Origin of the sequence: Geobacillus sp. FJAT-46040 (assembly GCF_002335725.1) — a bacterium.
In the GTDB taxonomy this organism is placed as follows: Bacteria; Bacillota; Bacilli; order Bacillales; family Anoxybacillaceae; genus Geobacillus; species Geobacillus thermoleovorans.
Window position 1 is genome coordinate 106,470 of sequence record NZ_NISS01000001.1, and the last position, 43,929, is coordinate 150,398.

Annotated in this window: 32 protein-coding genes, 15 tRNA genes, 2 rRNA genes and 3 pseudogenes; 44 read left to right on the forward strand and 8 right to left on the reverse strand. The window is 46.8% G+C overall.

Annotated elements, in window-relative coordinates; translation table 11 throughout:
* The 10 genes from CD000_RS00610 to CD000_RS00655 form a co-directional block, all read left to right on the forward strand.
* Window positions 1-654 (forward strand): IS4 family transposase (locus CD000_RS00610; RefSeq protein WP_143425269.1); only part of this gene is annotated, 654 nt, incomplete at its 5' end.
* 78 nt (window positions 655-732) lie between these two features.
* Window positions 733-2,031, forward strand: coding sequence for a cell wall-binding repeat-containing protein (locus CD000_RS00615; protein ID WP_369806590.1), 1,299 nt, complete (start codon window positions 733-735; stop codon window positions 2,029-2,031).
* A gap of 377 nt (window positions 2,032-2,408) precedes the next feature.
* Entirely contained in the window at window positions 2,409-2,687 is a 279-nt protein-coding gene (locus tag CD000_RS00620; protein WP_096224656.1) for a hypothetical protein, read from the forward strand.
* A gap of 204 nt (window positions 2,688-2,891) precedes the next feature.
* Window positions 2,892-4,289, forward strand: coding sequence for a sensor histidine kinase (locus tag CD000_RS00625; protein ID WP_096224657.1), 1,398 nt, complete (start codon window positions 2,892-2,894; stop codon window positions 4,287-4,289).
* Window positions 4,267-4,938, forward strand: coding sequence for a response regulator transcription factor (locus tag CD000_RS00630; RefSeq protein WP_096224658.1), 672 nt, complete (start codon window positions 4,267-4,269; stop codon window positions 4,936-4,938). Before CD000_RS00625 ends, CD000_RS00630 begins: the two co-directional genes overlap by 23 nt.
* Window positions 4,939-4,949: 11 nt before the next feature.
* Window positions 4,950-5,504, forward strand: a complete 555-nt coding sequence (locus CD000_RS00635; RefSeq protein WP_047817977.1) for a TVP38/TMEM64 family protein — start codon at window positions 4,950-4,952, stop codon at window positions 5,502-5,504.
* Window positions 5,505-5,595: 91 nt separating this feature from the next.
* Window positions 5,596-6,576: a F510_1955 family glycosylhydrolase gene (locus CD000_RS00640; protein ID WP_096224659.1), complete on the forward strand. Its 981-nt coding sequence runs from the start codon at window positions 5,596-5,598 to the stop codon at window positions 6,574-6,576.
* A 111-nt stretch (window positions 6,577-6,687) separates the two neighbouring features.
* Window positions 6,688-7,416 carry an urease accessory protein UreH domain-containing protein gene (locus CD000_RS00645; RefSeq protein WP_096224660.1) on the forward strand — a complete coding sequence of 243 codons (729 nt, stop codon included), beginning with the start codon at window positions 6,688-6,690 and terminating at the stop codon, window positions 7,414-7,416.
* 24 nt (window positions 7,417-7,440) lie between these two features.
* Window positions 7,441-7,641: an SHOCT domain-containing protein gene (locus tag CD000_RS00650; RefSeq protein WP_096224661.1), complete on the forward strand. Its 201-nt coding sequence runs from the start codon at window positions 7,441-7,443 to the stop codon at window positions 7,639-7,641.
* Window positions 7,642-7,814: 173 nt separating this feature from the next.
* Entirely contained in the window at window positions 7,815-9,053 is a 1,239-nt protein-coding gene (locus CD000_RS00655) for a redoxin domain-containing protein (RefSeq protein WP_369806539.1), read from the forward strand.
* Between the two features lie 78 nt (window positions 9,054-9,131).
* Here CD000_RS00655 and CD000_RS00660 read toward each other — a convergent pair whose 3' ends face one another.
* Window positions 9,132-9,839 carry a cytochrome c biogenesis protein CcdA gene (locus CD000_RS00660; RefSeq protein ID WP_096224662.1) on the reverse strand — a complete coding sequence of 236 codons (708 nt, stop codon included), beginning with the start codon at window positions 9,837-9,839 and terminating at the stop codon, window positions 9,132-9,134.
* Between the two features lie 187 nt (window positions 9,840-10,026).
* On the opposite strand from CD000_RS00660, the gene CD000_RS00665 reads away from it, so the two are divergent.
* From CD000_RS00665 to CD000_RS00685, 5 genes and pseudogenes are all read left to right on the forward strand, one after another.
* The gene (locus CD000_RS00665; protein WP_096224663.1) at window positions 10,027-10,338 is read left to right on the forward strand and encodes a metal-sensing transcriptional repressor; all 312 of its coding nucleotides are present in this window, start codon (window positions 10,027-10,029) and stop codon (window positions 10,336-10,338) included.
* Between the two features lie 17 nt (window positions 10,339-10,355).
* Entirely contained in the window at window positions 10,356-12,752 is a 2,397-nt protein-coding gene (locus tag CD000_RS00670; protein WP_096224664.1) for a heavy metal translocating P-type ATPase, read from the forward strand.
* Window positions 12,753-12,773: 21 nt separating this feature from the next.
* Entirely contained in the window at window positions 12,774-12,977 is a 204-nt protein-coding gene (copZ, locus tag CD000_RS00675) for a copper chaperone CopZ (protein WP_015863916.1), read from the forward strand.
* Window positions 12,978-13,395: 418 nt separating this feature from the next.
* A pseudogene (locus CD000_RS18960) lies at window positions 13,396-13,696 on the forward strand (group II intron maturase-specific domain-containing protein); the annotation flags it as partial.
* Window positions 13,697-13,837: 141 nt separating this feature from the next.
* On the forward strand, window positions 13,838-14,260 hold the full coding sequence (locus tag CD000_RS00685; protein WP_096224665.1) for a hypothetical protein: 423 nt from the start codon (window positions 13,838-13,840) through the stop codon (window positions 14,258-14,260).
* 267 nt (window positions 14,261-14,527) lie between these two features.
* Here the strand turns inward: CD000_RS00685 and CD000_RS00690 are convergent, their stop codons facing one another.
* Together CD000_RS00690 and CD000_RS00695 are read right to left on the reverse strand one after the other, a co-directional pair.
* Entirely contained in the window at window positions 14,528-14,875 is a 348-nt protein-coding gene (locus tag CD000_RS00690; RefSeq protein ID WP_077428960.1) for a four-helix bundle copper-binding protein, read from the reverse strand.
* Between the two features lie 148 nt (window positions 14,876-15,023).
* Window positions 15,024-16,598, reverse strand: a complete 1,575-nt coding sequence (locus CD000_RS00695) for a multicopper oxidase family protein (RefSeq protein ID WP_096224666.1) — start codon at window positions 16,596-16,598, stop codon at window positions 15,024-15,026.
* 320 nt (window positions 16,599-16,918) lie between these two features.
* Between CD000_RS00695 and CD000_RS00700 the strand changes: the two genes are divergently transcribed.
* Together CD000_RS00700 and CD000_RS00705 are read left to right on the forward strand one after the other, a co-directional pair.
* Window positions 16,919-18,577: an IS1634 family transposase gene (locus tag CD000_RS00700; RefSeq protein WP_096224667.1), complete on the forward strand. Its 1,659-nt coding sequence runs from the start codon at window positions 16,919-16,921 to the stop codon at window positions 18,575-18,577.
* A gap of 215 nt (window positions 18,578-18,792) precedes the next feature.
* The gene (locus CD000_RS00705; RefSeq protein WP_143425215.1) at window positions 18,793-19,311 is read left to right on the forward strand and encodes a hypothetical protein; all 519 of its coding nucleotides are present in this window, start codon (window positions 18,793-18,795) and stop codon (window positions 19,309-19,311) included.
* On the opposite strand, the gene CD000_RS00710 is transcribed toward CD000_RS00705, so the two are convergent.
* A complete protein-coding gene (locus tag CD000_RS00710) occupies window positions 19,262-19,939 on the reverse strand; it encodes an MgtC/SapB family protein (RefSeq protein ID WP_096224669.1) in 678 nt (225 codons plus the stop codon). The genes CD000_RS00705 and CD000_RS00710 overlap by 50 nt on opposite strands.
* Before the next feature lie 126 nt (window positions 19,940-20,065).
* On the opposite strand from CD000_RS00710, the gene CD000_RS00715 reads away from it, so the two are divergent.
* Entirely contained in the window at window positions 20,066-20,974 is a 909-nt protein-coding gene (locus tag CD000_RS00715; protein ID WP_096224670.1) for a DMT family transporter, read from the forward strand.
* On the opposite strand, the gene CD000_RS00720 is transcribed toward CD000_RS00715, so the two are convergent.
* The gene (locus tag CD000_RS00720) at window positions 20,945-21,763 is read right to left on the reverse strand and encodes a protein-glutamine gamma-glutamyltransferase (protein ID WP_011232385.1); all 819 of its coding nucleotides are present in this window, start codon (window positions 21,761-21,763) and stop codon (window positions 20,945-20,947) included. The two genes, CD000_RS00715 and CD000_RS00720, sit on opposite strands and share 30 nt — an antisense overlap.
* A 741-nt stretch (window positions 21,764-22,504) precedes the next feature.
* Here CD000_RS00720 and CD000_RS00730 point away from each other — a divergent pair.
* The 22 genes from CD000_RS00730 to CD000_RS00850 all read left to right on the forward strand — a co-directional run bounded on the left by CD000_RS00730 (window position 22,505) and on the right by CD000_RS00850 (window position 36,648).
* Window positions 22,505-24,063 (forward strand): 16S ribosomal RNA (locus CD000_RS00730).
* Window positions 24,064-24,404: 341 nt separating this feature from the next.
* Window positions 24,405-27,334: ribosomal RNA gene (locus CD000_RS00735) — 23S ribosomal RNA — on the forward strand.
* The 16S and 23S rRNA genes sit together here with 15 tRNA genes alongside, the layout of an rRNA operon.
* Window positions 27,335-27,823: 489 nt before the next feature.
* A tRNA-Asn gene (locus CD000_RS00745) sits at window positions 27,824-27,898 on the forward strand.
* A gap of 4 nt (window positions 27,899-27,902) precedes the next feature.
* Window positions 27,903-27,993, forward strand: a tRNA-Ser gene (locus CD000_RS00750).
* 14 nt (window positions 27,994-28,007) lie between these two features.
* A tRNA-Glu gene (locus CD000_RS00755) sits at window positions 28,008-28,079 on the forward strand.
* A 9-nt stretch (window positions 28,080-28,088) separates the two neighbouring features.
* A tRNA-Val gene (locus CD000_RS00760) sits at window positions 28,089-28,164 on the forward strand.
* A 146-nt stretch (window positions 28,165-28,310) separates the two neighbouring features.
* A tRNA-Met gene (locus tag CD000_RS00765) sits at window positions 28,311-28,387 on the forward strand.
* A gap of 5 nt (window positions 28,388-28,392) precedes the next feature.
* Window positions 28,393-28,468 (forward strand) — tRNA-Asp (locus CD000_RS00770).
* Between the two features lie 172 nt (window positions 28,469-28,640).
* A tRNA-Phe gene (locus CD000_RS00775) sits at window positions 28,641-28,716 on the forward strand.
* A gap of 170 nt (window positions 28,717-28,886) precedes the next feature.
* A tRNA-Thr gene (locus CD000_RS00780) sits at window positions 28,887-28,962 on the forward strand.
* A 6-nt stretch (window positions 28,963-28,968) separates the two neighbouring features.
* A tRNA-Tyr gene (locus CD000_RS00785) sits at window positions 28,969-29,053 on the forward strand.
* Window positions 29,054-29,062: 9 nt separating this feature from the next.
* Window positions 29,063-29,136: transfer RNA gene (locus tag CD000_RS00790), tRNA-Trp, on the forward strand.
* A gap of 17 nt (window positions 29,137-29,153) precedes the next feature.
* A tRNA-His gene (locus tag CD000_RS00795) sits at window positions 29,154-29,226 on the forward strand.
* A gap of 15 nt (window positions 29,227-29,241) precedes the next feature.
* A tRNA-Gln gene (locus tag CD000_RS00800) sits at window positions 29,242-29,316 on the forward strand.
* A gap of 5 nt (window positions 29,317-29,321) precedes the next feature.
* Window positions 29,322-29,393, forward strand: a tRNA-Gly gene (locus CD000_RS00805).
* Window positions 29,394-29,402: 9 nt separating this feature from the next.
* Window positions 29,403-29,476 (forward strand) — tRNA-Cys (locus CD000_RS00810).
* 62 nt (window positions 29,477-29,538) lie between these two features.
* Window positions 29,539-29,623, forward strand: a tRNA-Leu gene (locus CD000_RS00815).
* Between the two features lie 497 nt (window positions 29,624-30,120).
* Window positions 30,121-31,488, forward strand: a complete 1,368-nt coding sequence (locus CD000_RS00825) for an ISLre2-like element ISGsp3 family transposase (RefSeq protein ID WP_096224671.1) — start codon at window positions 30,121-30,123, stop codon at window positions 31,486-31,488.
* A gap of 274 nt (window positions 31,489-31,762) precedes the next feature.
* A complete protein-coding gene (locus CD000_RS00830) occupies window positions 31,763-32,818 on the forward strand; it encodes an ABC transporter ATP-binding protein (RefSeq protein ID WP_096224672.1) in 1,056 nt (351 codons plus the stop codon).
* 137 nt (window positions 32,819-32,955) lie between these two features.
* The gene (locus CD000_RS00835) at window positions 32,956-34,029 is read left to right on the forward strand and encodes an extracellular solute-binding protein (RefSeq protein WP_096224673.1); all 1,074 of its coding nucleotides are present in this window, start codon (window positions 32,956-32,958) and stop codon (window positions 34,027-34,029) included.
* A 25-nt stretch (window positions 34,030-34,054) separates the two neighbouring features.
* The gene (locus CD000_RS00840; protein ID WP_369806540.1) at window positions 34,055-35,731 is read left to right on the forward strand and encodes an ABC transporter permease; all 1,677 of its coding nucleotides are present in this window, start codon (window positions 34,055-34,057) and stop codon (window positions 35,729-35,731) included.
* Window positions 35,732-36,237: 506 nt separating this feature from the next.
* A complete protein-coding gene (locus tag CD000_RS00850; protein WP_233130378.1) occupies window positions 36,238-36,648 on the forward strand; it encodes a YobA family protein in 411 nt (136 codons plus the stop codon).
* Between the two features lie 306 nt (window positions 36,649-36,954).
* Here CD000_RS00850 and CD000_RS00860 read toward each other — a convergent pair whose 3' ends face one another.
* Complete coding sequence (locus tag CD000_RS00860; RefSeq protein ID WP_096224675.1) at window positions 36,955-37,569, reverse strand: hypothetical protein; 615 nt, start codon at window positions 37,567-37,569, stop codon at window positions 36,955-36,957.
* Window positions 37,570-38,440: 871 nt separating this feature from the next.
* On the opposite strand from CD000_RS00860, the gene CD000_RS00865 reads away from it, so the two are divergent.
* The 4 genes and pseudogenes from CD000_RS00865 to CD000_RS00880 all read left to right on the forward strand — a co-directional run bounded on the left by CD000_RS00865 (window position 38,441) and on the right by CD000_RS00880 (window position 41,742).
* A complete protein-coding gene (locus CD000_RS00865; RefSeq protein ID WP_014195917.1) occupies window positions 38,441-39,193 on the forward strand; it encodes an alpha/beta hydrolase in 753 nt (250 codons plus the stop codon).
* Window positions 39,194-39,332: 139 nt separating this feature from the next.
* A pseudogene (locus CD000_RS00870) lies at window positions 39,333-39,530 on the forward strand (IS110 family transposase); the annotation flags it as partial.
* A gap of 210 nt (window positions 39,531-39,740) precedes the next feature.
* Window positions 39,741-40,793, forward strand: a pseudogene (locus CD000_RS00875) (IS110 family RNA-guided transposase); the annotation flags it as partial.
* A gap of 394 nt (window positions 40,794-41,187) precedes the next feature.
* The gene (locus tag CD000_RS00880) at window positions 41,188-41,742 is read left to right on the forward strand and encodes a GNAT family N-acetyltransferase (protein ID WP_096224676.1); all 555 of its coding nucleotides are present in this window, start codon (window positions 41,188-41,190) and stop codon (window positions 41,740-41,742) included.
* Between the two features lie 495 nt (window positions 41,743-42,237).
* Here the strand turns inward: CD000_RS00880 and CD000_RS00890 are convergent, their stop codons facing one another.
* Together CD000_RS00890 and CD000_RS00895 are read right to left on the reverse strand one after the other, a co-directional pair.
* Window positions 42,238-42,699: a hypothetical protein gene (locus CD000_RS00890; RefSeq protein ID WP_160270107.1), complete on the reverse strand. Its 462-nt coding sequence runs from the start codon at window positions 42,697-42,699 to the stop codon at window positions 42,238-42,240.
* Window positions 42,700-42,870: 171 nt separating this feature from the next.
* Window positions 42,871-43,929 (reverse strand): IS701-like element ISBsm1 family transposase (locus CD000_RS00895; RefSeq protein WP_233130379.1); only part of this gene is annotated, 1,059 nt, incomplete at its 5' end.

Genomic DNA, 43,929 nt, shown 5'->3' on the forward strand with positions numbered 1-43,929 from the left:
GGACTGCGTCATGATGGCCCAGTGGGAGAACAGTTGACGAACGCTCAACAAGTGCTGGTGGAAGACCGGGCGTATGTCAAAATCGAACGCCTCGATCGATTTGTGGAGCAGCATCAGCTCTTTGTCATTCGAATGAAGGACAACATCGAACTTCATCAGAAAAAAAGCTTGAAACGCCTTTCCAGCACATCTTCATCGGTTCAAGCCGACTTCACGTGCCAGTTGGGGACGAAACAATGCCGATCGACCAAGCGTCACCGGGTAGTGATCTTTCGAGATGCAAATGGCCGCGACATTCGGGTCGTGACGAATCTCTTCCATGCGTCTGCGGAAACCATTGCCGACATGTACCAACAACGTTGGACCGTTGAAGTCTTTTTCCGCTGGGTAAAGCAATATCTGAATGTCCCAACCTTGTTTGGCACGACGGAAAATGCGGTATACAATCAGCTGTTTGGGGCGTTCATTGCGTATGTGTTGCTGCGATGGCTGTATGATCAAACCAAAAAACGGACGAACGTCTCTCTTTCCTTCATTTCGTTTGTTCGCCGTTTTTTCTCTGGGCAGCTTCCTCTCGATTGGAAATCCGGGATGGCCGCTGCTTTGTTTGAGTATGCCCAAATTTATGGAAGGCGTATGTATAATTTTGGATAATCAACACTCGTGTAAAAGTAATAACAAATGGGGATAAATACAATAAAGAAAAGATTCTTTCAAGGAGGATTACATATGATCAGTAAATTACTTAGGGGAGTCCTAGTAGCTGTGCTACCTATCTTTATCATTACCGGATGTAACAATCAAAACAATGACCATAATCAGATGGATCATGATTCGAAAGAAATGGATCATGCAAATATGAATCATGAAGATATGGATATGTCCTCCAATGATAAAGACAAAGATAACAAAACAAATGAAATGGAGTTCGCGAAGCCGCCAAACTCATTCAACCGTTTAGCAAGCCAAAACATGATCGTAACAGCGACGAAAAACGTTACTCGTATCAACACGGATGATCCTATTGAGTTATCCGTCATGGTTTCACAAACGGTTTGGCCTGCCACTCATAAAGAAAACCAGCCCGGCGGAATTATTTTAGTGCCCGTTGAAAGTTGGCAAATCGCATTGGCAAGTGTAGACTTAATTCATCATCCGAGCAACGGCCCTGTTTTATTTACAAAAGATCAAAAAATACCGGATGCCGTCTTAAAGGAAATAAACCGCCTTCAGCCTTTAGGCACAGCTGACGGTACGCAAATTATGGTGATGGGAAATCTTAGGAAAAGTGAACTAGATAAATTAAAGAATTTTAAGATGAAACAAATTAGTGAAACAGATCCGGCTGCGTTTGCGAAAGAAATTGACCAATTTTACAGCGACATTGCCGGCAAGACTCCACAAAGTGTGATTATTGGTTCTTTGGAAGATAAGGCAAAATTGTACACTCTTATAGCTGCCAATTGGATTGCCCACATGGAAGAACCGTTGTTGTATGTTACGGCAAATGACATTCCGCAACCAACGAAAGAGGCGTTACAGCAAAGAAAAGGAAAAGCAAATATATACCTTTTAGGTCCCGAATCAGTAATCTCTAAAGAAGTGGAAAACGAACTAAAATCATTTGGCACTGTTGTCCGAATCGCAGGCGATACACCGGTGCAACAATCCGTTTCTTTTGCTACTTATAAAGATGAAAAAACAAAATTTGGCTGGGGGCTAAATAATCCGGGGCATGGCGTATCATTTATTTCAACGAAAACCCCTGAATTAGCGATTGCAGCTGCGCCATTTTCTCATCTAGGAAAGCACGCACCTTTAATATGGCTAGAGAATGGAGCATTAACGACGGATGTATATGAATTTTTAGCTCGTTTAAAACCAACTTTTACTGTTGAGCCAACAGAGGGACCGTATAACCATGCATTTTTATCTGGCACATTCCGTTCCATCCCTTATCAAACGCAAGGAATTATTGACGAAAAGCTCGAAATTGTTCCGGCAACCGGAGAAGGACATGCAGGGCATTAGAAGCACGTAAATCTATATACGCAAAACAGCTTGCAAGCCGAGCAAGCTGTTTTTTTATTTTTGAAACTTGTGGTGTTAATATGATGATGCAAACATATGGCATTCAACTAACATCAAAGGTTCTTGAATTATTCGCATATCATCACATACAACTTCTACAAGCTAATTTGTAATGATTCATGTTGTTTAAGAAACATGTAAGCAACAAAGTATGATTATGATGACAGAGCCATTAGGCCATTAGAAATTCTAATCGATTTTTGAAAATATCTAATTACTAATGATAATTCGCGACAAAAATTTGTAAATTTTTATGAACACTTTCTCCATACTTTTCCTTTATTCTAAAACCAGAAAAGGATGGAGGTGTTGAAAAAATGAAAAAATTTATTTCAGGTTTGTTCGTCCTTGTTTCAGCTTTTGTATTAGCTACAGCTGTTTTTGCAGCAAATAAAAATGATAATAATGATTGGAAAGAAATGTTGCCAATGATGAAACAAATGCATCCAAATTTATCAGAGGAACAATTACAAAAAATGTATGAACAGTGTCGAAATACTAAAAATATGGATCAAATGATGGAACATATGATGAATAATAGCAAAACGAATCAACAAATGATGAAACAAGGACATATGAACAATCATATGATGTAGCAAGGTTTAATCAAATATATTTAAGCACTGTAGGCTTAAAACTACGGTGCTTTTTTTCGTCCGCCTATTGTTGTATGATATTTGCAAGGCAATATTCGTGTGTATTTTTCACTGTAAAATCCATCGATTCTGCAAATTTATGTTGTAAAATAAAAAGCGCTCTACATAAAAGCAATAATGAGCTCTTATAAGGAAGGGACAAAAGTGCGAAAAATTTCGTTTAAGTTAGGGCTATTATTTTTTGTCTTTGTGTTAGGAATCGAAACGGTTTTATTTGCGTCGTTATATGTGACACTCGTTAACGCTAGAATTAATGAAGAATTTGAGCAGCTGTTAGCGAGAGGGAACAATCACCGTGATGTATTGGAAAAAAGCTATCACCCTTCTACGTTAGAACATGTCACCATGATGGAGTCGGAAGCGGAGACCGACGTCGTTATTACCAATGACAAGGGGAAGATACTATATTTTTCAGATCATATTTTACCATTTGCTAAAAGGGTAATAAAAAAATCAAATAAAAACATTCCCTATGGCGGAATGATTGTGCAAAAAAATTGGCAAAGAGAGTCGTATATTTCGACAGTAAGCCCGATTCGGATTGACGGCAAGATCAAAGGGTATGTGTACATGTTTCAGCATACGGCTTCCATTCAAAACATGATTGATAGGCTAAAACATCATTTTCTAGTCGTGGGCATTCTTTCCGTCTTTTTGACCATTATGACGATTGCTTTTTTATCAAGAGTCATTACGATTCCGCTCATTCGGATGAAACAAGCGACCGAAAAACTGAGCAAGGGGGACTTTTCTGTCCGCCTGCAAGTAAAAGGAGAAGATGAGTTGGCACAGTTAGGAAAAGCGATTCAAACATTGGCAAAGGATTTAGAATACTTAAAAAAAGAAAGAAACGAATTTCTCGCTAGTATTTCTCATGAACTTCGTACTCCGCTCACGTATGTCAAAGGATATGCGGACATTGCAAGAAGGCCAACTATCGAGGAGGAAGAAAGAGCGAAATATTTGTCCATTATTTATGAAGAAGCAGAGCATATGCAAAAGTTAGTGAAAGACTTGTTTGAGCTCGCGAAAATGGATCAACATTCGTTTCAAATCGAGAAAGAGCCAACTCCACTGTGCCTTTTTTTAAAAAAAGTATACGTGAAAATGTATCCCGCGTTTCAGGCGAAAAATATGTCGCTTGTCTACCGCTGTGATGAAGACATTACTGTCCATATTGATCGACAGCGTTTTGAGCAAGTGATGATGAATCTTTTGGACAATGCGTTAAAATATTCTCATCAAGGTTCTACCGTTTCCATTGATGTAAGAATGGAGAAAAAGAACGTGATGATCATGATTTCCGACGAAGGAATAGGAATTCCTGAAGCAGATTTGCCGCATATTTTTGAACGATTTTACAGGGTGGATAAATCAAGATCGAGAACAGGCGGAGGGACGGGATTAGGCTTGGCGATTGTGAAAGAAATTGTCGAAGCGCACGGCGGTTCGATTTACGCAACGAGCCAATGTAGAAAAGGGACGACGATGATCATTACGTTACCGAAGGGAGATGAACATGTACACGATATTACTAGTTGATGACGAAAAACGAATGTTGGATTTATTAGAGCTGTATCTTGCACCGAAAGGGTACCGTTGTGTGACATGCGAGTCGGGAGTAGCGGCGATCCGCTATTTGGAAAACAATAAAGCGGACCTCGTTTTGCTTGATGTGATGATGCCAGAGATGGACGGATGGGAAACGTGCAAACAAATACGAGAGTTTTCGGACGTTCCGATTATTATGGTCACCGCAAGAGGGGAAACGACAGACGTTGTCCAAGGGTTGAAAATCGGAGCAGATGATTATATTACAAAACCATTTGACGAATCTGAGCTGCTCGCTCGGATCGAAGCGGTATTGCGCCGTTCGGTCGGAAAACAAACGAAACTGGAGTTTCATGGCTTAGTTTGGGATGAAGCGCAGCATAAAGTCCAATATGCTGGGCACGATATTTTTCTCACGCCAAAAGAGTTTGCCATTTTAGGACTTTTTCTCAAAAATCCAAACAGGGTATTTAGCCGAGAGCAACTCATCGTGACATTATGGGGGTATAACGCCAATACAGAAGAACGGACAATCGATTCGCATGTCAAAAATATTCGCGAGAAGCTCCGCCAAGCCGGTTTTCCGATCGATCAATTTCTGCAAACCGTTTGGGGTGTAGGATATAAATGGGGGGGATAAGGTAAAAAGAAATGGAAGAGAAGCTCATTACATTGTTTCATACATATGAAAGCGTTGCTTATCTCATTAGTATTGCGATCAATATTGTGATCAGTATTTTAGGCGTTGTACCGAGCGTATTTCTCACTGCAGCTAACTTGGCGGTATTCGGTTTTTGGAAAGGCACCTTTTTATCGTTTGTAGGGGAAGCTGTTGGGGCGATTGTTTCTTTCGTTTTATATCGAAAAGGATTTCACAAACTTTCGGAAACGAAATGGTTTTCCTATCCGAAAGTGAAACGTTTGCTTGAGGCAGAAGGGGTAGAAGCCTTTTCGCTTATTTTGTCTTTGCGTCTTCTTCCTTTTGTTCCGTCGGGACTTGTGACGTTTGTGGCAGCGATCGGACACACCTCCTTACTGATCTTTATCATTGCCAGCTCGCTTGGAAAGCTGCCAGCACTTTTGTTAGAGGCATATTCGGTTTATCAAGTGATGAATTGGACATGGCAAGGGAAAGTGATATCGACACTTCTATCTGTTTTTTTATTTATATTTACTTGGAAGAAAATCACTCGAAAAAAGGCTTAAACGAATGAAAAAGGGGTTTGCAATTCCATACATTCTGCAAATATCTGTTATAAAATGTGCGAAATCTACATTATACAAAGGAGAGTCGACCATGACAAAAATGACGAAAGCAATCATCATTACATCATCCATTCTTCTTCTAAGCGCTTGTTCATCATCCAACGAAAAAGAGCAGGCCTTTATTACAAGCAAAGAACAAGCAAAATCGAATGTATCTGTTACCAATAATCCTTTCTTTCAAGAAAAAAAAGAAGGAAAGATCGAGCATTTACATGGAATCGGTTATGCAGGCAACCAAAATGCGATTTACTTTGCTACACATGAAGGTTTACTTGTTTACCAAAATAATAAGTGGTATGAAACGATTTCTAATAAGCATGATTATATGGGCTTTTCGGCTACAGACGACGGCTTTTATTCATCAGGGCATCCGGAAGAAGGTTCATCTTTAGGAAATCCACTTGGTCTTGTGAAAAGTTTTGATAATGGACAAACATTGATGAATTTAGGATTTTATAAAGAATCTGATTTTCATTATATGACAGTTGGCTATAAAAGCCATACCATTTATGTTGTGAACCAAGAAGAAAATAAAACGCTCGGACAAGGGGTATTTTACAGTAAAGACGACGGCAAAACGTGGTCGCCAAGTCAATTGAACGGCCTGCCGCAAACTGCAGCGGGAACGATTGCTGCCCATCCAACGGACGAAAATATGGTCGGAATTAGTACATCGGAAGGAATTTTTGTTTCAAGAGATAATGGGAATACGTTTGAACGGTTCACTCGAAAAATCAATACGACGACGTTTGCGTTCCAAGAAAAATCCATTGTATTTGCAGCTGTAGAGAACGATAAACCTATCCTAATCAAACAATCATTAGACACAAAACAAGAGGAAGTTCTTTCTGTTCCTACGCTCGATGAAAAAGACCATATCATGTATATGGCCTCTAATCCGAAAAATGAGAAGGAAATTGTGATCGCCACCATGAACGGGGATATTTTCATGACAAAAAATAACGGTGAAAGCTGGACAAGGATAGCATCGAAAGGGAAAATAAATTTTTAATAAAAGACATGCGGAGGCATGTCTTTTTGCTTAAAATATACCACTCCACAATTTCTGCAAAATTCATTGCTACAATATAGACATCAGATAGAGAAGAAGGTGAGAAGAAGGGTGTATTCGTTCTTGAGTCAAATCAGTAACTTTCTAAGTCAACCGTTTCTTAATATGGCAAATAGCATGACAGAGATTCCTATTTTGTCAGCCTTTCTTCTTGGCATCGTGGGAGCGATGGCTCCGTGTCAAATCACTAGTAATTTAGGAGCGATCACTTTATACAGTAATCAGTCCTTGCAAAAAGGAATTGCGTGGAAAGAGTTGTTCCTATTTATTTTTGGTAAAATTATTGCTTTTTCCGGTTTAGGTTTCATCGTTTGGCTGATGGGGAAAGAGATTCAAAGTACGCTAACATTGTATTTTCCGTGGTTAAGAAAGCTCGTTGGTCCCATTCTCATTCTTGTAGGCTTATATTTGTTAGGGCTTTTTAAAATGTATTGGAACGTTACCTTGTTCAAAGTGCCTGAGAGATGGCGAAAAGGAAAAATCGGTTCGTTTTTCATGGGATTTGGCTTTTCATTAGCTTTTTGTCCAACGATGTTTGTGCTATTTTTTGTCACTCTCATGCCTCTCGTCTATTCAACGTCTTATGGGGTACTGTTACCGAGCATCTTTGCCGTTGGAACTTCTGTACCTGTTATTTTCTTTATCTTTATCCTTTGGTACTTAGGATTTAGCGGCACTGTAATGAAAAAAGGAAGACAAGTAGGGGGGATTGTTCAGAAAACAGCCGGAATCGTGATGGTTTTACTTGGTATATTAGACACGATCACTTATTGGTTTTAAAGTTAGGAAAAGGAGGGAAACTCAATGGGAATGTTTGGAGGTTCTTTTATGATGGTTGGGATCATGTTATTTTGGGTTGTATTAATCGCCGTTGGTTATTATCTCTTATATCGTTTTATCAATGGTCGTAAAGAAGAACTCTCTCCGATAGAAATATTGAAAGTACGATTAGCCAAAGGAGAGATCTCTTTAGATGAATTTGAACAGCTATCCAAAAAATTGTAGTCGTTATATTGTATACAGGAGATGCGATTTACCATTGCTCCCCCCTTTTTTCATTTCATATAGATGAAGGAAGTTGTTGATTGCATTGTCAACAACTTCTTTTTATCTCCATAATAAATTCATATTTTTTATTTATAATAAGCCAACTACATAAAATTTTGGAGGGATGCGTATTGCAATTCGGCAATATTGTAGTTCAAGGCGAAAATCTTTTGCTCGTAAGCAGCTTACTGATTAGCTATGTTATGTTTTATTACGGCATTAAGATATTAAAAATAGAACGAAACATCATGGATTTAATTTTTAACAGTTTTATTAACGGTGTACTCATTTGGAAATTTAGTTATGTCTTTTTACATCCGAATTCAGTTTTACAAAATCCGATGACAATCCTTTATTTTAACGGGGGATATGTTGGCATTAGTATGGGGATTGTTTTTATCACGGTCTATACTTGGTTATACGTAAAAAAGCAGAATATTCCTGTGGCTTCTTACACACGAGCAGTAGTTCCGGTATATTTTGGCTATTTTAGTACTTTTGCATGGATTCGAGTAATGGAAAATTCCCAAAATTATTTCATCATTTTGCAAGCAATAGTAGCGATTTGTTTTTTTATAGTAGCATCACGAGTCAAAATTCAAAAAACTTTATTGCAACTTCTTATATGGTTCCATCTCATTCAATTCGAACTAGCCCTGTATAAAAAATATTTTGTAAATACAGGAATCATATCAAAAGAAGTATGGTTGTATGGCTCTCTCGTTATCGTTTTTATATGTATTTCATATTGGTTAGAGAGGCGAGAAAGAGAAGCGGCTCTTGGGGACGAGAACAAGGGGCGGAGAAACGCAATGACCCAACTCGCTTTAGGTGTGATGATGGTAAGTATTGCTGTAGCTTCTATTTTTAACAATCAACAGGAAGAAGGAAAGATCAAACCAAAGCCGGTCGTGTCTACTTCATTGGATTCGGGAAAAATCGGCACGAATAAAGGAGAAGTTGCCCCGGATTTTGAATTACTTTCAATTACAGGGGATAAAATAAAATTGTCTGATTTGCGTGGAAAAACGGTGATATTGAATTTTTGGGCTACTTGGTGTCCGCCTTGTAGAGCTGAAATGCCAGAAATGCAAAAGTTCTACGAAAACAATAAAAATAACAATGTAGAAATTTTAGCAGTCAACTTAACGAATAGCGAAAGAGGTCCTGATGCGGTGAACGATTTTGTGAAAAATAAGGGAGTGACATTTAAAGTTGTGCTTGATGAGCAAGGGGAAATTGGAAATCTATACGGTGCAATAACGATCCCCACTTCGTATATCATCGATAAAAACGGGGTTATTAGAGATAAGTATATAGGTCCTATGTCTTATGAAACGATGGATCGCATGATCTCGAATATTCAATAAAAACTAAATAATGATCCCTCCTGAGTGGACAGTAACAAGAATTGTTGCTATTCACTCAAGGGGGATTTCGGGAGTATATTAAAAACCTGTGAACCCACCAAACAAACCTGTAAAAAAGGTAATGATCTTTGTCATCCAATCAAAAAACAGCATAATTCCCATGATAATCATAAGAACCCCTCCGACTTTGACGATGACAGCGTTATATCTTTTTATCCAATTCAACTTGCTGATAAAAAATGACATGATGAAAAAAGGTACAGCAAACCCTAATACATATGCGAACATATATAACATAGCTGCACTCGGTTTGGTAGCTGCTAACGCGATCACTGATACAAGAATTGGACCTGTGCAGGGAGTCCAGCCCGCTGCGAATCCTATGCCAATTAAAATAGAGCCAAAATAACCGGAAGGCTTGTTGCGGAAAACTAACCGTTTATCTTTCATCATAAAGGAAGGTGAAAATACACCTAAAATGACGAGACCAAAAAAGATAATGAACAAGGCACTAATTTGTCTGATTAAATCTTGGTAATCAACGAATAGTTTTCCTATTACAGAAGTACCAAAACCAATAGCGATGAAGATGACGGAAAAACCGAGCAAGAAAAAGAATGTATGGAGTATTGCGCGTTTTTGAAGCATCCCATTTTCTTTCTTTATTTCATCAACGGATACCCCAGTAATGTAAGATAAAAAAGCTGGATATAGCGGTAAACAACAAGGGGATATAAAAGACAGTAATCCCGCTCCGAAAGCTAGAAATACATTGATATCGTTCATATTGATCGATCCTCTCTCTTCAATCTTGATAACGATACTGTAAAATAAAATTGTGAATTTTTTGTGGAAAATTGGATTTTTCCTACTTAGTGTTTATTATGGATTGTTGGCGAACATGATTTGTGAGATATCCTAGTTGCGCTTTATACCCATTACCGGTATAATGTAATTGAAGAGGTGATGTTTTATGAACCATTATGAAGATCATAATATGGATAAAAAAATGGTTCCACGAACGGAACAGGAAATCGAAAGCATTATCAAGCGCTTGAAGCGCATTGAAGGACAAGTGCGCGGTGTGCAAAAAATGGTGGAGGACAATCGTTATTGTATTGATATTTTAGTGCAAATTTCAGCGATCACGGCAGCGTTAAATAAAGTAGGATTGAACTTGCTAGAACGTCATGTTGGCCATTGTGTGTCGAAAGCGATTCGCGAAGGAAGCGGAGAAGAATCCATTCGCGAATTAATGGATGTCATTAAACAGTTCTCAAAGTGAAAGGAGTGGGAAGCATTATGAGTGAACAAAAGCATGTCACACTTAGAGTGACCGGCATGACATGTGCCGCGTGTGCCAATCGGATTGAGAAAGTATTAAATAAGATGGATGGAGTAGAAGCCAATGTCAATTTGGCAATGGAAAAAGCAACGATTCAATATGATCCATCGAAGCACACGATCGCCGATATCGAAACGAAAATTGAGAATTTGGGGTATGGCGTTGCGACGGAAAAAGTGACGCTTGATATTGAAGGAATGACATGTGCGGCCTGTGCGACACGGATTGAAAAAGGGTTAAATCGGATGGAAGGTGTGACAAGCGCTGCTGTCAACTTGGCGACAAACAGTGCTGTTGTCGAATACAAGGAAGGCGTTACATCTGTCGAAGACATTTTAGAAAAAATCAAAAAGCTTGGGTACAAGGGGCAGATTCGAAACGAAGAACAAGACGATGCTGGCCGGAAAGAAGAGCGGCTGAAACAGAAGCAACGGCAACTCGCTATTTCTATCATCTTATCGTTGCCGCTGCTTTATACGATGCTTGCCCATATGCCGTTTGATATAGGCTTGCCGATGCCGCATCTGCTGATGAATCCGTGGTTCCAGCTTCTTTTAGCTACACCCGTTCAGTTCTACATCGGCGGTCCCTTCTATGTCGGGGCGTACCGGGCGTTGCGAAACAAGAGCGCTAACATGGACGTCCTCGTGGCGCTTGGAACATCAGCCGCGTACTTTTACAGCTTGTATGAAGCTTTTCGGACGCTTGGGAATCCTGACTATATGCCAAGATTATATTTTGAAACGAGTGCCGTCTTGATTACGCTTGTGCTTGTCGGAAAATACTTTGAGGATCTTGCGAAAGGGAGAACAACCGAAGCGATCTCTAAGCTGTTGAGCCTTCAGGCAAAGGAAGCGACTGTTATCCGTAATGGGGAGGAAAGAAAGGTTCCGCTCGAGGAAGTGGTGATCGGCGATACGATCGTTGTCAAGCCAGGAGAAAAAATTCCGGTAGACGGTACGGTCATCGCCGGGGCATCTTCCGTAGATGAATCGATGATTACTGGTGAATCGATTCCAGTTGATAAGAAGGAAGGCGACTATGTGATCGGGGCGACGATGAATACGAATGGCGTACTGACCATTCGTGCCGAAAAAGTCGGAAAAGATACCGCGCTGGCCAATATCATTAAAATCGTTGAAGAGGCGCAAGGGTCGAAAGCCCCGATTCAGCGGATGGCGGATACCATTTCCGGCATTTTCGTACCGATTGTTGTCGGAATTGCGGTTGTTTCCTTTCTAATCTGGTACTTCTTCGTTGCGCCGGGTGATTTGGCAAAAGCGCTTGAAGTGGCCATCGCCGTTCTTGTCATTGCGTGTCCTTGTGCGCTCGGTCTTGCCACGCCGACATCGATTATGGTCGGCACCGGCAAAGGGGCAGAACAAGGAATTCTCTTTAAAGGAGGTGAGTACCTAGAGGGAACGCATAAAATCAATGCCGTATTACTGGATAAAACAGGAACAGTGACAAAAGGAAAACCGGAAGTGACAGATGTGTTACAATTCCAAGAAAACATGCTTGACTATGCCGTTTCAGCCGAGAGTGCTTCGGAACATCCGTTGGCTCATGCGATTGTTGAATACGGGAAGAAACAAGCGATTTCGATGAAGCCATTGGAGTATTTCTCCGCCATTACCGGCCACGGAATTGAAGCGGTCATTGACGGAAAAAGCATCCTTATTGGGACGCGAAAATTGATGAAGGAACGCTCTGTAGCGATTTCTGTGCATGAAGATAAAATGGTAGAGCTTGAAAAACAAGGGAAAACAGTCATGCTCGTTGCCATCGATGGACAGCTTGCCGGCATCATTGCTGTCGCGGATACAGTAAAAGAAAGCTCCAAAGAAGCGATTCAAACATTAAAACAAATGGGTATCGAAGTGTACATGGTAACGGGAGACAATAAACGGACAGCGGAAGCGATCGCAAACCAAGTGCACATTGATCATGTCTATGCAGAGGTGCTGCCGGAAGACAAAGCGAAAATCGTCGAGGAATTGCAAAAACAAGGGAAACGAGTCGCGATGGTCGGTGATGGAATTAATGACGCTCCAGCTCTTGCGAAAGCGGATATTGGGATGGCGATTGGCACAGGAGCGGATGTCGCGATCGAAACGGCCGATGTTACCTTGGTCGGTGGGGATTTAGCCCATATTCCGAAAGCGATTGAGTTAAGCCGCCAAACGATGAAAAACATTCGGCAAAATCTGTTCTGGGCTTTGTTCTATAATACAGTTGGCATTCCTGTAGCCGCTCTCGGGCTGTTGGAACCTTGGATCGCTGGGGCAGCGATGGCATTTAGCTCTGTATCGGTTGTGACAAACGCGCTTCGTTTGAAACGCGTGAAAATATAAACATTTAAGGAGGAATGGATGATGACGATTACATTACAAGTACAAGGAATGACATGCGGACATTGCAAAGCGGCGGTGACCAATGCCCTTCAAGCGTTGGATGGCGTCAGCCGTGTAGAAGTGCATTTGCAAGAAGGAACTGTCGATGTGGAGTATGATGAAACAAAGGTCAGCGTAGAAAAACTGAAAGAAGCGATTGAAGAGCAAGGATATAATGTGAAGTAATGCAAAAATCCCCTTCGGAGTTTGGAGGATATTGCTAAGCGAATATCCAATTGCATTGTAAAAACGCCATTCAGAACCCCTGAATGGCGTTTTTGAGTGCGCCCTGCATAGGGATAGTCTATAGGGTGAAAGTCCTGAACTGCGAAGGCAAAATTAGCAGTTAGTTTAACGCAAGGGTGTCCGTGGTGACGCGGAATCCGAAGGAAACGAGCGGCAAACTTCCGATCTGAGAAACACGAACTTCATAAGAGGCTAGGCATGGTTAGGTGAGTTTGCGATACAAAACAAAACGCTTTCTGTCGAAAGTGATATCGAGTAAATGAAGCAGATGGATGGAAGGAAAGATTACAATCTTACCAGGAGAGGTCTGGTTGGAACGACAAATTCAAGCCTATCCAGTGATGGATAGCTGAACAATCAGAAGTCAGCAGAGATCACTCTCGGTCAAAGTCTTATTCCGATGGAGGTAAGGATTAAAAGACTAAATCAATATCTCACAGGGTTGTGCGGCTACTTCGCGCTAGCAGATACCCCAAGCAAATTCTGAATGGAAACAATAGAAGAAACCTAAAAGAAGGGTTAGAAGCTGATTGAATTAGGCGTTCGAGAATACAAAATACAAAGCGTATGAGTGGGATAACACCGGAAAGAAATACTGGAGAATAGCCGGCAGTCCAATTTTACACAAAACCCTCGATAATTCCTATTTTATTGCTTAAAAATTTCCAGGTAGAAATTTTATAAATCAATCACATTTTCTCGATAAAATCTCCATTTATTTTTTCTACGATAGAATAAAAGGAAAATTAAGTCCCGCGGTAATATGTCAAGGTGAAAAATCATTCGAGGGGGAGTTAATTATGGAAAATGAGAAAAGGCTAGCGAACCTATCTGTTGATACACCTTCAGGTGAAAAGAAAAGTATTTTTAAAGCAATTGGCTCTATTTTATTTGCTATTATTGCTTCTTCTCATCATTGGGTGCATACATTATTGATCGCACTTGGACTGACAACACTGGGGTCGGGACTGTTTTCAATGTCCCCTTCCGTAAAAATCTCTTTAATGGCAGTGTCTTTAATTATTTCCATTTGGATGACTTGGTCAGCAATTAGCAAATGGAACCATCATCGTTCCATCGCATGGATCTATCTCGTTTCTTCTATAATATCTATTGTTATTGTCGTAACAGCGCTATTTCAAACAGTCACGGAAATCAAACAAATCCCGGAACAAGCGCCAAGACAAGAGAGGTCTATAGATCATTCTCAGCATCATCAATAATTCCTGAATCCATGATGACTTTGCATCAAATTTGATGAGCAACGAGGATGGCAATCCGTTTCATGGCGATGTACACGACAGCAACCTGTCGGATAAGACGTGGAGCTCTTCGGTACTTACCCCGTGTACGAGAACAGTTTCAACAGGCCAAAATCGAAGATGAATGTAAACGTCAAATAGCCCCCACCTTTTTGAAGGTCGGGGCTTGAGGTATTATTTAGTTAGCTGATGAAAAGCAATACATGTTTTAGACACCCTCAAATAGTATTATGATGACATTTTACGGCATTCTTCAGCACACTGACGGCATAAATTGGCACATTCCTGACAGTGTGTATCTTGGAATTTTGCACATTCAGCGGCACAAGCATCGCAAATTGTCGCGCAAAGTTGGCAAAACTCCTTCGCATACATGCTTCCGCGAGACATCCATTGAGCCGCCATGGCACAAATATCTGCACAATCCCTTAAAATGTTGATACAATGTGTTCTAGCCTGTACGTCAGCTGCTTTTAAACATGAAGTCAGACATTCTTCACAAGCTTGCATACATTGGTTGCAAGCATCAATACACGTTTGAAATTGTTGAACTGATGAACTAATAACTGTCGTCATATATAATCCCTCCAATGATTTAAATTCATTATTATTTTTTTCTAACTAAAAAAAAATAAACTGGAAATAAAAGCAAAAAAATAAGAGGCTGTCTCAAAAGGGTGTTAACCTTTTGAACTCAGCCTCTTTTATTTACTACGATAAGCTGTTATTCACCTTTATTCGTTGTGTCATTCGGATCTGGGGTATAGTCCGATTTGTAATCGGTATATTTTACTTGTGTGACCATTCCGGCTGAAGCATGGTGCAAGTCATGGCAATGGAACATCCAATTTCCCGGATTATCCGCTTTAAACGCGACGACATATTCTTCACCAGGGTTTACATTTAAGGAATCCTTTATCAATGGAGAGCCTGTGACCGGCTTGCCGTTTTTGCTTAATACTTGGAAGAAATGTCCGTGTAAATGCATCGGATGTACATCTTTTGGTGAATTGTTCACAATTCTGACTTTTACTAAATCTCCTGTCTTCACATTAATAGGCGCTGTGTCAGGATACGTTTTCCCATTAATCGTGTAGATCATGCCATCTTTGCCCATGGCTGTTCCTAAATCCATTGTGTACTCTACATCATATTTTTGGTCTAGTGTAAATTGACCTACTTCATATTTTCCGTATGTTGTTATATCCACAACAGGGAGATTTTCTTTTGCGTTCGCTTTGTCCGTATTGTTTGCTTGTCCTTCGTATTGAATTTTCACTTTCATTCCATCGGTACCTTCCATATCACCATGACATTCTAATAACCATTCACCCGGGTTATTCGCGATAAATTCAATATCATAACGTTCACCCGGAGCAATACTTAAAAGTTCATCTTTGATTGGTTGCGGATCTTTTAACGGCTGCCCGTCAGTTGCGACAATTTTAAACTCATGACCATGCAGGTGAAGTTTGTGGACCATGTATCCTGCGTTTACAAGGCGAAGGCGCACCTTTTCGCCTTTTTTCACTTTTAACGGTTGGACAGCGGAACCGCTTTTCCCGTTAATCGTGAAAATATCATACATATTCATATCATGGCCCATGCTGCTCATATCCATTTGTTGATTATCAGAGCTATTTCCATTATTCATATTACTATGATCCATTCCACTCATATCCATATTTCCTTCATCCGGATTGCTCATCCATTCATCTAACACAAGTGTATAATCTCGATCTACTTTTTCTTCATTTTTCGGTTCTACGATTAATGTACCGTATAATCCCTTGTCCACTTGCTCGGCGCTTTTTTGATGGGAATGATAAAAATACGTTCCCGGCACGGTTGCTGTAAATTCATACGTAAACGTTTCACCCGGTTTAATGGCGTCCATCGTGACACCCGGTACTCCATCTTGGTTATTTGGAACAGGGTAGCCGTGCCAGTGAATCGTGATCGGTTCTGGCAATTCATTTTTTAAAACAATTTTCACATTATCCCCTTGCTTTACGCGGATTTGCGCACCGGGTACCGATCCATTATACGTGTAGACCGGAAGTTTGACTTTATCATTTATTTGTAATAATGCTTCCTTAGCAGTAAGATTAATCTCTTTACCGGATAAAACTTCTGTGTTTGTTGCCAAAGGCAGTTTCTTACTGGAGTCCTGTGCGGTGTTTTCTTCCTTCATATTCATGTTGGACATGTCGTGTCCTTGCATCGAAGAATTATTTGAGCAAGCTGCACCAATCGCAACAACTCCTGCCAAAACAGTTCCTAACAATAATTTCTTCATCGCTTTCCCTCCATAAACTTGTGATGTAAGTCATAGTAACATCATCATAAAAAATAAATGTGCAAAATTTATGGAGAAAAATTATATTTTTTTTACACGAAGTATATAAGTTGCAATAAAGATTTTCCGATTGTTCGATTCTGTTTTCCTTCATAACAAGTCATTTTGATAGAATGCAGCGGGCGTTCTACTGGATGTAAAACAAAGTTTCAACTTATATCTCACATTTCGCACCCTCTCGACGAAAATCGGGAGGATTTTTTCGTTCCGATGTCGAATGAATCCTTGACACACAAGGAACGTAAAGGAGTTTTTCTCTTATGAACGTTCAAGTCAAAAAGGTCTATCGCAATCATTATTTGAATATAATAAGTGCCCTATTCAAGAAACTGGGCCTGCCCCAATTGATTGACCATCTCGTTCCCGTTGATCCACAGTGCCAGACTCGAGTCAGCGATGCCGTTCAGGCCATCATCTACAATATGTTTGACGGCCGGCAAGCCCTCGTTCACGTGGAACGATGGGCTCAGGAGATCGATCTAGAGAAACTCATCCGTCCCGGTCTCCATCCTTCCTGGTTGAACGACGATGCCTTGGCTCGTCATCTCGACCGCCTGTATGAGGCGGATATTCACAAGGTGATCAGCACTTGCTTGATTCACATTTATCGCAAAGAAGGCCTTTCCCTCCGAGCCTTTCACGCCGATACGACGGACAAGACGGTTTACGGCGCGTATGAATCGGCCTCATTAGAGGCTTTGCAGATCACACATGGCTACAACCGCCATCATCGTTGGCAAAAACAGATCGGTTTCGGACTGGTCGGCAACGAGGACGGCATCCCGTTTTACGGCGATGTGCACGACGGCAACCTGCCGGACAAAACATGGAATCCCGAGGTGCTGTCTCGTGTCCATGAACAGCTGAAGCAGGCCAAAATCGAAGACGAATGGATTTACGTGGCCGATTCCGCCGCGATGACGAAAGAGACCCTGGCGCAAACCAAAGCGGCCAACGCCTTTTTGATCACCAGAGGCCCTTCGTCGCTCCGGATCGTGAAAACCGCGCTGGCCGAAGCGGATGCTGAGGACACGACGTGGAGCGATCCCTTTACGTTGGCGGAGAGAAACGGCGCCACGTACCGGGTATGGGAAACGGCCTCGACGTATGAAGGCCACCCCGTTCGGCTGATCGTTGTTGAATCGAGCGCGCTCGACCAGCGAAAAGGAAAGACGCTTGAAAAAGAACGAACCAAAGAAGCGGAGCTTCTTCGCGAGGAACAAGCCCGTTGGGAGCGTCACCCCTTCTCCTGCCGGGAAGATGCCGAACAAGCCTTGGCGTCCCTCAAGGCGTCCCTTCGCCCCCGGTTTCATCGGGTTGAGGCCGCGGTCGAAGAGATCGTACGCCTGAAAAAACGGCGCGGACGGCCGAAAAAAGGGGCGGAACCCGAGGTGGAGACGCTGTATTTCTTGCACCTTGACGTCGAATTCGACCAAGACGCGTGGGAACAGGCGAGACGGAAAGCGTCCCGGTTTGTCCTCGTCACGACCGTTCCGAAGGAATGGAAGGGCCAACCCATGGATGCCCAAGAGATCTTGAAGCTGTATAAAGGGCAGATCTCGGTGGAAATGAACTTCGCTTTTTTGAAAGATCCGTTTTTCACGGATGAGATTTACGTCAAAAAACCAGAACGGGTCGCAGTATTAGGCTATTTGTTTCTGTTGGCCTTGGCGATTTACCGCGTTTTTCAGCGCCGAGTGCGTCAGTTTATTACTCCAGAACACCCGTTGAAGGCTCCTGGAGGCCGCAAGCTGACCCGGCCGACGGGACAGGCGATTTTTCAGCTGTTTCAATATGTGAACGTCGTCCTGTTCAAGCTGCCGGATGGACGCATCCAACGCTCACTGGATCGCTCCCTCACCCCTGAACAACGAAGGATTCTGCAGGGGTTGGGGCTGGATGAGAGCATTTACGTGTAACGTCATACGGAACGACCAGCGATGGTAAAAAAAGGATTGCCATCGCTCGTTGTGTTGGTCAAAAAGTTATTCTGAAAAACTAAATAAAAAATCCTTTGTTTTGACCTTGTTAGGGTGCGAAATGTGAGTTATATAGTAAGATTCAAGAGTTTAAGCAACACAATACTGATAAAGAGGTTAAAACGTTAAAAAAGCTCCAAAGCGAATTTGACAAAGTGAATTCTGCGTTAGTGAAATTAAGAGATGAAGCACTCAAAATAATCATGGGGGAAAGTCTCTTTGATGCAAAAGTTGTTAATGACCTTATTAATCAGAAAGAAAATGAGTTAAGGGAGTTGGAAGAATCGATCAATAAAGCAAAATTAGATTTAGAATCCAAGAAGGTAGAACTGTCTGAAATGGAGAAATTGCAGAGATACATTCCTGTATGGAGAGAAGTATTTGAAAAGGCATCGGTGGAAAAAAAGAAAATGATGTTAAGTACAGTAATTGACAAAATTGTTGTTTTTAGAGACCGGGTAGAAATCACTTTTAAAATCTCTTTGAACCGATTTTTAGTAAATGAGGGCAGTCATTCTAACAATGACGCCCTCCCAACTGAGCTAATGCCCCAAAAAAGGATATGGATGATCTGTCCATGTCCCATTATATATATGGATGCGGACAATTGCAATCCTTTTTTGATCACCCGCTTTCAATATCAACGTGCACGACATCGTCAATGGAGCGGATGACGTAGTAAAGTTCGGCGGTCGAGCGCTTTTGGTCAATGACGGCTCTTAGTTTCAGCAAATGTTCATTCTCTTCAACGTCTTTAATGCGCATCGTTTTAATGTTGATGTCCTGTTGTTTTAAATAGTCGATGACCTTTGTAATGTTTTTGGCGTCCGCCACGGTGATTTGCAACAGCACCTCTTTTTCGCGCAGCTGCTTCGGCCCGAAAAAGTTGATTAAAAATGGAATGAGTTCGACGCTGATAATGAGCAGCGCCACACCGAACGCCGATTCCCAATAAAAGCCCGCGCCAACCGCCACGCCAATCCCTGCCGCCCCCCAAATGATCGCGGCGGTCGTCAGCCCGGTAATGCTGTCGTTGCCGCGGCGCAAAATGACGCCCGCTCCCAGGAACCCAACCCCGGATACGATTTGCGCGGCAAGGCGGAGCGGGTCCATTGTGATATGGTCTTTAAGAGGAAAGACGTACGCCGATTCGATCGAAACGATCGTAAGCAGGCAACTGGAAATGGAAATGACAAGGCACGTTTTCAAGCCGACCGGTTTTCGCTTCAATTCCCGTTCCAATCCGATAATCAGCCCGAGGATGGCGGAAATCCCTAATTTGAGGAACGGATCAAACATCATCGTTTCTCGCCTCGTTCATGGTATAATGTAAGAAAACGTTCGTGAACCATTTTTGTCCGCCCTTCCGCATGAAAGTGGTAGATCAGGGCGCACACTCCTTTTCGTAGAAAGTGAGTTGGCAGAAACATGAAGCCGCCAAGCACAGCAAAGGCTTATGCCGCTCTATTCATCGGCGCACTTGCCGTGTCAACATCGGCCATTTTCGTCAAATGGTCGGAGGCGCCGTCGGCCGTTATCGCGTTTTACCGGCTTTTTTTCGCGGTCGTCATCATGACGCCGTTTTTTCTTCGCCATATCCGCGAACTGAAGCGTATTTCCCGACGCGACTGGTGGTTTTCGATTTGTTCCGGCGTGCTGCTTGCGTTTCATTTTATTCTTTGGTTTGAATCGCTCGACTATACTTCCGTCGCCAGTTCGGTCGTGCTTGTGACGCTGCAGCCGCTGTTTGCCTTCGCAGGCGGCGCGTTGTTTTTCCGCGAACGGTTGACCGTCGGCGCGGTCGGGAGCGCGGTGTTGGCGATTGCGGGAAGCGTCTTGATCAGCTGGGGCGATTTTCGCGTCAGCGGCGAAGCGCTCTATGGGGACATGTTGGCGCTGCTTGCGTGCGCGTTTGTCACGGCGTATTGGCTGTTCGGCCAAGAGGTGCGACAACGGTTGTCATTGATGACGTATACCTATATCGTCTATAGCATCAGCGCGGCGGTGTTGTGGCTGTACGCGATGCTGTTTCGCCTTTCGCTGACGGCGTATCAGCTGACGGATTGGCTTTGTTTTCTCGCCCTCGCCGTCATTCCAACGCTGCTCGGCCATTCGGTGATGAACTGGGCGGTCAAATGGGTCAGCGCCTCGACGGTGTCGATGGCGATTTTATTTGAACCGATCGGCGCTTCCGCCTTGGCCTACTGGCTGTTTGGCGAACCGATCCGTCCGTTTCAATGGATCGGCGGTATTTTTATTTTAACAGGAATCGCCCTGTATTTGTGGGAGAAAAACGAAAAAGGCCCGCTAACGGTGCAAGAACGCAGCGGACCCTAGCGTTCCAAAGATAAAGGAAGAGCGGCGGATCGGCAGGCGGAATTCATCGAAGCCGCGGGCGAATTGGGACAAATAAGCGAAATCGACTTGCGTGATATCGGGAAGCAGGTAAGCGGATTTCGTGGCTCCCCGCTTTCGTTTTCGATTGAGCGCGGCGATGATGCCCTCCTTTGTTTGAATGCCGATGCCATGCCCGTAAAAGAAGCCGTCGCCTAAGTAAATGGCATTTTCCCCTTGCCATTGCGGCGTCAACGGATCGAATTCCGGGTTTTTAAAATAGAGGCAATCTCCGGGGAGAAAGTGTTCATCTTTTTTTGTTTGAATGCCAAGATCCCGGTCGGTATGCCAGTCATACAGCAGCAAATCCGCAAACAGCCGGTTGAATGCCGCTGGATCGATTACGTCAAGCACGGCCTTGTAAAACACGATGACGATCGCGGTCGCGCATTCAAACGCGTATCGCTCGCTATGGACAAAAATGTCCTGAATCGCTTCGGAAGCCGTGACATCTGGGCGAAGACGGAAGCCGCCGCGCTCGTCCCGCGTCCAAAAATCGCTGTTGCAGCGCGAAAAACGGAAAATGGCAAACCGCGCCCGGCTTTTCGCCAACTCGCCCGCCGCCCGAACAATGCGGTCGCGCAAGGCGATTTCAAATCGAAGCTGGTGTTTATTTGCATACGTATACAACTTAGGCGAGGAAACAAGGGCATCTAAGATTCGTTGTTCGCTGGCCGGAAGCGAAAACGAACTAGAAACGTCAAAGTTGATTGGTGATAACACGCGAATCAAAGTGAAGAAGCCTCCTTGATGAAAGGATCGCAACAACGATATAGATGCAAAACGGAAAAGTTCTCCACGTCCTTGACGAAAAAAGTCGCTTGCCTATTTCGACCGCCCGAGGCAAACAGCCGTCTTCTTCGCCGCACCTTGGCGTGGCGGAAGACGGAACGACTACCTGCTTCACAGACCCAGGCGTGGGGCTGGAAGCGGCGTTGTTCGGTCGCCTGACAGTCCATCCAGTCGCTCTGCAAAAGCCGTCGATGTGAAGGCGTCCAATCGCATCTATATAGCGATGCCATAGAAGAAATGTATGCACTCGCGCCGGTGTTCATTCCCCTTTTTTAGGAAAAGAACGCTTTCCTGTGGGATGGAGAAGAGGGAACGGGGATGGATCAGCGCGTCCTAAAATTTTTTTAAAAAAGGTATTGCTTTTTTCGAGTTAAGGTGGTATATTAAAAAGCGTCGCTGATCAAAGAGGTTGTTTGACAGCGATGCGAAGCAAAAAAGCAGTTGACATCCAAAAAGATGTTATGCTAACATAAAAGAGCTGTTTGAGAGAGACAAAACAGTCGAAAGCTTGTTCCTTGAAAACTGAACGAAACGAAGCGCAACGAAAAGCTGAGGCCCGCGGGTCGCCGCGATGGGCAAATGTTCTTCGCCTGCAGGGATTTACAATCCCGAAGGCGAAGGTTATTTGACCCCGAGCGGCGGCGGGCCGAAGCTGGACAATCTGAAAAGCCAATCAACTTTCTTTTGGAGAGTTTGATCCTGGCTCAGGACGAACGCTGGCGGCGTGCCTAATACATGCAAGTCGAGCGGACCGAACGAGGGCTTGCTCTTGTTTGGTCAGCGGCGGACGGGTGAGTAACACGTGGGCAACCTGCCCGCAAGACCGGGATAACTCCGGGAAACCGGAGCTAATACCGGATAACACCGAAGACCGCATGGTCTTCGGTTGAAAGGCGGCCTTTGGGCTGTCACTTGCGGATGGGCCCGCGGCGCATTAGCTAGTTGGTGAGGTAACGGCTCACCAAGGCGACGATGCGTAGCCGGCCTGAGAGGGTGACCGGCCACACTGGGACTGAGACACGGCCCAGACTCCTACGGGAGGCAGCAGTAGGGAATCTTCCGCAATGGGCGAAAGCCTGACGGAGCGACGCCGCGTGAGCGAAGAAGGCCTTCGGGTCGTAAAGCTCTGTTGTGAGGGACGAAGGAGCGCCGTTCGAAGAGGGCGGCGCGGTGACGGTACCTCACGAGGAAGCCCCGGCTAACTACGTGCCAGCAGCCGCGGTAATACGTAGGGGGCGAGCGTTGTCCGGAATTATTGGGCGTAAAGCGCGCGCAGGCGGTTCCTTAAGTCTGATGTGAAAGCCCACGGCTCAACCGTGGAGGGTCATTGGAAACTAGGGGACTTGAGTGCAGGAGAGGAGAGCGGAATTCCACGTGTAGCGGTGAAATGCGTAGAGATGTGGAGGAACACCAGTGGCGAAGGCGGCTCTCTGGCCTGCAACTGACGCTGAGGCGCGAAAGCGTGGGGAGCAAACAGGATTAGATACCCTGGTAGTCCACGCCGTAAACGATGAGTGCTAAGTGTTAGAGGGGTCACACCCTTTAGTGCTGCAGCTAACGCGATAAGCACTCCGCCTGGGGAGTACGGCCGCAAGGCTGAAACTCAAAGGAATTGACGGGGGCCCGCACAAGCGGTGGAGCATGTGGTTTAATTCGAAGCAACGCGAAGAACCTTACCAGGTCTTGACATCCCCTGACAACCCAAGAGATTGGGCGTTCCCCCTTCGGGGGGACAGGGTGACAGGTGGTGCATGGTTGTCGTCAGCTCGTGTCGTGAGATGTTGGGTTAAGTCCCGCAACGAGCGCAACCCTCGCCTCTAGTTGCCAGCACGAAGGTGGGCACTCTAGAGGGACTGCCGGCGACAAGTCGGAGGAAGGTGGGGATGACGTCAAATCATCATGCCCCTTATGACCTGGGCTACACACGTGCTACAATGGGCGGTACAAAGGGCTGCGAACCCGCGAGGGGGAGCGAATCCCAAAAAGCCGCTCTCAGTTCGGATTGCAGGCTGCAACTCGCCTGCATGAAGCCGGAATCGCTAGTAATCGCGGATCAGCATGCCGCGGTGAATACGTTCCCGGGCCTTGTACACACCGCCCGTCACACCACGAGAGCTTGCAACACCCGAAGTCGGTGAGGTAACCCTTACGGGAGCCAGCCGCCGAAGGTGGGGCAAGTGATTGGGGTGAAGTCGTAACAAGGTAGCCGTACCGGAAGGTGCGGCTGGATCACCTCCTTTCTAAGGACGAAGAAAAGCGGAAGCGCCGTAATTTCGCCTAAAGGCAGCCCGCGTCCTGCGGGCAACGGCGAAATATCGCCATCGTGGCGATCGCGATGGGCAAATGTTCTTCGCCTGCAAGGGTGCTTGCACCCGGAAGGCGAAGGTTATTTGACCCCGAGCGGCGGCGAGCCGGAGCTAGACAATTCGAAAAGCGGAGGCCGCAATGGCCAACCTACCAATCCATCGCGCTTCTGTTTCGTTCAGTTTTGAGGGAACGAGTCATGTTCTCTCAAGAATCAATTTTGTTCCTTGAAAACTAGATAACCGATAAAGCAAAGGAAGAAGCCGAGAGCGCGATAGGTTAAGCTAGAAAGGGCGCACGGTGGATGCCTTGGCACTAGGAGCCGATGAAGGACGGGGCAAACGCCGAAACGCTTCGGGGAGCTGTAAGCAAGCGTTGATCCGGAGATGTCCGAATGGGGGAACCCACTGTCCGTAATGGGGCAGTATCCATGCCTGAATCCATAGGGCATGGAGGGCACACCCGGGGAACTGAAACATCTTAGTACCCGGAGGAGAAGAAAGCAACCGCGATTCCCTAAGTAGCGGCGAGCGAAACGGGAACAGCCCAAACCAAGAGGCATGTCCTCTTGGGGTTGTAGGACCGCTCACGATGGGAGTGAGAAAGGGACGGGGTAGACGAACCGGTCTGGAACGGCCGGCCAGAGAAGGTGAGAGCCCTGTAGTCGAAACTTCGTTCCCTCCCGAGCGGATCCTGAGTACGGCGGGACACGAGGAATCCCGTCGGAAGCAGGGAGGACCATCTCCCAAGGCTAAATACTCCCTAGTGACCGATAGTGCACCAGTACCGTGAGGGAAAGGTGAAAAGCACCCCGGGAGGGGAGTGAAAGAGAACCTGAAACCGTGTGCCTACAAGTAGTCAGAGCGCGTTCATGCGTGATGGCGTGCCTTTTGTAGAATGAACCGGCGAGTGACGATGGCGTGCGAGGTTAAGCCGAAGAGGCGGAGCCGCAGCGAAAGCGAGTCTGAACAGGGCGTGTGAGTACGTCGTCGTCGACCCGAAACCAGGTGATCTACCCATGTCCAGGGTGAAGGCCGGGTAACACCGGCTGGAGGCCCGAACCCACGCACGTTGAAAAGTGCGGGGATGAGGTGTGGGTAGGGGTGAAATGCCAATCGAACTTGGAGATAGCTGGTTCTCCCCGAAATAGCTTTAGGGCTAGCCTCGGGTTTGAGAGTGTTGGAGGTAGAGCACTGATTGGGCTAGGGGCCCCAAACGGGTTACCGAACCCAGTCAAACTCCGAATGCCAACGACTTATGCCCGGGAGTCAGACTGCGAGTGATAAGATCCGTGGTCGAGAGGGGAACAGCCCAGACCGCCAGCTAAGGCCCCGAAGTGCACGTTCAGTGGAAAAGGATGTGGAGTTGCCGAGACAACCAGGATGTTGGCTTAGAAGCAGCCACCATTTAAAGAGTGCGTAATAGCTCACTGGTCGAGTGACTCTGCGCCGAAAATGTACCGGGGCTAAACGTGCCGCCGAAGCTGCGGGATGACCGTTGGTCATCGGTAGGGGAGCGTTCTAAGGGCAGAGAAGCCAGACCGGAAGGACTGGTGGAGCGCTTAGAAGTGAGAATGCCGGTATGAGTAGCGAAAACAGAGGTGAGAATCCTCTGCGCCGAAAGCCTAAGGGTTCCTGAGGAAGGTTCGTCCGCTCAGGGTTAGTCGGGACCTAAGCCGAGGCCGAAAGGCGTAGGTGATGGACAACAGGTTGAGATTCCTGTACCACCTTCTTCCCGTTTGAGCGATGGGGGGACGCAGGAGGATAGGGCGAGCAGGCGGCTGGAAGAGCCTGTCCAAGCCGTGAGGCTGATCCGCAGGCAAATCCGCGGATCATAAGGCCAAGCGGTGACGGCGACGGATTGATCCGGAAGTCCCCGATTTCACACTGCCAAGAAAAGCCTCTAGCGAGGGAAGAGGTGCCCGTACCGCAAACCGACACAGGTAGGCGAGGAGAGAATCCTAAGGCGCGCGGGAGAACTCTCGTTAAGGAACTCGGCAAAATGACCCCGTAACTTCGGGAGAAGGGGTGCTCTTTGGGGTGAAGAGCCCTGAAGAGCCGCAGTGAAAAGGCCCAAGCGACTGTTTATCAAAAACACAGGTCTCTGCGAAGCCGAAAGGCGACGTATAGGGGCTGACACCTGCCCGGTGCTGGAAGGTTAAGGGGAGCGCTTAGCGGAAGCGAAGGTGCGAACCGAAGCCCCAGTAAACGGCGGCCGTAACTATAACGGTCCTAAGGTAGCGAAATTCCTTGTCGGGTAAGTTCCGACCCGCACGAAAGGTGTAACGACTTGGGCGCTGTCTCAACGAGAGACCCGGTGAAATTATACTACCTGTGAAGATGCAGGTTACCCGCGACAGGACGGAAAGACCCCGTGGAGCTTTACTGCAGCCTGATATGGAATTTTGGTATCGCTTGTACAGGATAGGTGGGAGCCTGGGAAGCCGGAGCGCCAGCTTCGGTGGAGGCGTCGGTGGGATACCACCCTGGCGGTATTGAAATTCTAACCCGCACCCCTTAGCGGGGTGGGAGACAGTGTCAGGTGGGCAGTTTGACTGGGGCGGTCGCCTCCCAAAAGGTAACGGAGGCGCCCAAAGGTTCCCTCAGAATGGTTGGAAATCATTCGGAGAGTGCAAAGGCACAAGGGAGCTTGACTGCGAGACGGACAGGTCGAGCAGGGACGAAAGTCGGGCTTAGTGATCCGGTGGTTCCGCATGGAAGGGCCATCGCTCAACGGATAAAAGCTACCCCGGGGATAACAGGCTGATCTCCCCCAAGAGTCCACATCGACGGGGAGGTTTGGCACCTCGATGTCGGCTCATCGCATCCTGGGGCTGTAGTCGGTCCCAAGGGTTGGGCTGTTCGCCCATTAAAGCGGTACGCGAGCTGGGTTCAGAACGTCGTGAGACAGTTCGGTCCCTATCCGTCGCGGGCGGAGGAAATTTGAGAGGAGCTGTCCTTAGTACGAGAGGACCGGGATGGACGCACCGCTGGTGTACCAGTTGTCCCGCCAGGGGCACCGCTGGGTAGCTATGTGCGGACGGGATAAGCGCTGAAAGCATCTAAGCGTGAAGCCCCCCTCAAGATGAGATTTCCCACCGCGCAAAGCGGGTAAGATCCCTCGAAGATGACGAGGTCGATAGGTCCGAGGTGGAAGCGTGGCGACACGTGGAGCTGACGGATACTAATCGATCGAGGGCTTAACCTAGAAAAGTGAAAGCGCCGCGATTAGCTCTCGAAGCCAAATGTTCTTCACCCGCAGGGGTGCTTGCACCCCGAGGGGGAAGGTTATTTGGCAGAAGAGAGCTAGGCGCTGGAACTGGACAAAGAAAAGCGCAGGCGAGCGGGTCGCCGCGACGGGCAAATGTTCTTCGCCTGCAGGGATTTCCGATCCCGAAGGCGAAGGTTATTTGACCCCGAGCGGCGGCGAGCCGGAGCTGGACAATGCGAAAAGCGCAGGCGAGCGGCTTCTTCCAACGGTTATCTAGTTTTGAAGGAATGAAAAAACTCTTGACAGCTCAGCGCGAATCATTATAATAGTAAATGTCTAAAGAGATGTCATTTCGCAGTAGCTCAGTGACGAGCATTTGCATCATCGGATGAACTGCGAGTTGCCTCGACGCATCCAGCTTCTTTGAATCGGCTGGCAGAGGAAGAGGCAGGACATCTTGTTGGGAGAATTGACCGTCGTTATGATTCCGCAGTAGCTCAGTGGTAGAGCAATCGGCTGTTAACCGATTGGTCGCAGGTTCGAATCCTGCCTGCGGAGCCATCGTGGAGAGCTGTCCGAGTGGTCGAAGGAGCACGATTGGAAATCGTGTAGGCGTGAATAGCGCCTCAAGGGTTCGAATCCCTTGCTCTCCGCCATGATCCATCAGCATGGCCCGTTGGTCAAGTGGTTAAGACACCGCCCTTTCACGGCGGTAACACGGGTTCGAATCCCGTACGGGTCACTTCTTTGTGGAGGATTAGCTCAGCTGGGAGAGCACTTGCCTTACAAGCAAGGGGTCGGCGGTTCGATCCCGTCATCCTCCACCATCTTAATATAAAAGCTGACTTGCTTTCTCATCATCGCGAGTTGTCCCGACGCACCGAGCATCTTTGAATCAGCTGGCAGAGGAAGAGGCAATAAATATTTAAACCGATACTCAGTGTATGATCGAAATAAGTTCATTTTCTATCGTCGCGGGGTGGAGCAGTCCGGTAGCTCGTCGGGCTCATAACCCGAAGGTCGCAGGTTCAAATCCTGCCCCCGCAACCAAAATTGGTCCCGTAGTGTAGTGGTTAACATGCCTGCCTGTCACGCAGGAGATCGCGGGTTCGAGTCCCGTCGGGACCGCCATTGTTCCAAAATCACGAAAAATATGGTATGGCTCGGTAGCTCATTCGGTAGAGACGAGCATCCGCTTCATCGAATTCGCTTCGAGTTGCCTCGACGCATCGAGCGTCTTTGAATCAGCTGGTAGAGGAAGAGGCACAGAGCAATTCAACGAGCGAGTTAAAAAATAATATATGGCTCGGTAGCTCAGTCGGTAGAGCAAAGGACTGAAAATCCTTGTGTCGGCGGTTCGATTCCGTCCCGAGCCACCATGAAACAACTAGAATAGGTTTGCATGCCGACTTAGCTGAATTGGTAGAGACGAGCATCTACTTCATCGAATTCGCTTCGAGTTGCCTCGACGCATTCCGCTTCTTCGAATCAGTTGGTAGAGGAAGAGGCACAGAGCTCAACAATGAGCCACCTTCTTCATTCATCTTATGCCGACTTAGCTCAATTGGTAGAGCAACTGAATCGTAATCAGTAGGTTGCGGGTTCAAGTCCTGCAGTCGGCACCATTCCTTGGAGGGGTAGCGAAGTGGCTAAACGCGGCGGACTGTAAATCCGCTCCCTTTGGGTTCGGCGGTTCGAATCCGTCCCCCTCCACCATTTTAACAAAGGGGCATAGTTTAATGGTAGAACAGAGGTCTCCAAAACCTCCGGTGTGGGTTCGATTCCTACTGCCCCTGCCATTCCTATCATGATCATGGCGACTATGGCGAAGTGGTTAACGCACCAGATTGTGGCTCTGGCATGCGTGGGTTCGATTCCCACTAGTCGCCCTTCACTTACAACGTTGGGGTATAGCCAAGCGGTAAGGCAACGGACTTTGACTCCGTGATGCGTTGGTTCGAATCCAGCTACCCCAGCCACGGATGCGGAAGTAGTTCAGCGGTAGAACACCACCTTGCCAAGGTGGGGGTCGCGGGTTCGAGTCCCGTCTTCCGCTCTTGATCAAGGCGGCATAGCCAAGTGGTAAGGCAGAGGTCTGCAAAACCTTTATCCCCGGTTCGAATCCGGGTGCCGCCTCCATATCTAATGAATAAAAAAGTGTTGACAGTTGAAAGATAATTTGGTAAAATGTTGATTATCGCGCCGATGTGGCGGAATTGGCAGACGCGCACGACTCAAAATCGTGTGGGGTAGCCCCCCGTGTGGGTTCGACTCCCACCATCGGCACTGAAAAACTGATGTATCAAGGATTCCTGCAAGATGTGGGAATCCTTTTTTATTTTATCCTCATACGATTCTCCATTGAAAAATCTGATTCAGTATTCCTCATACGACTTGTCAAAGAGGTGATATTTTGGCAAGGCGTAATAATAATTTATCCCCTGATGAAATTTTTGAAATGCACACAAATTCTATACAATCTGATGCTATTGATTTTCAAATAGCGTTAGAAAAATTCCTTGAAGATTGCGAAATACGGAATTGTCGTCCTCAAACTATTCAATATTACAGAAATGAATTATCTGTATTCTAGTGTGAGTAAAATATTTGTGGGTGACATTCCGAAATGATCCCCGACGAGGGTTGCGAACTTTTGTTCGCGACGCTCGTCGGGGCCACCAAGCGAAGCGCGGTAGAAAAAAGCAAATGTCATGCAAAAAGGACTCTCTCCCTGCTATGATGGTGATTGTCAACATCAACCGAAAACAGGAGGGAGAGAGTCCATGAAACATCTTACCACAGAATGGCCCCTATTAAAAGAGTTGGAGGAGCAATTAGTCAGAACTCTTCAAAAGGTGTTCGCTGTCTTGTTGGCGGCCCTTTTGGAGGAGATTGATCAACAACTGGCGGAAGCGCGGGGCAAGCGCCGGTATCAGCTGAAAGACAAACGGCCGACCACGATCCAAACGCTGTTTGGAGAAGTGACGTTTCGACGGAACGACTACTATGATCGGCAGGCGGGGGCGTATACCTTCTTGCTGGATGCCGAACTGGGCTTTGATGGAGCGCAGTCGATCAGCCCTTGCCTCGAGGAAACGGCGGTCGAGTTGGCCGTAGAGTGCTCTTCCTACCGCAAAGCGGCCCGTACGTTGGAGTCGATCGTGGGGTATGCGGTCCTAAGCCACGAGGCGATTCGCCAACTGGTGCTGGAGGCCCCTGTCTCGCTGCACCACCCTGTTTCCCAACGGCACGGCCGAGTGCTGTTTGTGGAGGCGGATGGACTGTTCATTTCCCGCCAGGGGAAAGGGAAACGGGCGAAAGAAGAGAAAATCCTGGCGGTTCACGAGGGATGGAAACGAAACGGTTCGCAGCTCGAGCTCGTGAACCGGCGCCACTACCTCCATGAAGGGGAGGGAGACGTGTGGGAACGGTTTGAAGAGTGGCTGATGAACGAATATGCCTATGACCCGTGCCGGGACCTTTTGATCATCAACGGCGACGCGGCGTCGTGGATCACAGCCTGCCGGGAGTATTTTGGAAAGCGAGCCTGCTTTCAGCTGGATCGATTTCATGTGGCGCGGGAGCTGCGTCAGTGTCTGTCCGGCCATCCGCGTTGGCGGGAGGTGCGGAAGAAGCTGGCGAAACAAGACGAAGAGGGACTTCTGGTGGAGCTGAACAGCGCGGTCGGCACGTTGGAGGACGAAGCGAAAGAGAAGCAGATGGCTGCCATGATCCGTCGGATCGAGTCGATGCCGGGATGCATCCGGGACTATCGGGAGTGGCTGTCGGAGCAAGGGGTGGAGACGACCGGCATGCGTCCGATGGGCCACGCCGAGAGCGTGATGAGCCGGTTTGCGCATCGGGTGAAATCCCGCCGCAGCTGGAAAGACCAAGGGCTTCGGGCGTTTCTGAGGGCGATGGCAGCCCGAATCGACGGGATTTGGCGGAGAAATGGGCAGTTGGTGGAGGAAGAAGAGACCCGAACGGCAGCCTCGGCCTCAACAAAGTCCAAGCGGATCGAACAGGCCAAACGGAAGGCAGGACGGTTGTGGGCAGATGTGGTGCGTCAGAATCTACCGTGTCTGCAGCGGTCATCCGGGACGCCGATCCATCAAGCGTTGTCGGCGCTCCGGGATGGTGGTTGGGTGTAAAAAAATGGAATACAATATCATCACCTCAAGATGAGGGATGAGAGTCCGAAAGCGCTTACGATATTAATTCCTGAAAATGGTTCGCTAACTAGTGATTGACAACGCTCGTAGTGAACCGAAAAAATGTTCTCCACAAAGTCTTGACTGACTCCTAAGCAGGACAAATAATTGACCAAAAAGAAAAATGTGTGCTACAATTTTGTTTAATAAAAATGAAAAACGTTCTCAATAAAATGTTTTCCACTTGGGAATCGGCACATGTTGGAGGGGTACGATGAGCTTCATACAGCTACAACAAGTCACAAAAATATATCACCGTTCATTAAAGCCAGCTGTCGATAATATGAATCTTGAAATTGAAAAAGGAGAAATTGTTACGCTACTCGGACCGAGCGGCTGTGGCAAAACGACAACTTTGCGCATGATTGCTGGGTTTGAACAACCGACAGCCGGAATGATCCGCATCGGCGACCAAATCGTTTACGATCACCACTTTTCGTTGCCACCAGAAAGGCGCGGCGTCGGCATGGTGTTTCAAGATTATGCTCTTTTCCCTCACTTAACGATTGAAAAAAATATTATGTTCGGACTGAATAAATGGCCGGCAAAAGAGCGGAAAGAACGGGCGCAGGAAGTATTGGAACTTGTTGGCTTAGGCAATTTCGCCAATCGTTATCCTCATGAACTTTCAGGCGGTCAACAACAGCGAGTAGCTCTCGCCAGAGCTTTAGCTCCGTTTCCGAACGTCGTGCTTATGGATGAGCCTTTTAGCAGCCTCGACGCCGGTTTGCGCGAGAAAATGCGCCATGAAATAACAGCCATTTTGCGCCAAACGAATACGACAGCGATTCTCGTCACTCACGATCAAAAAGATGCTTTTGCTGTGTCTGATCGAATTGTTGTTATGAATGAGGGAATTATTCAACAAGTCGCCACTCCAAAAGAAATATACCGTTGTCCGAAAAACTGCTTTGTCGCCCAATTTGTCGGGAAAACAAATTTGTTAGATGGAACAATTTGCCCCGACTTAAAACACGTCAATACGCATATTGGTCGAGTTTGTCTACCAAGACAGCTGGAAAGACGTATGGAGAATGTGAAAGTGTCTATTCGTCCTGAAGGCTGTAGACTTTCGAAAGACGGAAAATATTGTGGCATCGTCGAGCGCATCACGTACAGTGGCGAGTATCAAGAATTATTTGTTCGCCTTTCAACTCAAACAAATGATGAAGATCCACTCATTATTTACGCACCGATCGATCAAGACGTTGAAATTGGGTCGGTTGTATCGTTCGACATTACCCCTGAACTCGTCGCACTAGTCGATTAACAGTCTCCTTCGCCTCTTACCAAAATGGCTGGAGGCTTTTTTTTAAAAATCTATTGACAATGATTCTCACTTTCTGTATACTTCATATTGTGTTGATAATGATTATCATATTAGTCAAGTTAAAGGGGGCATACATAATGAAAAAGCCATTTAAACTGATGCTATCTGTCATCGCTTCACTCTTGCTCGTGTTCTTAGCCGCATGCGGCAGTTCAAATGAGCGAACTTCACAACCGGAACAAGATACAGAAAATGAACAAAAACTTACTGGAAAACTCGTTGTCTACTCATCTCGTAAGGAAAACTTTGTTGATCCGTTGCTTAATAAGTTTGAAGAAGAAACAGGTGTAGAAGTATTAGCTTTACATGAAGTAGAGCCATTGCAGTTAATCGAAGAAGCTGGAAATGTCCAAGCAGATATTTTTATTTCAAACGACGTTGGTGCTCTCGAATATTTACGCATGAAAGGCATATTGGAAGGATTTGATGCAAAAGGAGCTGAAACGATTGACGCACAGTTCCGCGCCGAAGACAATGCGTGGATTGCTTTATCTGTTCGAGCACGCGGATTTATTTACAATAAAGATTTAATTTCTGAAGAAGAAATGCCGAAAACAATGGAAGAGCTAATGGATCCGAAATGGGCTGGACAGTTTGCGATCACTCGTGGTGGAAACGGCGGCATGATCGCAAACGTATCTGCTCTTCGTTATGAGTGGGGCGATGAAAAGACGTTTCAATGGGTTACAGCAATTAAGAAAAATGCAGGGGCCATTATGCAAGATCACGGAGCTATCCGTCGTGCCGTTGGAGCTGGAGAATTTAAATTCGGTCTTGTAAACAACTACTACTACCATCAACAATTAGAAGAGCCAACAGACAATAACGTTGGATTTATCTATCCAGATCAAGGCGAAGGTGAAATGGGTGTCATTTTAAACGCTGCTGGTGTTGGGCTTGTTAAGGGCGGCCCGAACTCCGCAAACGCAAAAGCGTTCATTGAGTGGCTCTTAAAAGAAGAAAATCAATTAGCATTTGTTGGTGAGTCTCTTGAGGTGCCAATTAATCCAAAATTGGATCCACCATATAAACATGCTACTAAAATTAGCGACTTAAAAGTTCAAAGCATGCCATTGAAAGAACTTGGTCAATACTTTGAAGATACAAAAACATTAATTGAGAAGGCGGGTCTTGATCTCGAACTGAAATAACGGTAGAGCGTGAGAGGAAGACATGATGAACAATAAAAATAATCACGTACCACAGCAACAAGATGTCCAGGTTAGGGAACGTATGTCCCTAACCTTCCGCCGTTTATCGCAAAAAAAATGGATGGATATTTGGCACGGAAATCCCCCGGGGATTATTCTTTTCGTATTCGGTCTCATCGTCGCCTTAATTATGTCGATTCCGATCGTCTATGTCATTTGGCGATCGCTATTTGCAGGGGCAGATCGATGGGCTCGTCTACTCGATGAACGAATTCCGCAATTATTATGGAACACGTTATCATTAACGGTCGCTGTCACAGCCTGTGCGCTTGCGATTGGTGTTTCGCTCGCATGGATTGTCGTTCGGACAGACTTACCCGGAAGAAAAGTATGGCAATGGCTATTGGCGTTACCTTTAGTCATTCCTCCTTATGTGGGAGCAGTCACATACATTATCGTTTTTGGACCGACGGGATGGGCGCGTGACGTGTGGCGAGATACGCCTTGGCTCGTTCGGACATTTGGGGAGTACCCTTTAAATATATATTCGTTTTGGGGCGTCTTTTTCGTGTTAACGATGTTTACGTACCCATACGTCTTTTTAATTGCTAGCGCATCGCTTCGCAAAATGAATCGAAACTTTGAAGAAGTCGCTCGCTCACAAGGGTTAAGTACATGGCAAATTTTTTGGAAAGTCAACTTACCTTTCCTTCGCCCTGCTATCGGCGCGGGTGCTATTTTGATTTCTTTGTACGTGTTATCAGATTTTGGTGCGATCGCCATGTTACGCTATGTTACTTTTACAGCCGCTATTTATTTTCAGAGAGCTAGCTTTGACACTGCTTCGGCATCTATTTTAAGCTTAGTACTTATCGTGTTAACCGTTCTTATTTTGTGGGTGGAATCGTGGACGAGAAGGAAAAATAAGTATTATCAAACGTCTAACTCTTTTAAAGAGCCAAACATATTGTCATTAGGCAAATGGAAGCCAGTAGCTATTTTTTTCGTTTTTGTCATCTTCTCTTTAGCAATCGTCTTACCTATTGCAGTTTTAACTTATTGGTCGATCATTGGTATTCGGATGGGCGCTTTAAACGAACGCTTTTTCATTTTTGCTCTCAATAGTTTAAAGGTATCTGGATTTGCTTCCCTTCTTTGTATGGTGCTTGCATTGCCGGTCATTTATTTAAAATCGCGCTATCCTTCCGTCATATCTAGCGCCATTGATAAATTGAGCTATGCAGGTTATGCATTGCCAGGGGTCATTGTCGCTCTCGGGTTCATCTTTATTTTTAACAATCATATTCCGATGCTATATAACACGTTCTATATGTTAGCTCTTGCTTTCGTCGTTCGTTTTCTCCCTCAAGCGATGCAAGCAGGAGAAGCTTCATTGAGCCTTGTTTCGCCTAGAATGGATGAAGCAGCTCGAAGTCTCGGCTATCCGCCATGGAAAGTCATGTTTACAGTTATTCTTCCTAACATATTGCCGGGAATCCTTGCTGGTGGTGCCCTCGTTTTCGTCAGTTCAATCAAAGAACTACCAGCAACCCTTATGCTTCGCCCACCAGGTTTTGATACGTTAGCAGTAAGAATTTGGGTAGACGCATCTGAAGCACTTTATCATCTCGCTGCCCCTGCAGCATTGCTCATTATTTTCATCTCTATCATTCCTCTCCGCTACATGTTGAGGAAATACTAATATAGTGTAGTAAAAAAGTCAGCGCTTCACACGCTGACTTTTTCGCTCTTGTTTAGTGCAAAATGAAAGTACAGAGTTCTGCAACAAAAAAGTGCAGAGCTTCATGGCATAAAAAAAGGCTTGCCAGCTCCTAAAATTCCCTCTACTGTTAAGGTTGTGAAGAACAAAACAGTGGAGGTAAAGAAAGGATGCTAGCAATGCCTGAAATTCATCATATCAAACATTTGCGTGAAAAGAAAGGGTTATCGCTTTCCGAAATTGTCCGCAGGACGGGATTTAACTGGAGAACAGTCAAGAAATATGCGGATGGAGACATTTCGGTCAGACAAAAAAACATCCATGAGTAAATTTTACTCCCCACCCAGGCATGAAAATCCATCTCTCCTTCCATAATGGAGGAGGAGATTGGGCTGAAAAGATGGCTTGCTTTCATTGCTGCCGTGTGGAGTGTTTGGTTGGCAGGTTGTAGCGGGCAAACTGACCGCTATGCCATTGAAGGGTATGTCGTGAGAAAAGAAGGGGGGAGCATTTTGGTTGTCAGTTCTGATCCGCAAGATTTTCGTTCCACAGGCGGGCTTAAAGAGTTTTATAATGCCATCTTGGTTTCTAGTGCACCAGCGCGAGTGAACATTGGTCAAAAAGTTCAAGTTTGGATAGATGGGGGGATTGCTGAATCGTATCCAGGCCAAGGGAAGGCGGGCAAAGTATTGGTTGTGCCAAGCTCTCCTCGTGATGGCGCCAGCTTATCGGAGGAGGAGGCGATTCGCCAAGCGTTGAAACAAGAAGAGAGTCGGCTCGAGCATATGATTCCTGTGATTCGGGCTGTTCATTATGACAAACAAGCGGACACTTGGATGATTCAAATAAAAGACGCCCATGAACGAACGGAATTCGACGTTCGGATCAAAGATGAATAAAAGCGTTTTGCCGCATGCGAAGCAAAAGCTGTCCCCCTCTTCCCAGCACGGGGGAGAGGGGGACAGCTTGTCGATGACGCACCCAAACAATTCGTTGGATTCCGAAAACAAGTCATTACGAAGACAACGCCGAGACAAGCGGACGGTCCGGCAAGTAGAGCTGGGCGTTGTCGCTTTGGCCGGCCGTGATCCAGTCGCTTTGGGGGAATTTCTTTCGGACAGCCCCCGCGGTTCGTGTCTGGAAGGAATGTTTTTTCCATGTTGCGCTGCACAGCTCGCCCCTTGTCCATTTGTTCCCTTGTCGAGTTATTGCGCTTGCCGCAGACTGGCGATGGATGCCTCATGTTCAATCGAGCGTTTGGAGAGGATGGCCAAAATGTGCTCGTGGCGTTCTTGGTTGACCTCGATCCTTTTGACAATTTGATCGATTTCCATGACCGCTTGTCGAATAGGAACGAGATCGTCTTTGGTCGCCATCTTTGCTTGAATTTCGTTTACATTGGATTGAAGTTCGTTCGCTTTGAATTGGAGTTCATTCACTTTGGACCGGAGTTCAGCCAGTTCCTCTTTGGTCGCCATCTTCGCTTGAATTTCGTTTACGTTGGACTGGAGTCCGTTCACAGTGGAGCGAAGTTCAGCGAGTTCGTCTTTCGTGGCCATTTTCGCTTCGATGTCGTCCACTTTGGATCGGAGCTCGGCGAGTTCGTCTTTGGTGGCCATGTTGGTTTCAATGTTGTTTACTCTTGATTCGATGCTGTCTACTCTCGCCTCGATGCTGTTCACTCTCTCTTCGATGCTGCCCGCTCTCGCTTCGATCTTGTTCAGTTGATTTTTCATCTCGTTGACCTCGGATGTCAAGACGCCGACGCTCGAATGGAGTTGATCGAGCCGATCTAAAATTTGGGTAAGCAATGCTTCCATATGGATCATCCTTTCCAAGTGTGGATTGACGGTGATTCAAAACAGCTATTCATGGCTTTTGTTGCTTTCCTAACGCTGTCTGGACCTTGTTGGTGAAGGGTTTGCCAAAGGAGTTGATCATCCGTGGGCATGTGTGCAGCAGATTTGGGGACATCCAGCTTCCATTTTAGCATAAATCGTATGGGGGGAGACAAGGGATTTTTTGAAGAATTATGATGAAAAGGGGCGAAAAGTTCTAGAGGGCTGGTGATTTAGCGCAAAATATGGCTGATTCCTGCTATCTTTCAATTCGAAAAACGCGGCCGAATCGGCTTTCTTTTCTGATGAAATGCCATCGATTTGCAGGCCGTTCTCGTTTTTCACCATCCTTCTAGAGGGTGGGTGATTTGGTAAAAAAGACTATCGATTCGCATTCTTTCTCAATTAGAGAAACCCTTGCAAAACCGATTTTCTTTTTCTGTAAAAATGCGCCGCTTTGATCAGCGATTTTCATGCCAGGGTAGGGAGCAACGCTTGCTCATGAATGTTTTTTATGAGTAATGCGATTTGCAAGCCAAATGGAGATGTCTACCCGTTATCACCGGTTTATAAGTCTATAAACTTCACCTTTGTACAACTTTGAAACGGATTATTTTGCTTCATGTATTGGACTATGTGCTGGAATATGGGTCTTCTTAATATTCATGGGGACAAAAACTTAATTATTTTTTACCCGTGGTGCTAGATAAACTCAAACAAGCATAAAAATAGCCCTTGCATGAGGATCCCCTTAAAATGAAAGTGCAACCAACCATTAAAAAGGAGGAAAAAAGAGGTGCGGCGGCGAATATAGTGAGAGGAACGGATTTGACTAGATAAGGGGGAGAGGAAGATGAGCGAACAATATCCGGTGCTCTCGGGCGCCGAGCCATTTTACGCCGAAAACGGGCCGGTCGGGGTGCTGCTCGTGCACGGATTCACCGGCACGCCCCACAGCATGCGCCCGCTTGCTGAAGCGTATGCGAAAGCCGGCTATACCGTTTGCCTGCCGCGCTTAAAAGGGCACGGAACGCATTACGAAGACATGGAACGGACGACGTTCCACGATTGGGTCGCCTCGGTCGAAGAAGGATATGGATGGCTGAAACAACGATGCCAAACCATTTTTGTCACCGGGCTGTCGATGGGCGGGACGCTCACGCTTTATTTGGCGGAACATCACCCAGACATCTGCGGCATCGTGCCGATTAACGCCGCTGTCGACATCCCGGCCATCGCCGCCGGGATGACGGGCGGGGGCGAGCTGCCGAGGTATCTGGATTCGATCGGTTCGGACTTGAAAAATCCGGATGTGAAAGAGCTGGCATACGAGAAAACGCCGACCGCTTCGCTTCTTCAGCTGGCTAGGCTGATGGCACAGACAAAAGCGAAACTCGATCGCATCGTCTGTCCGGCGTTGATTTTTGTCTCCGACGAAGATCACGTCGTGCCGCCGGGAAACGCCGACATCATCTTTCAAGGCATTTCATCGACGGAGAAAGAGATCGTCCGCCTCCGAAACAGCTACCATGTGGCGACGCTCGATTACGACCAACCGATGATTATTGAACGGTCTCTCGAATTTTTCGCCAAGCACGCCGGATAAAACGAATCGGTATATGGCTGATCCTGTTCAAAGGAGCATTCCCGTTAGAAGCTTTTCCGGGGACTTGATCAAAAAAAGCCCTCTTGGTATGATGCAGGGGTGTCAACCACATCACTCACCATACGAAGGAGGACTTCAGATGAATTGTACACAAAACTATAAAATTGATCAAGTCACCGAACAAACGCTTGTGGTGGGCATCGATATCGCGAAACGAACCCACTACGCCTGCTTCGTGGATGACCGGGGGCGCGTGCTTCGCAAATCGTTCCCGATCTTCCAGTCGAAAGAGGGGTTTCAACAGCTGTATAAAGCGATTCAGGGGGCGATGCAAGCGTTCGTGTTTTCTGCAAAGAAAAAATACAGAGTTTCGCAACGAAAAGTGCAGAGAATTACAACTTGACATGGAGCCTCTGGGGGCGTGATGAAAAAGCCAGGAAGCCAGCAATATCAAGGGCTGGCTATGCCTAAAAAGGCTATCACGCCCCCCTCTCCATGTAAAGTTGGCCTAAGCCAAATTCTCTGCAGATCTCTGCATTTTTATTTTGCAATAAACACGTTCGGAAAGCCGCAGGTGATCGTCGCCGTGGAACCGACCGGGCACTACTGGTTGAACCTGGCCTACTTCCTCGAGGAGCACGGAATCCCGTTGGTCATGGTCAACCCGGCGCATGTGTGCCGGTCGAAAGAACTTGATGACAACCTGCCGATGAAACACGACGCCAAAGACGCCCTGGTCATTGCCAGACTGGCAAAAGACGGACGATTCCTCGTTCCCCGGCTGCTGCACGAGATTGAAGCCGATTTGCGCGTGGGGAGCACGCTCAAAGAGAAGCTCCGCAAGGAACAGACGGCGGTGAAAAACGCGATCGTCCGCTGGACCGACCGATATTTTCCTGAGTTTTGGGCGGTGTTTCGCGACTTGGGGAAAACGGCGCTTTCGGTGTTGGAGTGGACGCCGCTTCCGGCTGATATGGCCGGCCGGACGGTGGAGGAGCTTCTTGAGGTGTACCGGCAAAGCGAAGGGTTGAAATGTCCGCAGAAGGCCAAAATTCAGGCGTTGATCAACGCTGCGAAGGACTCGATTGGGGTGACGGAAGAGACGACGATGGCCCGGTTTGAGATCGCCGCGTTGGATGCCGAGTTGAAGGCATTGGTTCAAACGACGATGGAGTACCAATGGTTGAAAACGGTCGACGGGTTGGGAGACGCCACGATCATCGATCTGCTGGCGGAGATCGGCAGCTTCGCCCATTATCGGGACCCGCGCCAATTGGTGAAGTTGGCGGGCCTGACGCTCAAGGAGAACTCCTCCGGCCAGCGCAAAGGGCAAAAGCACATCTCCAAACGGGGACGGAAACGGTTGCGCTCGGTGCTGTTTCGGGCGATGATTCCGCTGATTCGGCATAACAAGGCGTTTCGCGAGCTGCATGAGTATTATACGACCCGATCCGTCAATCCGCTGACCGGAAAGCAGTCCATCGTCGCCTTGTGCCGGAAGCTGTTGAATGTGCTGTTTGCGATTTGTACGAAGAAACAAGCGTTTGACGCGGAGCGAATGAAACAGGACGTCTTGTCCCAGGTGCAACGGGCGGCCTAAGGCCTCCCCCCTGCGAACGGAAGAATCGTTGGACAACCAGATGACACCGGAGAAGCTGGCGTGATTTCATCCATTCGACCTTGAGTCCCTAAAGGAGCTTGGCCGGCCTCCGCCTGATGACGAGACCGAACGAGGGAATGTTGGCGCGAAGACGCCCGGAGACATGGGAGGGTTCGTCCTCATCAGCGACGCGGAGATCCAAAGGGTGCATCGAATATGCTTCCTCCACGGAATGAAAATATACCCATCCGTGACCGCGAAGCGCACCCTAGGTCTGTAAGATATCCACAAAACTGAAAAAGGATGTAAGGGATTTTGTCGAAAAATATTTTTTGGACACCCCTGAGAGGCCGAAAAGCCTTGATACATCAACATTTCTAGAGGGAGGATGGCTATGGGGAACATTCAACCAAGGCGGTTGATGACGGCAAGCGGCCGGCCGATTGTCGTACGGACGGCATCACCTGAGGATGCCGAGCGTGTCGTTGCGTTTGTGAAGGCGGTGGCGGCGGAAGCGCCGTATTTGCTGACGACGGAGGCAGAAGTGGTGACGACAAGCGAGCGGCAAAGGCAATGGCTGCAACAAATTATGGATGATCCGGGAAAGTTGGCGATTGTCGCCGAGCATGACGGGGAAATAATCGGGCTTTTAGATTTTCATAATGGCCATAAGCAGCGAACCAGACACCAAGGGTCCTTCGGCATGAGCGTGAAAAGCGATTTCCGGGGCCAAGGAGTCGGCAAGGCGCTACTTGCGGCGCTTCTTGATTGGGCAACGGAACATCCGTTCATTGAGAAAGTGTGCCTCGAGGTTGTGGCTGACAATACGAATGCGCTTTGCTTGTATCAAACGTTTGGGTTTGTCGAAGAAGGGGTGAAGAAAAACGCCGTCAAAATCGATGACAAGACGTATTGGGATTTGATCATGATGGCCCGCTTTGTCAAATAGGGGGACGGGTGGCATCAAAAGTGTCATGAAAACTCCACACAGACCATCCCATTGAGCATCGGAGGGATGCTCAAGGCTGGATTCGCCTTTGGCCAACACCCGCCAACGGTGGGAAAGAGTCATCAAGGGCGACGGGACCAAAAAGAAGGCAATCGAAAAGCCGCCCTTGCCTTTATCGAATGTTACCTTTGGCGGTGTTCAGTTGGTCAAGGGTTCGCTTCGCCGAATCCGTCAGGTTTTCTCTTCGACGGGCTCGGGAGGACAAAAAGGTCAGGCTGTCTCTTGTTGGAGAAACGCTTGTGCCATGGTGATCAGCTTCGTTCACTGGGCCGACATATGCGATAGCTCGGCGAGCTCCGGGATGACGGACCGGCACCCGGCCTTCGAGCGCGCTATGCGGGCGCAGAAAGTGGAAATAGCCACCTTGGAGGTTTGGAGATCCTCCTTTGAAACATGGGTGTTCCTTCTTTGTTATGGAGCAAGGCTTTCCAATGTTTAGAGGAACTTCTGTGCTACTTTTATTAGTTTATCCCTATGTTTTTCAATATCGGCCACCGTTTCGATATATACTGTTGTCCTCCCTTCATCATTGAACTGAATGTACTTGTTACTTGTATTGAGTCCGAGACGGCAAATCCATCTTCGGATGTTATTGTCCAGTAAAACATTGAAGTAGCTCAAGTTATCGCGATAATAGATACGTTCGGGATCGAGAATCTCCCTTAGGAGCAGCCGCACTAATACATACCCCTCAAGCTCCTCCTCTGTAGTGACGATCTGCGGCGCATTGTGTTCCTCTTTTGGATCTTCGGGAACATCTGGCGCTTTCTCTTCTTTCGCTTGGGCGGTCTCTTCTTCGTCACTGTTGGCTAAGGCAGCCTTAAGTTTATCGTTGACTTGGTCGTTTAGAAACTGTTTCAGTGCCTTTTTCACAAGTCCTTGAAACTTTTCGATCACGTTTTTAGTTTTCTTTCCGGGATAAATATCGCTGATGATGAATGCAACAAACTCATCGGACGGGTTTTCCCACTGATTATTCAGGAACTGTTTAATTTCATTTAGGTATCTGTAGATGAGCAATTTTCATAACAATAATTACCATGTAAAAAGAAACAAACAGGGTACCCCTTATGCCACATGGAGCTGTTTTTTCACGGTATCAATGGGAATATTTTGTTTCGCTGCACAGTAAATGAACTCCACGAGGCTATGTCCTTTTCTCTTGCGCAAGAGATCGAGCCCATCAGAAAAATCGCTGTTCGACTCGAATAGGCTGTACACGTAAGCAAGCTGCACCAAGATCCAGTAGCGTTTCACCGCCCGAACCTGACGAACACGGTACCCATCGAGCTTCAGCTGGTCTTTCGCTTGTCGAAAAAAGCATTCGATCGACCAACGCTGGGCATAGTAGCGCAAGATGTCTTCATCGCTTAGCTCCCGGTCGGTGCTCAAGACGCAGTGAAGATGTTCCGATGTCATCAGCTGATCGGCTTTCCAAGCGAGCAGCACCACCGCATGGTCGAGACCGTTGAGCGCTCCTTCGTAACGATAGACGCGATAATGCTCTTCTCCCACCGTGACGAGGTGAGTGTCATTCGGTTCGATGGAGCGGGCCAACTGCTTCGCTTGGACGGCAACGCCGTTCGGATAGAGAATCCGGTTTGTCTTGAGCATCGCGATGACGTGGAATCCTTTTTTCAGACAAGCTTCCACGAGCGCTTTCGATGGATACCACGAATCCATCAGCACATAAACGGGACGGCGTACATCCAACGAAGAAAGCATCTCGATCGCGAGTTCCCCTTTGCTTTTTCCCGCCGTCTTGTCGTAGAGGCGGAAGGAAAAGGGAAACGCCTGGGTTGCAGTATGAACCATGAACCAAACAAGAGAATGGCCCCAAATCGATTTTTTCTCTGAGTGAGAGTAGTGCCAATCACATCCCTGAATCGCGTGTGTTGCCCGTGACGAAGGCTTGGTTTTTTGGCAAATCGTATCATCGATCGAAACAAACAAGGGTTGATTCTCCTGTTTGGCGATGCGTTCGACACGACGAAGGATCCACTGCTGGAGTTTGCGAAGCAGTGTCTCTTCCTCCCACGGACTTTTCGTGAAAAAATGGCTGAGTGTCGTGCGGTGGTTCGGATGAAAGCTCCCATGATGAAGATCGGTCAATGTTCCCGAAAAGCC

What these genes read in the sequence shown, in the direction of transcription:
- CD000_RS00620 (WP_096224656.1), top strand. Translation starts at nt 2,409, where the DNA reads ATGAAAAAATTTATTTCAGGTTTGTTCGTCCTTGTTTCAGCTTTTGTA.
- CD000_RS00865 (WP_014195917.1), top strand. Translation starts at nt 38,441, where the DNA reads ATGAGCGAACAATATCCGGTGCTCTCGGGCGCCGAGCCATTTTACGCC.
- CD000_RS00650 (WP_096224661.1), top strand. Translation starts at nt 7,441, where the DNA reads ATGGGAATGTTTGGAGGTTCTTTTATGATGGTTGGGATCATGTTATTT.
- CD000_RS00640 (WP_096224659.1), top strand. Translation starts at nt 5,596, where the DNA reads ATGACAAAAATGACGAAAGCAATCATCATTACATCATCCATTCTTCTT.
- CD000_RS00695 (WP_096224666.1), bottom strand. Translation starts at nt 16,598, where the DNA reads ATGAAGAAATTATTGTTAGGAACTGTTTTGGCAGGAGTTGTTGCGATT.
- CD000_RS00665 (WP_096224663.1), top strand. Translation starts at nt 10,027, where the DNA reads ATGAACCATTATGAAGATCATAATATGGATAAAAAAATGGTTCCACGA.
- copZ (WP_015863916.1), top strand. Translation starts at nt 12,774, where the DNA reads ATGACGATTACATTACAAGTACAAGGAATGACATGCGGACATTGCAAA.
- CD000_RS00700 (WP_096224667.1), top strand. Translation starts at nt 16,919, where the DNA reads ATGAACGTTCAAGTCAAAAAGGTCTATCGCAATCATTATTTGAATATA.
- CD000_RS00630 (WP_096224658.1), top strand. Translation starts at nt 4,267, where the DNA reads ATGTACACGATATTACTAGTTGATGACGAAAAACGAATGTTGGATTTA.
- CD000_RS00710 (WP_096224669.1), bottom strand. Translation starts at nt 19,939, where the DNA reads ATGATGTTTGATCCGTTCCTCAAATTAGGGATTTCCGCCATCCTCGGG.
- CD000_RS00715 (WP_096224670.1), top strand. Translation starts at nt 20,066, where the DNA reads ATGAAGCCGCCAAGCACAGCAAAGGCTTATGCCGCTCTATTCATCGGC.
- CD000_RS00860 (WP_096224675.1), bottom strand. Translation starts at nt 37,569, where the DNA reads ATGGAAGCATTGCTTACCCAAATTTTAGATCGGCTCGATCAACTCCAT.
- CD000_RS00690 (WP_077428960.1), bottom strand. Translation starts at nt 14,875, where the DNA reads ATGACGACAGTTATTAGTTCATCAGTTCAACAATTTCAAACGTGTATT.
- CD000_RS00685 (WP_096224665.1), top strand. Translation starts at nt 13,838, where the DNA reads ATGGAAAATGAGAAAAGGCTAGCGAACCTATCTGTTGATACACCTTCA.
- CD000_RS00660 (WP_096224662.1), bottom strand. Translation starts at nt 9,839, where the DNA reads ATGAACGATATCAATGTATTTCTAGCTTTCGGAGCGGGATTACTGTCT.
- CD000_RS00840 (WP_369806540.1), top strand. Translation starts at nt 34,055, where the DNA reads ATGAACAATAAAAATAATCACGTACCACAGCAACAAGATGTCCAGGTT.
- CD000_RS00825 (WP_096224671.1), top strand. Translation starts at nt 30,121, where the DNA reads ATGAAACATCTTACCACAGAATGGCCCCTATTAAAAGAGTTGGAGGAG.
- CD000_RS00880 (WP_096224676.1), top strand. Translation starts at nt 41,188, where the DNA reads ATGGGGAACATTCAACCAAGGCGGTTGATGACGGCAAGCGGCCGGCCG.
- CD000_RS00635 (WP_047817977.1), top strand. Translation starts at nt 4,950, where the DNA reads ATGGAAGAGAAGCTCATTACATTGTTTCATACATATGAAAGCGTTGCT.
- CD000_RS00835 (WP_096224673.1), top strand. Translation starts at nt 32,956, where the DNA reads ATGAAAAAGCCATTTAAACTGATGCTATCTGTCATCGCTTCACTCTTG.
- CD000_RS00830 (WP_096224672.1), top strand. Translation starts at nt 31,763, where the DNA reads ATGAGCTTCATACAGCTACAACAAGTCACAAAAATATATCACCGTTCA.
- CD000_RS00670 (WP_096224664.1), top strand. Translation starts at nt 10,356, where the DNA reads ATGAGTGAACAAAAGCATGTCACACTTAGAGTGACCGGCATGACATGT.